The sequence below is a fragment of the Thermosynechococcus sp. NK55a genome, assembly GCF_000505665.1.
Classification (GTDB): Bacteria; Cyanobacteriota; Cyanobacteriia; order Thermosynechococcales; family Thermosynechococcaceae; genus Thermosynechococcus.
Map to the genome: position 1 here is coordinate 1,696,983 of NC_023033.1, position 56,664 is coordinate 1,753,646.

At 54.0% G+C, this 56,664-nt stretch carries 56 protein-coding genes, 2 tRNA genes and 2 pseudogenes (2 of these 60 running past the window's edge); 28 read left to right on the forward strand and 32 right to left on the reverse strand.

Going from position 1 to position 56,664, the window contains the following annotated elements:
- Nucleotides 1-1,318 carry the 3' portion of a serine/threonine-protein kinase gene (locus tag NK55_RS12765; protein ID WP_024125292.1) on the forward strand. Its footprint begins 473 nt before the window's first position, so only the last 1,318 of its 1,791 coding nucleotides appear in the window; the start codon falls outside the window, past its left edge; the stop codon is at nt 1,316-1,318.
- 43 nt (nt 1,319-1,361) lie between these two features.
- Nucleotides 1,362-2,318, forward strand: coding sequence for an SWIM zinc finger domain-containing protein (locus tag NK55_RS08255; protein WP_024125293.1), 957 nt, complete (start codon nt 1,362-1,364; stop codon nt 2,316-2,318).
- 296 nt (nt 2,319-2,614) lie between these two features.
- On the opposite strand, the gene cobT is transcribed toward NK55_RS08255, so the two are convergent.
- The 3 genes from cobT to NK55_RS08270 form a co-directional block, all read right to left on the reverse strand.
- Nucleotides 2,615-3,703, reverse strand: coding sequence for a nicotinate mononucleotide-dependent phosphoribosyltransferase CobT (cobT, locus tag NK55_RS08260; protein ID WP_024125294.1), 1,089 nt, complete (start codon nt 3,701-3,703; stop codon nt 2,615-2,617).
- Between the two features lies 1 nt (nt 3,704).
- On the reverse strand, nt 3,705-4,475 hold the full coding sequence (gene pgeF, locus NK55_RS08265; protein ID WP_024125295.1) for a peptidoglycan editing factor PgeF: 771 nt from the start codon (nt 4,473-4,475) through the stop codon (nt 3,705-3,707).
- Between the two features lie 132 nt (nt 4,476-4,607).
- The gene (locus NK55_RS08270; RefSeq protein WP_024125296.1) at nt 4,608-5,321 is read right to left on the reverse strand and encodes a phycocyanobilin:ferredoxin oxidoreductase; all 714 of its coding nucleotides are present in this window, start codon (nt 5,319-5,321) and stop codon (nt 4,608-4,610) included.
- Between the two features lie 87 nt (nt 5,322-5,408).
- On the opposite strand from NK55_RS08270, the gene shc reads away from it, so the two are divergent.
- Entirely contained in the window at nt 5,409-7,337 is a 1,929-nt protein-coding gene (shc, locus tag NK55_RS08275) for a squalene--hopene cyclase (protein WP_024125297.1), read from the forward strand.
- A gap of 6 nt (nt 7,338-7,343) precedes the next feature.
- Here the strand turns inward: shc and NK55_RS08280 are convergent, their stop codons facing one another.
- Together NK55_RS08280 and NK55_RS08285 are read right to left on the reverse strand one after the other, a co-directional pair.
- Nucleotides 7,344-8,183 (reverse strand): M48 family metallopeptidase, encoded by an 840-nt coding sequence (locus NK55_RS08280; protein WP_024125298.1) that lies wholly within the window; start codon nt 8,181-8,183, stop codon nt 7,344-7,346.
- 88 nt (nt 8,184-8,271) lie between these two features.
- A pseudogene (locus NK55_RS08285) lies at nt 8,272-9,260 on the reverse strand (cysteine synthase A).
- Between the two features lie 126 nt (nt 9,261-9,386).
- On the opposite strand from NK55_RS08285, the gene NK55_RS08290 reads away from it, so the two are divergent.
- Nucleotides 9,387-9,473: transfer RNA gene (locus NK55_RS08290), tRNA-Ser, on the forward strand.
- Nucleotides 9,474-9,740: 267 nt separating this feature from the next.
- Here the strand turns inward: NK55_RS08290 and NK55_RS14050 are convergent.
- The 3 genes from NK55_RS14050 to pyrR all read right to left on the reverse strand — a co-directional run bounded on the left by NK55_RS14050 (nt 9,741) and on the right by pyrR (nt 10,826).
- Nucleotides 9,741-9,872, reverse strand: coding sequence for a hypothetical protein (locus tag NK55_RS14050; protein WP_255325238.1), 132 nt, complete (start codon nt 9,870-9,872; stop codon nt 9,741-9,743).
- A complete protein-coding gene (locus NK55_RS08295; protein ID WP_041429166.1) occupies nt 9,869-10,105 on the reverse strand; it encodes a hypothetical protein in 237 nt (78 codons plus the stop codon). Before NK55_RS08295 ends, NK55_RS14050 begins: the two co-directional genes overlap by 4 nt.
- A gap of 178 nt (nt 10,106-10,283) precedes the next feature.
- Nucleotides 10,284-10,826: a bifunctional pyr operon transcriptional regulator/uracil phosphoribosyltransferase PyrR gene (gene pyrR / locus NK55_RS08300; RefSeq protein WP_024125299.1), complete on the reverse strand. Its 543-nt coding sequence runs from the start codon at nt 10,824-10,826 to the stop codon at nt 10,284-10,286.
- A gap of 360 nt (nt 10,827-11,186) precedes the next feature.
- Here pyrR and uvrB point away from each other — a divergent pair, with 360 nt between their 5' ends.
- The 3 genes from uvrB (at nt 11,187) to ispF (ending at nt 14,432) form a co-directional block, all read left to right on the forward strand.
- On the forward strand, nt 11,187-13,193 hold the full coding sequence (gene uvrB, locus NK55_RS08310) for an excinuclease ABC subunit UvrB (RefSeq protein WP_024125300.1): 2,007 nt from the start codon (nt 11,187-11,189) through the stop codon (nt 13,191-13,193).
- A 156-nt stretch (nt 13,194-13,349) separates the two neighbouring features.
- The gene (apcB, locus tag NK55_RS08315) at nt 13,350-13,859 is read left to right on the forward strand and encodes an allophycocyanin subunit beta (RefSeq protein ID WP_024125301.1); all 510 of its coding nucleotides are present in this window, start codon (nt 13,350-13,352) and stop codon (nt 13,857-13,859) included.
- A gap of 90 nt (nt 13,860-13,949) precedes the next feature.
- Complete coding sequence (gene ispF / locus NK55_RS08320; RefSeq protein WP_024125302.1) at nt 13,950-14,432, forward strand: 2-C-methyl-D-erythritol 2,4-cyclodiphosphate synthase; 483 nt, start codon at nt 13,950-13,952, stop codon at nt 14,430-14,432.
- A gap of 8 nt (nt 14,433-14,440) precedes the next feature.
- On the opposite strand, the gene NK55_RS12465 is transcribed toward ispF, so the two are convergent.
- A complete protein-coding gene (locus NK55_RS12465) occupies nt 14,441-15,187 on the reverse strand; it encodes a pentapeptide repeat-containing protein (protein ID WP_024125303.1) in 747 nt (248 codons plus the stop codon).
- Between the two features lie 95 nt (nt 15,188-15,282).
- On the opposite strand from NK55_RS12465, the gene NK55_RS08330 reads away from it, so the two are divergent.
- Nucleotides 15,283-16,239 (forward strand): LysR family transcriptional regulator, encoded by a 957-nt coding sequence (locus tag NK55_RS08330; protein WP_024125304.1) that lies wholly within the window; start codon nt 15,283-15,285, stop codon nt 16,237-16,239.
- A gap of 1 nt (nt 16,240) precedes the next feature.
- Nucleotides 16,241-16,885: an alpha/beta hydrolase gene (locus NK55_RS08335; RefSeq protein ID WP_024125305.1), complete on the forward strand. Its 645-nt coding sequence runs from the start codon at nt 16,241-16,243 to the stop codon at nt 16,883-16,885.
- Here the strand turns inward: NK55_RS08335 and NK55_RS08340 are convergent.
- Nucleotides 16,866-17,522, reverse strand: coding sequence for a diacylglycerol/polyprenol kinase family protein (locus tag NK55_RS08340; protein ID WP_041429172.1), 657 nt, complete (start codon nt 17,520-17,522; stop codon nt 16,866-16,868). The two genes, NK55_RS08335 and NK55_RS08340, sit on opposite strands and share 20 nt — an antisense overlap.
- A 35-nt stretch (nt 17,523-17,557) precedes the next feature.
- Nucleotides 17,558-18,682: a non-hydrolyzing UDP-N-acetylglucosamine 2-epimerase gene (wecB, locus tag NK55_RS08345; RefSeq protein WP_024125307.1), complete on the reverse strand. Its 1,125-nt coding sequence runs from the start codon at nt 18,680-18,682 to the stop codon at nt 17,558-17,560.
- Between the two features lie 269 nt (nt 18,683-18,951).
- On the opposite strand from wecB, the gene NK55_RS08350 reads away from it, so the two are divergent.
- A complete protein-coding gene (locus NK55_RS08350) occupies nt 18,952-19,467 on the forward strand; it encodes a bifunctional nuclease family protein (protein WP_024125308.1) in 516 nt (171 codons plus the stop codon).
- Nucleotide 19,468: 1 nt separating this feature from the next.
- A complete protein-coding gene (locus NK55_RS08355) occupies nt 19,469-20,590 on the forward strand; it encodes an aldo/keto reductase (RefSeq protein ID WP_024125309.1) in 1,122 nt (373 codons plus the stop codon).
- Here NK55_RS08355 and NK55_RS08360 read toward each other — a convergent pair.
- The 4 genes and pseudogenes from NK55_RS08360 to NK55_RS08375 form a co-directional block, all read right to left on the reverse strand.
- Nucleotides 20,587-21,441 (reverse strand): aminotransferase class IV, encoded by an 855-nt coding sequence (locus NK55_RS08360; protein WP_024125310.1) that lies wholly within the window; start codon nt 21,439-21,441, stop codon nt 20,587-20,589. The genes NK55_RS08355 and NK55_RS08360 overlap by 4 nt on opposite strands.
- A gap of 12 nt (nt 21,442-21,453) precedes the next feature.
- A pseudogene (locus tag NK55_RS08365) lies at nt 21,454-21,776 on the reverse strand (DUF1825 family protein).
- 85 nt (nt 21,777-21,861) lie between these two features.
- The gene (gene pdxA, locus NK55_RS08370) at nt 21,862-22,887 is read right to left on the reverse strand and encodes a 4-hydroxythreonine-4-phosphate dehydrogenase PdxA (RefSeq protein WP_024125311.1); all 1,026 of its coding nucleotides are present in this window, start codon (nt 22,885-22,887) and stop codon (nt 21,862-21,864) included.
- Nucleotide 22,888: 1 nt separating this feature from the next.
- The gene (locus tag NK55_RS08375; RefSeq protein WP_024125312.1) at nt 22,889-23,854 is read right to left on the reverse strand and encodes a 30S ribosomal protein S1; all 966 of its coding nucleotides are present in this window, start codon (nt 23,852-23,854) and stop codon (nt 22,889-22,891) included.
- Between the two features lie 249 nt (nt 23,855-24,103).
- On the opposite strand from NK55_RS08375, the gene mscL reads away from it, so the two are divergent.
- Entirely contained in the window at nt 24,104-24,520 is a 417-nt protein-coding gene (mscL, locus tag NK55_RS08380; protein ID WP_024125313.1) for a large conductance mechanosensitive channel protein MscL, read from the forward strand.
- 11 nt (nt 24,521-24,531) lie between these two features.
- Nucleotides 24,532-25,797 (forward strand): ABC transporter substrate-binding protein, encoded by a 1,266-nt coding sequence (locus tag NK55_RS08385; RefSeq protein WP_024125314.1) that lies wholly within the window; start codon nt 24,532-24,534, stop codon nt 25,795-25,797.
- Between the two features lie 19 nt (nt 25,798-25,816).
- Here the strand turns inward: NK55_RS08385 and NK55_RS08390 are convergent, their stop codons facing one another.
- From NK55_RS08390 to NK55_RS08415, 6 genes are all read right to left on the reverse strand, one after another.
- On the reverse strand, nt 25,817-27,694 hold the full coding sequence (locus NK55_RS08390; RefSeq protein ID WP_024125315.1) for a potassium transporter Kup: 1,878 nt from the start codon (nt 27,692-27,694) through the stop codon (nt 25,817-25,819).
- A gap of 16 nt (nt 27,695-27,710) precedes the next feature.
- Nucleotides 27,711-28,907, reverse strand: coding sequence for an aspartate aminotransferase (locus NK55_RS08395; RefSeq protein WP_024125316.1), 1,197 nt, complete (start codon nt 28,905-28,907; stop codon nt 27,711-27,713).
- Nucleotides 28,908-30,026, reverse strand: a complete 1,119-nt coding sequence (locus NK55_RS08400) for an iron-containing alcohol dehydrogenase family protein (RefSeq protein WP_024125317.1) — start codon at nt 30,024-30,026, stop codon at nt 28,908-28,910.
- Nucleotides 30,027-30,104: 78 nt separating this feature from the next.
- The gene (gene psbM / locus NK55_RS08405; RefSeq protein ID WP_011057887.1) at nt 30,105-30,215 is read right to left on the reverse strand and encodes a photosystem II reaction center protein PsbM; all 111 of its coding nucleotides are present in this window, start codon (nt 30,213-30,215) and stop codon (nt 30,105-30,107) included.
- 33 nt (nt 30,216-30,248) lie between these two features.
- Nucleotides 30,249-31,358: an FAD-binding oxidoreductase gene (locus tag NK55_RS08410; protein ID WP_024125318.1), complete on the reverse strand. Its 1,110-nt coding sequence runs from the start codon at nt 31,356-31,358 to the stop codon at nt 30,249-30,251.
- Nucleotides 31,355-31,708, reverse strand: a complete 354-nt coding sequence (locus NK55_RS08415; RefSeq protein WP_024125319.1) for a hypothetical protein — start codon at nt 31,706-31,708, stop codon at nt 31,355-31,357. Before NK55_RS08415 ends, NK55_RS08410 begins: the two co-directional genes overlap by 4 nt.
- Nucleotides 31,709-31,902: 194 nt before the next feature.
- On the opposite strand from NK55_RS08415, the gene tmk reads away from it, so the two are divergent.
- The gene (gene tmk, locus NK55_RS08420; protein ID WP_024125320.1) at nt 31,903-32,628 is read left to right on the forward strand and encodes a dTMP kinase; all 726 of its coding nucleotides are present in this window, start codon (nt 31,903-31,905) and stop codon (nt 32,626-32,628) included.
- Here the strand turns inward: tmk and NK55_RS08425 are convergent.
- The 3 genes from NK55_RS08425 to NK55_RS08435 form a co-directional block, all read right to left on the reverse strand.
- Nucleotides 32,554-35,172 (reverse strand): trans-splicing intein-formed DNA polymerase III subunit alpha N-terminal partner DnaE-N, encoded by a 2,619-nt coding sequence (locus NK55_RS08425; protein ID WP_024125321.1) that lies wholly within the window; start codon nt 35,170-35,172, stop codon nt 32,554-32,556. The two genes, tmk and NK55_RS08425, sit on opposite strands and share 75 nt — an antisense overlap.
- 35 nt (nt 35,173-35,207) lie before the next feature.
- The gene (psbQ, locus tag NK55_RS08430; RefSeq protein WP_024125322.1) at nt 35,208-35,666 is read right to left on the reverse strand and encodes a photosystem II protein PsbQ; all 459 of its coding nucleotides are present in this window, start codon (nt 35,664-35,666) and stop codon (nt 35,208-35,210) included.
- Nucleotides 35,667-35,763: 97 nt separating this feature from the next.
- Entirely contained in the window at nt 35,764-37,482 is a 1,719-nt protein-coding gene (locus tag NK55_RS08435; protein ID WP_024125323.1) for an NFACT family protein, read from the reverse strand.
- A 71-nt stretch (nt 37,483-37,553) separates the two neighbouring features.
- On the opposite strand from NK55_RS08435, the gene NK55_RS08440 reads away from it, so the two are divergent.
- From NK55_RS08440 to NK55_RS08460, 5 genes are all read left to right on the forward strand, one after another.
- Nucleotides 37,554-38,108 carry an RDD family protein gene (locus NK55_RS08440; RefSeq protein WP_024125324.1) on the forward strand — a complete coding sequence of 185 codons (555 nt, stop codon included), beginning with the start codon at nt 37,554-37,556 and terminating at the stop codon, nt 38,106-38,108.
- 35 nt (nt 38,109-38,143) lie between these two features.
- The gene (gene rpmG, locus NK55_RS08445) at nt 38,144-38,338 is read left to right on the forward strand and encodes a 50S ribosomal protein L33 (protein ID WP_024125325.1); all 195 of its coding nucleotides are present in this window, start codon (nt 38,144-38,146) and stop codon (nt 38,336-38,338) included.
- Nucleotides 38,339-38,351: 13 nt separating this feature from the next.
- A complete protein-coding gene (gene rpsR, locus NK55_RS08450; protein WP_011057896.1) occupies nt 38,352-38,567 on the forward strand; it encodes a 30S ribosomal protein S18 in 216 nt (71 codons plus the stop codon).
- A 563-nt stretch (nt 38,568-39,130) separates the two neighbouring features.
- On the forward strand, nt 39,131-40,168 hold the full coding sequence (locus tag NK55_RS08455; RefSeq protein ID WP_024125326.1) for a metal ABC transporter substrate-binding protein: 1,038 nt from the start codon (nt 39,131-39,133) through the stop codon (nt 40,166-40,168).
- Nucleotides 40,153-40,881 carry a metal ABC transporter ATP-binding protein gene (locus NK55_RS08460; RefSeq protein ID WP_051372828.1) on the forward strand — a complete coding sequence of 243 codons (729 nt, stop codon included), beginning with the start codon at nt 40,153-40,155 and terminating at the stop codon, nt 40,879-40,881. Before NK55_RS08455 ends, NK55_RS08460 begins: the two co-directional genes overlap by 16 nt.
- Here NK55_RS08460 and NK55_RS08465 read toward each other — a convergent pair.
- Entirely contained in the window at nt 40,878-41,327 is a 450-nt protein-coding gene (locus NK55_RS08465; RefSeq protein ID WP_041429176.1) for an NUDIX hydrolase, read from the reverse strand. The genes NK55_RS08460 and NK55_RS08465 overlap by 4 nt on opposite strands.
- Before the next feature lie 340 nt (nt 41,328-41,667).
- Here NK55_RS08465 and NK55_RS08470 point away from each other — a divergent pair, with 340 nt between their 5' ends.
- Together NK55_RS08470 and NK55_RS08475 are read left to right on the forward strand one after the other, a co-directional pair.
- On the forward strand, nt 41,668-41,988 hold the full coding sequence (locus NK55_RS08470) for a DUF1815 family protein (RefSeq protein ID WP_024125329.1): 321 nt from the start codon (nt 41,668-41,670) through the stop codon (nt 41,986-41,988).
- 83 nt (nt 41,989-42,071) lie between these two features.
- Nucleotides 42,072-42,947: an alpha/beta fold hydrolase gene (locus NK55_RS08475; protein WP_024125330.1), complete on the forward strand. Its 876-nt coding sequence runs from the start codon at nt 42,072-42,074 to the stop codon at nt 42,945-42,947.
- Nucleotides 42,948-43,028: 81 nt separating this feature from the next.
- Here NK55_RS08475 and NK55_RS08480 read toward each other — a convergent pair whose 3' ends face one another.
- On the reverse strand, nt 43,029-44,267 hold the full coding sequence (locus NK55_RS08480) for a DUF4912 domain-containing protein (RefSeq protein WP_024125331.1): 1,239 nt from the start codon (nt 44,265-44,267) through the stop codon (nt 43,029-43,031).
- A gap of 290 nt (nt 44,268-44,557) precedes the next feature.
- On the opposite strand from NK55_RS08480, the gene NK55_RS08485 reads away from it, so the two are divergent.
- Nucleotides 44,558-45,808, forward strand: a complete 1,251-nt coding sequence (locus NK55_RS08485; protein WP_024125332.1) for a SufS family cysteine desulfurase — start codon at nt 44,558-44,560, stop codon at nt 45,806-45,808.
- Here the strand turns inward: NK55_RS08485 and NK55_RS08490 are convergent.
- The 3 genes from NK55_RS08490 to NK55_RS08500 all read right to left on the reverse strand — a co-directional run bounded on the left by NK55_RS08490 (nt 45,805) and on the right by NK55_RS08500 (nt 48,830).
- Entirely contained in the window at nt 45,805-47,163 is a 1,359-nt protein-coding gene (locus NK55_RS08490) for a DNA polymerase III subunit alpha (RefSeq protein WP_024125333.1), read from the reverse strand. The genes NK55_RS08485 and NK55_RS08490 overlap by 4 nt on opposite strands.
- A 27-nt stretch (nt 47,164-47,190) precedes the next feature.
- Complete coding sequence (locus tag NK55_RS08495) at nt 47,191-47,823, reverse strand: hypothetical protein (protein WP_024125334.1); 633 nt, start codon at nt 47,821-47,823, stop codon at nt 47,191-47,193.
- Between the two features lie 512 nt (nt 47,824-48,335).
- A complete protein-coding gene (locus tag NK55_RS08500) occupies nt 48,336-48,830 on the reverse strand; it encodes a hypothetical protein (protein ID WP_051372830.1) in 495 nt (164 codons plus the stop codon).
- A 59-nt stretch (nt 48,831-48,889) separates the two neighbouring features.
- Here NK55_RS08500 and rsmH point away from each other — a divergent pair, with 59 nt between their 5' ends.
- From rsmH to NK55_RS08525, 5 genes are all read left to right on the forward strand, one after another.
- Nucleotides 48,890-49,762, forward strand: a complete 873-nt coding sequence (gene rsmH, locus NK55_RS08505) for a 16S rRNA (cytosine(1402)-N(4))-methyltransferase RsmH (protein WP_024125335.1) — start codon at nt 48,890-48,892, stop codon at nt 49,760-49,762.
- A gap of 89 nt (nt 49,763-49,851) precedes the next feature.
- A complete protein-coding gene (locus NK55_RS12470) occupies nt 49,852-50,292 on the forward strand; it encodes a hypothetical protein (protein WP_024125336.1) in 441 nt (146 codons plus the stop codon).
- Between the two features lie 9 nt (nt 50,293-50,301).
- Complete coding sequence (locus NK55_RS08515) at nt 50,302-52,068, forward strand: penicillin-binding protein 2 (protein ID WP_024125337.1); 1,767 nt, start codon at nt 50,302-50,304, stop codon at nt 52,066-52,068.
- A gap of 24 nt (nt 52,069-52,092) precedes the next feature.
- On the forward strand, nt 52,093-52,644 hold the full coding sequence (gene psbP, locus NK55_RS08520; RefSeq protein WP_024125338.1) for a photosystem II reaction center PsbP: 552 nt from the start codon (nt 52,093-52,095) through the stop codon (nt 52,642-52,644).
- A gap of 10 nt (nt 52,645-52,654) precedes the next feature.
- A tRNA-Ala gene (locus tag NK55_RS08525) sits at nt 52,655-52,727 on the forward strand.
- A gap of 251 nt (nt 52,728-52,978) precedes the next feature.
- Here the strand turns inward: NK55_RS08525 and NK55_RS08535 are convergent.
- Nucleotides 52,979-53,545: a hypothetical protein gene (locus tag NK55_RS08535; protein WP_225871806.1), complete on the reverse strand. Its 567-nt coding sequence runs from the start codon at nt 53,543-53,545 to the stop codon at nt 52,979-52,981.
- 81 nt (nt 53,546-53,626) lie between these two features.
- Nucleotides 53,627-54,277, reverse strand: a complete 651-nt coding sequence (locus tag NK55_RS08540) for an exopolysaccharide biosynthesis protein (RefSeq protein WP_024125340.1) — start codon at nt 54,275-54,277, stop codon at nt 53,627-53,629.
- Between the two features lie 112 nt (nt 54,278-54,389).
- Between NK55_RS08540 and NK55_RS08545 the strand changes: the two genes are divergently transcribed.
- Complete coding sequence (locus tag NK55_RS08545) at nt 54,390-54,752, forward strand: DUF6464 family protein (protein WP_024125341.1); 363 nt, start codon at nt 54,390-54,392, stop codon at nt 54,750-54,752.
- An 80-nt stretch (nt 54,753-54,832) separates the two neighbouring features.
- On the opposite strand, the gene NK55_RS08550 is transcribed toward NK55_RS08545, so the two are convergent.
- Nucleotides 54,833-56,664 carry the 3' portion of a glycogen/starch/alpha-glucan phosphorylase gene (locus tag NK55_RS08550; RefSeq protein ID WP_024125342.1) on the reverse strand. 700 nt of this gene lie beyond the right edge of the window, so 1,832 of the gene's 2,532 nt are visible here — the last part of the coding sequence; the start codon falls outside the window, past its right edge; it ends in the stop codon at nt 54,833-54,835.

Genomic DNA, 56,664 nt, shown 5'->3' on the forward strand with positions numbered 1-56,664 from the left:
TTTTGGCGTGGCGCGGCTAATTGAGGATGTCAAGGGCAGCGGTCAAACCGGATCCCCTGCCTATATGGCACCGGAGCGTTTCTATGGTCAGACGCTACCCGCTTCAGATCTCTATGCAGTGGGGATCCTCATGTACGAAATGATTGTTGGCGATCGCCCCTTCCACGGTACCCCTGCTGAACTCATGGCTGCCCACCTCAGCCGCCCCTATACCCTTCCCGAGGGACTGCCCTTTCTGGTGCGGAGCACTATTGCTAAGGCATTAGATAAATTACCGCAGCGCCGCTATAAAAGTGCAGCGGAAATGACGATGGCTGTGCAACTCGCTCTCGAGATCATCGAAGCAGAGTGTCATGAGCAGCCTCTATTGTTTTCTAGGTCACCGGCGGCGGTTTGGCTGGGGGAACCCCAAGGTTTTTCTTTGCCGCGACCGCCCCGACCGGTTGCCAGCACGGCCACAAGTTTCTATGGGGTGGTGGGCGATCGCCTGTGGGCTTGGCAAAGCAGGGATTCTCAGCCTGAAGTGATCGGTCAATGGCCGCTGCCACCCCTACCGCTTCAACTCTATGGTGGCCAGTTGAGGGCTTGGCTGCGGCTCCAGGGGCTGCCCCCACAGCTTTACTGCATTGATGAGCAGCAGATTCCCCTAGGATGTCGTCTGCTGCCCACCCACAACAGGTTAGCCATTGATGCCAGTGGTTACTGGTGTGCAGAAACCGAGATTGATAGTGATGTTGGCACATTGAGGCTGCATGTCCAACAACTGAATGGTCAAGGAGAGCGCACACTTTGCTGTGGGTGGCAGGGACGGGTGTGGGTCGATACACTCCTGCTCAATCGTCGCTATGGCGCGGTGATTAGTCGCTCCCAACATCCTGAAACGGCCCATCCCATCACTCATTTTCAACTCTTTGACCGCCGAGGACACTGGCGACTCTACACCCAACTGCCTGCCCACTTGACGTTGTTCACCCCTGCCCATAACCAACCATGGCAAGTAGCGGCGTTTGAGGATCATCCGCAGCAACCTCTACTGATGCTCCTACATTTGCGGCCTTGGCGGATTCAACGCTTGGGGCTGCGGTTTCGTCCTCAATTTCTCTGTGCCACACCTTGGGGCTATGTGGTGGCGGGTCGCCATAGTTTGAGTTTAGTGACCCACAGCGGCGAAATTGTCGGTACGGCGGACAGTGAACCGCAGATTGATGGCCTTGGCTTTACGGGCGATCGCCACCTTTGGTTGATTCGCCGGCAAGGAAGTGAGTGTGTGATACAAACCTGGGACATTACCACGTGGGACATTGACCTCATCCTCTAGGCCAGCAACCTATGATAGAAAGAATAGCTGGGGGATATGACCCATGAAACAGCCGCAGATTCTCAAAATTACCCGCAAAGCTGCCAGTCTTAAACAAAAGCAAAAGCAGCAGTCATCTCCTGTAGCGCTTGATGTAACAGCAACAACGGTAGCCTCTGAATCCGTCGTTGAGGTAGCCGCCAGCGATCGCGACAGTGCCCAGGGGCGTCAACATTGGTGGAGTGAACGCTGGATAGGTGTGCTGGAGTCCTTTGGCTGGCGACGGCGCCTAGAGCGGGCACGCAATTATGTGCGGGAGGGTCGAGTCCTAACCTTAGAGTTCAAGGGCAACCAAGTTCATGCCCAAGTGCAGGGCACAGCTCCCGACCCCTATCACGTCAAACTGCATTTGGATGCCTTTAGTGAAGAGCAGTGGCAATATGCCATTGACGGCATGGCACAAAAAGCCTTCTATGCCGCGAAGCTCCTGGCGGGTGAACTGCCCCCCAGCATTGAAGAAGTCTTTACCCAAGCTGGACTGAGTTTATTTCCCTTTACGAAATTTGACATCCATAGCCGCTGTACTTGTCCTGACCCAGTCAATCCCTGCAAACATATTGGCGCGGTCTATTACTTGTTGGGACAGTACTTCAACGAAGATCCCTTTCTACTCTTTCAATTGCGGGGCAAAACCAAAGAGGAGATTCTCCAACGCCTGCGCCACTATCGGGCAACAGCGACCACCCCCTCGATGGTGCCTACCCCCCCACCCCTCTATGAGCCGCCGAAAACCGATGCTCGCTTTTGCCAATATCGCCAACCCCTACCTCCAGAGTTAGTGGTGCTGGTCCCCAGTGGCCAACCCCATGGGGTGCTTTCAGTCTTACCCCCCTTTCCCCACGAGGTTTCCAGTGAAGTAGCACAGTTAATGGCCACCCTAGAGCAGATGTACAGCAGTGCCAGTCTTGCCGCCTGTCGCTTGGCCATGAGTGAACCCCCTGGAGTAGCAAGTGACCAATGAGACCAAGCCAGTATGACGGTTACAGCGAAAGTCTTAAACATGGTCTCAAAGTAGAGGCCGTTTTCCTAGAATTGGCCCGCAAGCAGGGATTCCAAGTTCACCACACCAGCGAAGCTGCTGATATAGCTAGGTTGATCGCCCCCCTCCAGTTGGCCAACCTATGAAGGCCCTAAAAAATAAAAAATATCAGGGCAAATATCCTGCCCTCCTGGTCGAAACCCATCTTCCCCTTCCGAGCAATGGCGAGGGGCTCAACCCCCAGCAGATTTGCCCTTTTGCCAAATAAATTCAAGCGGTTACATCCCCTTAGCCCAGCGATCGCCCAACCTGTCAACAATATCCACCATTTCTGAATTGCTCCAACCCGCCAGTAAATGGCCAGCAATGGCACAGCCCCCCGCACCCACGCCTTCCTTGACAAATCCCTGTTCATAGGCCCGCAGGGCAGAGTGACGGGATGAGCTGAAGTCAAGTTGAGTGTAAATGAGTGGACACTGGACACGCTCAGCCAAGCGGTGAATCTGAGCCGTTTGGTCTTCAATCAGCCAACGAGTTGTGCCCACCACAATTTGTTCCGGATGCCAAGGAAGCTGACGCCACTGGGCGATCGCCCGCCCAAACGCATAGACTGCGATCATTTGCGATCCCCCCGCCAGCAAAACACCACAGGTTTGACTGGCCCGCAGGGCCATAGCAGCGACCACCACCTGCATTGGATCGCCAATGGCCGCTACACAGGTGAAGGGGTTTGCCTTAGGAGGGAGATGGGCCAGCCCCTTTTGAACGAGTGACCACTTTTGGGTATGGTTGCTTTGGCGATGGCTACTGCCGACACAATCGCGAGCGGGGATGCCCAGGCTTTCACAGAGGGCAAGGGCAGTGGTTGTGCCCGCCACGACGCATTCAGCAATGATTAGCCATGGATATTGGCTGCTGAGCTTGGCACCCCAAGACCATCCCTGTTCCCAGAGGTGCGCTACCATTTGCGCTGTCATCGCCTGACCCGTGGTTAGGCAGCGAGCTGGTGTGCCCCCCAAATCAATCATCTCGGGCAAACGCGGTAGGGGTAAACCCGCATCAAAGACGTAAAGGGGCAACGCCAAAGCCTCAATGAGGGCACGACTAATCAGGGCCGGGGAAGCACCCGCCGCCAGGGGCGGTAGGGCATAGTGGTAGTGGGGTTGAATGCCTCGCAGGAGGAACTCACCATCGGCCAAGGCGGTGATTTGGCGATCGCCGGCGGTTTGACCCGCTGCCGAGATCCCGGGAATTAATGCCGTCTCTGTAAATCCAAGAACACAGACTAGGGCAGGAAAGTCTTGGTGCTGGCGGTGGCGATCGCGCCAAGCACCCGCGATGGATTCTCCAGTTGCAACGCCAATCATCCTAAGCGAACCGACTGACAATTCCCGACCACTGCACCTGCTTGCGGTGTTCACGGCGATAGGAGAAAAAGAACTCAGCATCCCGAAACGTACAGTGGGGACACAGGGCAATTTGCTCCTCCTTTAGCCCCAATTGCAGCAATTGCAAGCGATTCACGCGGGCCACATCCACCCGCAGTCGCTGAGGATCAGCGTCAAGAAAAACAACCTCTGCATCTAGGGCAGCGAAACGCTGGTAGAGATCATCGCGCTCAGTGGTTTCTGTCACCCCCTCAAGAATAGTCTGCCCCAAGGCACGGGCAACATTCAGCCCCACTTGATAGACCTCACCGCGAATAGCAGGCCCCATGGCAATCCGTAAATTGGCAAGATGACTGCCCAATGCCTGCATCTGCTGGAGCGTGGCCCTAGAGATTTGGCTTGCTGTCCCCCGCCACCCCGCATGAATGGCTGCGACTCGGCCACTGGCGACATCGGCAATCAGCAAGGGTACGCAGTCGGCACTACAAACCCAGAGGGCTTGTTCAGGCTCTGTGGCCACAAGCGCATCAGCTTCCAAGCGCTGATCACAGGCTAAAATTTCTGCTGCCAAAGCAACGCGATGACCATGCACCTGTTGTGTTCGCAGCGGTGTTGCTATTGTTCCTAGGGCTGCGGTGAGGGTGCTGAGGTCTTGTCCTTGCCAATCGCGAGTAAAAAAGCCGTGGGGAAACTGCTGCAAGAGATCGCAGGTGAGAAAGCGCCCAAGGTCAGTGGTGTGCCAGTGCCACATTGTCAGATTGGTCAGATTGGATCAATGGTTTTCTAAGGTATGGATAACCAACGGGCGACTCACCATTCCAATGTATCCTTGTTTTTTAATCTGACTGATGCGGTTTATCGGGGAGAAAGTCCTCAATGGGATCTAAGCAGCGGGGGGCAAGTCAAAGAGAACTGTAGTCATATAGCGTTCTGCCCAAGCGCTGCCAAAGGCTTTTTCAAGCACACGGCGCGTTTTGTCGTTTTGCTGTTGCTGATGGCAGTACTGCTGCTGCCCGGCAATGACAGCCTCTGGCTGATCCGTAGGTACAGCCTGCTGGCTCAGTTGGCAGTGGAGGGTGAGGTACTCACCAATGCGATTTAGAAATTGCTGTTCCTCCGTTTCTCCCTGTGGCCGAATAAAAATGCAAAAAGGCGAGAAGATATGCCCCCAAGGGGGCAACTCACGCGGTTGACTAAAGGTGAGCTTCGGCAAAGCACTTAAGGCGGCGGTGTAGGCCGCGGGCAACTGACCCGTCACAGGGGAAAGATCCACAATCGCAGCACTTATTTGCCCGCGGCCACCGACGAGATCGCAGCCAAACATAGGTAGGTCGTAGCGCGGCTCTGGAAACATGACGCAGTGCAAAATGTCCAAACTCTCCCCTACCCGTGCCAATTCAAGGTGGAGCTTGCGAAAGGGAGGGGCTTGGTAGCAGTGGTTCTCAATCGTTAGCCGTTCCCCTTCCAGTTTACCCTCGACATAACCGAAATCTTCAGGCAGGGCGTAGGGTGCCAAGGGAAGGAAAGCCTGCCAAATCGCTTCAATGCGATCGGCGAGCCGCTGAATCAGAGGATGTTGGTGTTGACGCACAGACATAGCCTTGATTGTAACCCAAGTCTAGGCCGCTTGCGAGGGAGCGATCGCCCCCGCTAAACTAACCAAGAGTCTAACAGCCGAGAGATTATGCCAACTCCACTTACGACGGCCATTGACCCAAAGCAACTTCAACAGGCGATTCGCGCTAGCCAAGACTTTCTCTTTTCGCAACAATATGCCGAGGGCTACTGGTGGGCGGAATTGGAGTCCAATGTAACCATGACCGCCGAGGTAATCCTGCTCCACAAAATCTGGGGCACCGAACAGCGGTTACCCTTGGCCAAAGTGGAACAGTATTTACGCAACCAGCAGCGAGATCACGGCGGTTGGGAACTGTTTTATGGCGATGGTGGTGATCTCAGCACCAGTGTTGAGGCCTACATGGGACTGCGGCTCTTGGGCGTTCCCGAAACCGATCCGGCCTTGGTGAGGGCACGGCAATTTATCCTTGTCCGCGGTGGCATTAGCAAAACCCGCATCTTTACCAAACTGCACCTTGCCCTCATTGGCTGCTATGACTGGCGGGGGATTCCCTCCCTGCCTTCTTGGATCATGCTTTTGCCAGAAGGTAGCCCCTTCACCATTTATGAAATGTCCAGTTGGGCACGCAGCAGCACGGTGCCACTGTTGATTGTCATGGATCGCAAGCCGGTTTATGCGATGGACCCGCCCATTACCCTCGATGAACTCTATGCCGAAGGGCGGGCAAACGTGGTCTGGGAACTGCCCCGCCAAGGCGACTGGAGTGATGTTTTTATTGGCCTCGATCGCCTCTTCAAGCTCTTTGAAACCCTGAAGATTGATCCCCTCAGAGAACAGGGGCTCAAGGCTGCTGAGGAGTGGGTGCTGGAGCATCAAGAACCCAGTGGCGATTGGGGCGGCATTATTCCGGCAATGCTCAACTCCCTATTGGCGTTGCGTGCCCTTGACTATGCTGTTGATGACCCCATTGTGCAGCGGGGGATGGCAGCAGTGGATCGTTTTGCCATTGAAACAGAGACTGAATATCGCGTGCAGCCCTGTGTCTCTCCGGTTTGGGATACCGCCTTAGTGATGCGAGCCATGGTGGATTCAGGTGTTGCTCCCGATCATCCCGCCCTTGTCAAAGCTGGCGAATGGCTGCTCTCCAAGCAAATCCTTGACTATGGAGACTGGCACGTAAAAAACAAAAAGGGGCAGCCGGGGGGATGGGCCTTTGAATTTGAGAATCGCTTCTACCCCGATGTGGATGATACCGCAGTAGTGGTGATGGCCCTCCATGCCGTGACCCTGCCCGATGAAAACCTAAAACGGCGAGCCCTTGAGCGGGCAGTCGCTTGGATTGCCTCAATGCAGTGTCGGCCGGGGGGCTGGGCGGCCTTTGATGTGGACAACGACCAAGATTGGCTAAATACCATTCCCTACGGCGATCTCAAGGCAATGATTGACCCGAATACTGCTGATGTCACGGCACGGGTGCTGGAGATGGTGGGGCGGTGTCAGGTGGCCTTTGACAGTGGTGCCCTCGATCGCGCCCTTGCCTACTTGCGCAATGAGCAGGAACCGGAAGGCTGTTGGTTTGGCCGCTGGGGGGTGAATTACCTCTATGGCACGAGTGGGGTTTTGGCGGCCCTCTCCCTTGTGGCTCCTCCCTACGATCGCTGGCGTATTCGCCGTGCCGCTGAGTGGTTGGTGCAGTGTCAAAATGCCGATGGCGGCTGGGGTGAAACCTGCTGGAGCTACAATGACCCTTCCCTCAAGGGCCAAGGGGATAGCACCGCTTCCCAAACCGCTTGGGCCATTATTGGCCTTTTGGCCGCTGGCGATGCCACGGGGGACTACGCTGCAGAGGCTATTGAAAAGGGAATTGCCTATCTTCTTGAGACGCAGCGCCCAGACGGCACATGGCATGAGGATTACTTCACTGGCACCGGCTTTCCCTGCCACTTTTACTTGAAGTACCACTACTACCAGCAGCACTTTCCACTGACAGCCTTGGGCCGTTATGCCCGCTGGCGCAATCTTTTAGCCAGTTAGTTGAAACTAAAAGAAACGCAGTTGTTGCTGATAGGCCAAGGTATCGGTGCCACAGAGGGGTTGGGGGGTAACCACGCATTCATTGCTGAGGCCAGAGCGGATTAAATTTTCGGCAATTAACTGGCGATCGCGGGGAGCAGGGTGTGTACTCAAAATCGTCGGCGGCGCCCCTCCCTCCCGTTGCAACTTCCCGAGAAAGGTCACCATGGCCCGTGGATCGTAGTTGCTGCGGACCAATAGCCCCAACCCATAGCGATCAGCTTCTAGTTCCTGCTCACGACTGCGGGGACGCCGAAAAGCTAGTTCCATAGCTATTTGTAGCCCGCGATCGCGATCCAAGCCTGCTGCTGTCATTAAGCCCTGGGCGATCGCCATTTGTTGCAGTTGACGAATCACATGGCGCTGATCGATATGGCCAATTTCGTGGGCAATGACACTGGCTAGTTCCGCCTCATTTTCTGCCCGCAGCACTAGCCCTGTCGTGACATAGACAAAGCCCCCCATCGTCGCATAGGCATTTACTTGGGGGTCTTGAATGATGTGAAATTGATAGGGCAACCCTCGACGTTCGCCGACATTGACCAAGCGCGTACCAATGCTATTCACATAGTTTTGAGCAGCGGGATTCCGAACCAGGCGCATCCCTTGCCGTAGCATCTGCTCATGGATCTGTTGCCCCAAAGCCACCTCTTGGCGGGGCGAGATATTGGATAGTTGGATGACCTGAATTCCCTGCAGCAGCAACCGCTGCCAGAGATGTTGTGCCTGTACCGCAACGGGATGGCAGGCGATCGCCACCCCACAGACCAAACTGGCAAAGAGGAGAAACCAACGTTGTTTTTTCACGGCCCATGCTTCGCGTAAAGTCCACACCCACGCCTAGCGGCTACTTGCCCCCTTTCGACCCCTCGATTTTAGACATTGTTCCCAAGGCTTAATGTGGTTTAATCTCTGGCACCCGTAGCCCCTTACTGGCCAGCCACTCTGGGTTGAAGAGCCGCGATTGATAGCGGGAACCCCCATCGCACAGCACTGTGACAATTGTGTGGCCGGGGCCGAGTTCCTTGGCTAGACGTACCGCTGCCGCCACATTAATGCCCACGGAGCCCCCCATGAAAAGGCCATCGTAGTGCAGCAGTTGATAAATGATTTCCAGGCACTCTGGATCCTCAATTTGAATCGCATCATCGATGGGAGCGCCTGCTAAGTTTGCTGTAATGCGGCTATTGCCAATGCCTTCAGTGATTGAACTCCCTGTGCTACTGAGGGTACCCGTTTTTACATAGCTATAGATGGCACTGCCCATAGGATCGGCAATCACAGTGCGAATGGCGGGATTTTTTTCCTTGAGAAACAGGGCTACACCTGCATAGGTGCCCCCCGTGCCAGTGGCTGCTACCCACGCATCAATTCGGCCATCGGTCTGCTCCCAGATTTCAGGGCCAGTGGTTTCGTAGTGGGCTTGGCGATTGGCAAGGTTATCGAACTGGTTCGCCCAGATGGCATTCTCCATCTCAGCAGCAATACGGCCAGAGAGCTTCACATAGTTATTGGGGTCTTTGTAGGGCACGGCAGGAACAGGGCGCACCTCGGCACCTAGGGTACGCAACAGGTCAATTTTTCTTGGGATTGGGTATTAGGAATCACAATCAGGCACTTGTAGCCCTTGGCATTGCAGATGTGGGCTAGGCCAATGCCGGTATTGCCAGCTGTGCCCTCGACCACTGTACCGCCGGGTTTGAGAAGGCCTTTTCTTTCAGCATCTTCAATAATGTAGAGGGCAGCTCGATCCTTGACGGAGCCACCGGGGTTGAGGAACTCCGCTTTACCAAGAATTTCACAGCCCGTCAGGTCACTAAAGTAATTGAGGCGAATCAGCGGCGTCTGCCCGACGGTGCCGACAAAACCCTGTTTAATATTCATGCCGTCGTTGTTTTAAGTTGACTGAATACTTTTATGGTAAAAGGCTTTGCCGCCAGAATTCCCCTCAGGGAGAGCGATCGCCCAGTGTCCCTTTGGCATTCACCTTTGCTATGATTGGAGATCCCTGGAGAGGTGGCAGAGTGGTTGAATGCGCTTGACTCGAAATCAAGTTTAGGGTAACACCTAACGGGGGTTCGAATCCCCCCCTCTCCGTTGATAGCCCCGATCAGAAGTATGGAATCTACAAGAAACTTAACATCCCCAGTGACGAGTCGCTCTGACTGCCAATCAAAGCGCCAATGCCCTATCGGGCACCCACGACCCTTTTTTCTAGCCTCTTAACTTCTGCCCTTCAAGATCAAAGCCTTGTTTTACCTTCTCGGCAACATTCACATGGGTTAGGTTCTCTTCTTTGCTTGAAGTTCACCGCCAATACCTCTTTGCAACAGTGAATCAGGATTTTGGCCCACCTAGTACGAATTAAGATCGCACCTTGGCGCTCTTGCCCAGTTCTGGTTTTAGCCACAGCCATTCCTGTTGTGTTTTGCTCTCATCCCCAAACACCAACAAAAGGGATTTGCTGTCGTCCAGCAGTTGGCGATCGCGCTTCACCCGAATTGACCGCGCTGGAATTTCCGGCCTAATACATTGATAGACAATAAATAATAAAGATAGATAATAAAGCCCCATTTTTGGGAAATAGACACCACCTCGAAAGCGTGACCGTCAATCTCCAAGGGCGGTGTGGCGCGATCGACTGTATCCCAGCCCAGTTCTTCAATAAACAGAGACCCAAAATCAAACTTTTGGAGATACTTTTGGGCGCGTTGCCAATTCAGTGGCATCTTAGATTAACTCAAACAGGGTTCAAATCAGTGGGAAAGTCAGGATCAAACAGTTGCTCGGATTCTATAAATAACGCTCAATCAAGGCTATTGGCATTGAATAGCCATGTATCCTTCATTTGAAAGAATGCTTTTTTGAGATGAATGGCATTGACTGTCCTGTATGGTCTTCCCAAGATTAAAAGGGTTTCCACAGCTCTACTCCATCTCGCTGATCAATCCCCTGCAAGAGGACCTTGACCACTTCATCGCGAGCTGTGGGCAGCACTTTACCAGTAAAGTCAGGGTGAATCGGCAATTCTCGGTGCCCGCGATCGATGAGTACCAATAACCAAATGGCATTGGGGCGACCGTAATCATGGACGGCATTGAGGGCAGAGCGAATCGTGCGACCACTAAAGATAACGTCATCCACCAAAACCACAATCCGCCCGGAGAGATCCACTGGAATCAGGGTCCGACGGGGGGTACGCGGTCCAATGCGATCCAAGTCATCGCGATAAAACGTGATATCCAACTCACCAATGGGGAGGCTCACGCCTTCCAGTTGTTCAACGTGTTGTCCTAGGAGCTTGGCAAGGGGAACCCCACGGGTATGAATCCCTAGCAACACTAACTTGTCGAGGGCATCGCGAGCCTTTTCCACCACTTGGGAAGCTAAGCGCGTTACAGTGCGCCGTAAATCATCGGCACTTAAAATTTCAACGACTTCACCAGCCATGGCCGTCACAGTAGGGAATTCCAAGATTCTAGCGAAATTCCCGCAAAAAGAGACCCTACGCCAAGCGGGTAGGGCCAAAGACGCAGTTAGGAGGTATCTTGCTTCCCTACGATACTGCCGACATTTTGAGGTGGCCAAAGCTTTTACCAATTCTTTAGATTTAGCGCAATTAATTGTTACAATACACGAGAAACTGTTACTTGGGATACCAAATTTTACGGCTACTTTCTAGAATGGGCGGGGAAATGGGTTTGACCGTTGCCAGCCTGTGCAACTCTCCTGAAAAAGACTGCGGGTGGCTCGCTCCTATGCTGCTCCGTTACCCTAAAAACTAGGAAAGAATTCTTGAGAAATTGGGCAATGACCAGCACTCCCTTCCGTATTCATGCTCCCTTTGAACCCACGGGAGATCAACCCCAAGCAATTCAAAAACTGGTTGCCGGGGTACAGGCAGGACATCGCTTCCAAACGCTGCTAGGAGCAACGGGTACAGGCAAAACCCACACGATCGCCCGCGTTATCGAGGCCCTTGGTCGCCCCACCCTGGTTTTGGCGCACAACAAAACCCTGGCGGCGCAACTGTGCAATGAACTGCGCTCATTCTTTCCAAAAAATGCTGTTGAGTACTTTATCTCCTACTACGACTACTATCAACCGGAGGCCTACATTCCCGTTACCGATACCTACATCGAAAAAAGTGCCTCTATCAATGAGGAAATTGATATGTTGCGCCACTCCGCCACCCGCTCCCTCTTTGAACGGCGGGATGTGATTGTGGTGGCCTCCATTAGCTGCATCTACGGTTTGGGAATTCCCGCAGAGTACCTAAAGGCCGCGATTCCCCTCGAGGTGGGCAAGGAAACGGATCTGCGGCAACTGCTGCGGCAGCTCGCAACCATTCAATACACTCGCAACGATGTCGAACTGGGGCGGGGGCGCTTCCGCGTAAAAGGGGATGTGCTTGAGATTGGTCCTGCCTATGAGGATCGCATCATTCGCGTTGAGTTCTTTGGGGATGAAGTTGAAGCGATTCGCTATGTCGATCCGCTGACGGGGGAAACCTTGCAAAGTCTGCAACGCCTGAATATCTATCCCGCGAAGCACTTTGTCACCCCTGCTGAACGCCTGGAAGCAGCCTGCGTTGCCATTGAAGCGGAACTCCAAGCCCAGGTGGCCAACTTGGAAGCCCAAAATAAACTCCTTGAGGCACAGCGTCTGAGTCAACGTACCCGCTATGACTTGGAAATGCTGCGACAAGTGGGCTACTGCAATGGTGTGGAAAACTACTCACGCCATCTCGCAGGTCGGGCAGCGGGGGAACCGCCAGAGTGTTTAATTGATTATTTTCCTGAGGATTGGCTCTTGGTGGTGGATGAGTCCCATGTAACGGTGCCGCAGATTCGCGGTATGTACAATGGCGACCAAGCCCGCAAAAAAGTGCTGATTGATCACGGCTTTCGCTTGCCCAGTGCGGCGGATAATCGCCCCCTGAAGCCGGAGGAATTCTGGCAGAAGGTGCAGCAGTGCATTTTTGTTTCGGCCACGCCTGGGGATTGGGAATTGGCGGTGTCCACACAGGTAGTGGAGCAAATTATTCGTCCCACGGGGGTTGTAGATCCAGAAATTTTTGTCCGCCCCACCCAAGGGCAAGTGGATGATCTGTATGGGGAGATTCGCTTGCGGTGCGATCGCCAGGAGCGGGTGCTGGTGACCACCCTTACGAAGCGGATGGCGGAGGATCTAACTGAGTACTTCCAAGAGCGGGGGGTACGGGTGCGCTATCTGCACTCAGAAATCAATGCCATTGAGCGTATTGAGATTCTCGAAGCCCTGCGCCAAGGGGACTTTGATGTCCTGATTGGGGTAAACCTGCTGCGGGAGGGATTAGATTTGCCGGAGGTGTCCCTGGTGGCGATCCTTGACGCGGATAAAGAAGGCTTCCTGCGGGCGGAGCGATCGCTCATTCAAACCATTGGCCGCGCTGCGCGGCACGTACGCGGACAGGCGATTCTCTATGCAGACACCCTCACAGAGAGTATGCAAAAAGCCATCCAAGAAACTGAGCGCCGCCGCGCCATTCAACTGGCCTACAACCAAGCCCACGGCATTACCCCCCAGCCCATTGTCAAGAAAACCAGTAACGCCATCTTGGCCTTTTTGGATGTGTCTCGCCGCCTCAACGCCGAGTCAGTGTCCGTCTTATCTTCCCAAACCCTACAGGAACTGAGCCTAGAGGATATTCCCCAACTGATCCAAGACCTTGAGGCGAAAATGAAGGCGGCTGCCCAAGAATTGGCCTTTGAGGAGGCTGCCCGCTACCGCGATCAAATTAAGCGTTTGCGCGATCGCCTGGTGGGGCACCCCTAAAATTATGAACTTTTGTAATAGTTCGCAACAGTCCGTAAACGGGAGCGAAGGCAGGGAAACCCTAGCGTGGTAAGCTAAGTACGATTTTAGATCCGCACAACTTCGGCTGGCGTTCGGGTTGACGCTAGTTTTACCAGTTCTAGGAGTAAAAAACCTATGCGTGATGCCGTCACCACACTCATTAAAAACTATGACTCCACCGGTCGCTACCTCGATCGCGATGCTGTTGACAGGTTACGCTCCTACTTTAATTCCGGTGCGGCACGGGTGAAGGCGGCAGCAGTGATCAATGCCAATGCCGCCGCCATCGTTAAGGAAGCGGCTTCTGCCCTCTTTACAGAGCAGCCGGAACTGATTCAACCCGGCGGCAACGCCTACACCACACGCCGCTACGCCACCTGCCTACGGGATATGGACTACTACCTGCGCTATGCCAGCTATGCCATTGTGGCCGGGGATGTGGATGTCCTCAACGAGCGTGTCCTCGAAGGTTTGCGGGAAACCTACAACTCCCTTGGCGTGCCCATTGGACCAACGGTGCGCGGCATTCAAATCATGAAAGAGATTGTGCGCGATCGCGTGGCTGCTGCTGGCATTGAAGACACCAGTATTGTTGAACAGCCCTTTGACTACATGTGCCGCCAACTCAGTGAAGTGAATATCTGAATATCCGAGGTTGGCTAAGGTAGAAGACTCTGTAACAATAGAGGGCGGTGGCGCCGGCGATCGCCCCTCTCTATTTCCGATGCAGCAGTGATGAAGATCCGCATTGGCAATGGTTACGACATTCACCGGCTGATTCCGGAGCGTCCCTTGATTTTAGGCGGCATCAGGCTAGAGCACGCCTTCGGACTCTTGGGACACAGCGATGCCGATGTCCTCACCCATGCAATTATGGATGCCCTCTTGGGTGCCCTCAGCCTTGGGGATATTGGTCATTACTTTCCCCCCAGTGATCCGCAGTGGGCAGGGGCAGATAGTCAAGTGCTGCTGGCAAAAGTGGCCGCGCTCATTGCCGAGCGGGGCTGGCAGGTGGGCAATATCGATGCTGTTGTGGTGGCGGAGCGTCCGAAGTTGAAACCTTACCTCGATCAGATGCGCGATCGCCTAGCAACCACCCTAGGGATTGATCGCGACCAAATTAGTATCAAAGCCACCACCAATGAAAAATTAGGGCCTGTGGGACGTGAAGAGGGCATTGCTGCCTATGCGGTGGCGCTCCTGCAGTCAGAAATGTAGGATAACCCCTAGGTAACATACAGGCTGTAGTGAAAGTCCGTTTGCTCACACTGGCTTTGCTGGAGATTGGCATGGCGAAAATTCGCCCAGCGACAGATGGCATGACTGAGGTTGGCACGCACAAAAAGGGCGTGGGAAAAATACCCCCGCGTCAGCCCCGCATAGGCTAAGTTGGCCCCATAGAAGTTGCAGCGATAGGCCTGAACCCCCTCAAGGGAAGCCCGCACCAATTGCGCAAACCGCAGCGTTGCTTCATTGAGGCTAGCACCCATCAACAGGGCAAAGGAAAAGTCGCTAGCTGCCGCGCGGACATGGCTGAGATCCGCTTCGCACCAATGGCTGTGGCGACAATCCGCCTGCTCAAGGGTGGCCCAGGAGAAATCGGCATAGCTAAAACGGGCGTACTGCAAGTTAGCCAGTTGAAAATTTGCCCGCTGGGCAGTGGCGCGATCGCCCACAGTTTTTAAGAACAACGCCCCTCGGCAATCCGCATCATTGAAGTTAGCCGCCGTCAGATCCGCTCCATGCAAATTGGCAAAGCGCAAATCTCCCTGGGCAAGGTTCACCTCCCGCAGACAGGCACCGCTGAGATTACAGCCCCGCAGGTCATAGCCCCGCAAATCCATACCCGTAAGATTCATTTCGCTGAAATCTACAGTAAGCTGAGGATAAATTCGCCGCCATTCGTTCCACAGGTGTTTTCCCCCCCGCAGGCGATCGCTCACTACCGGATTTAAGTGCCCTTTGATCATCATTCTTGCCTTGAGATTCCTCACATTTCGTTATCGTGGCACGAAATTTGATAGAATTTCGTCTATGTAGCCCTATCGCTGACGAAAGGAGAATGGGTTTGAAACAAGCAACCCTACATCAGCTTAAGGTTTTTGAGGTCACTGCTCGCCACGGCAGTTTTACCCGAGCTGCCGAGGAACTCTTTCTGACGCAGCCCACCGTCTCGATTCAAATGAAGCAGTTGACCCGTGCCGTTGGTATGCCCCTCTTTGAGCAAGTGGGCAAACGGCTCTATCTCACGGAAGCTGGCAAGGAACTGCTGGCCACCTGCCAAGACATCTTTGAACGCCTTGAGCGCTTTGAAATGGCCGTTGCCAATCTCAAGGGTCTCAAGCAGGGACACCTGCGGCTGTGTGTGATTACCACGGCCAAATATGTGATTCCTCGGCTGCTGGGGCCCTTTTGCCAGCGCTATCCAGGGATTGATGTGGCGTTGACCGTCACCAACCACGAGCAGGTGGTGGAGCGTATCCGAGGTAATATGGACGATCTCTATATCCCCAGTTGCCCGCCAGACAATGTGGATGTGGAGTGCCACCGCTTTTTGGATAATCCCTTAGTGGTGGTTGCCCCCAGTCACCATCGCCTCAGTGGCCGCAGTAAAATCCCGATCCAAGAGCTGGCGGGAGAACCCTTTATTATGCGGGAGCAGGGATCGGGCACCCGCCAAGCTGTGGAGAAGCTCTTTGCGGAGCACGGTGTGCCAATTAATATCCGCCTTGAACTGGGGAGTAACGAGTCCATTAAGCAGGCGATCGCCGGTGGCTTGGGAATTTCTGTCCTGTCTCACCACTGCTTGGCCCTGGATCGCGAGTCCAGCCAGTTGACGATTCTCGATGTCGAACATTTCCCGATTCAGCGGCACTGGCATCTGGTCTATCCCGCTGGCAAACAACTGTCGGTGGTGGCCCAGGCCTTCTTTGACTATGTGTGTACCGAGGGACGGGAGATGATTGAATCGAGTCTCACCTATCCCGGTGGGGCGGCGCCGGCCAGGGAACTCAACCCCGTCTAGTATGGCAACCCTCGAATTTCTTGCCTTTCCCGATCCACCGATCGCGGCAGATCACACCCTCCTGTTGCTCCACGGTTGGGGGGCCAATGCCGCAGACTTGATTTCCCTTGGTCCGTTGCTGGCTCCCCGCGCTCAAATCTACGCAGCGGCAGCCCCCTTTCCCCATCCCTATGTGACTCAAGGGCGGATGTGGTATGACCTGAGTCAGCACAATGCCCTCAGTGGCTCATTACTGCTCGATGAGCGAGCCACGGATCTAGCCACCAGCGAAGCGGCACTGCGGGAGTGGATTGCCAGCTTGCCCATTGACCTCAATTGCACAATTTTAGGGGGATTCTCCCAAGGGGGAGCCCTGACATTGGCGGTGGGCTTAACCTTGCCCTTGGCGGGGTTATTAGTCTTTAGCGGCTATTTAGTCCGGCCCCCAGGGGTGACAGCCACCTCGCCGCCGGTGCTGATGATCCATGGCACAGCGGATCCTGTGGTGCCCTTTGCCAGTGCCCAAGCCAGTTGGCAGGCCCTGCAAACTGCGGGAGTGAAGGGAGCATTTCATGCCCTACCGATGGCCCATGAAATTAACGGGGAGGCGATCGCGATCGCTCGCCAGTTTATCGAGAAGACCCTGCCTAAAATGAACTCAGACTGAGTAACCCATAGGCAAGCAAAGCGCTACCGATCGGAACGGTCAGATTATCAATCCCTCGCCAAGCAATCAGTTCCAAGAGGGTTGCACCCACACCCACTAAAGGGGCAATCCAGAGGGACGCCAAAGCGGCAATGGGGATGAGGGAGAGGGCCGCGACCAAAGTACTCACCCAAAACATTGTCAGAGTTCCTTCCCAGCTTTTACTGGTTACCGGCAAGGGATGGCGTCCCCAGTTCATTCCCACAAGGGCAGCCAAGCCATCGCCCCAAGCCATCACTAAAATTCCCAGAACCGCCAGTTCCGGCAGCGTCTTCCAAAAGAGCGCCATTAATGTGCCAATACTCACCGCATAAAAAAAGGTGCCCCAGCTTTGTCGCCCCACGCCACTAATACTGGGAAAGATCGGCACGCGATACGACAGCAGTGTCACTATACCAGCGATTGCTGCGGCTACAATTCCCCAACTCGTGGGTACCCCGAGGGCGTAGGCAATCAGGATGACTTGACCTGCGCCAATGTGAACCACTTTCCGTGACCATTCCTTGGCGTTGGGAAACCAAGCGTGGATCAGTTCTGCAATTAACAGCACCAAGCCCAGCCAACCTGTGACCCAAATTCCTGCCCAGAACATTGTCATTGCTATCCTCAGTGAACGGTTGCTCCTTACTTTGTCTACTGGGTCTGCTGGGCAAAAAACTGGGTCACAATCTCAAGGATGCGATCGCTAGCATGACCATCGCCAAAGGGATTAATCGCCGTTGCCATACGGTTGTAGGCCACTGGATCCGTCAGCAGTTCAATTGCTGCTGCTGCAATCCTATCCGCAAAGGTACCCACTAGTTTAGCGGTGCCAGCGGTGACCGCTTCCGGCCGTTCAGTGGTTTCCCGCAACACCAGTACTGGTTTGCCGAGACTAGGGGCTTCCTCTTGTAGGCCACCGGAATCCGTGAGTAGGAGGGTTGATCCCTTCATCGCCGCCACCAGGGTGGGATAGTCCAAGGGCTCCGTAAGAAAAACACGGGGATGGTGTCCCAAATAGGCTTTGAGGGGTTCACGCACCGTGGGATTGCGATGCAGGGGCAAGAGTAAGGCAGTATCGGGAAGGGTGTTTAAGATCCTCAGGAAGCCATTGGCAATGTCTTCTAGGGGGGCACCCCAGTTTTCACGACGGTGAACGGTGGCAAGGAGGACACGGTATTGTTCCCAGTCAAGGCCGGGGACAGGGCACACCGGTTGGCGATCGGCCACCTGCAGCAGAGCATCAATGACAGTATTGCCCGTCAGGTGAATGGTACCCGTGACCCCGGCGGCCTGAAGATTCTTGACAGCTTGTGCCGTAGGGGCAAAATGCAACTGCGCCAATTGGGAAATGAGACGGCGGTTGGCTTCTTCTGGATAGGGATGATAGAGATCGTTAGTGCGTAAGCCCGCTTCCACATGACCGACAGGGATTTGCTGATAAAAGGCGGCAAGGGTAGCGGCAAAGGCCGTTGTCGTATCCCCCTGTACCAAAACAAGACGGGGCAGGAGTTCTTGGTAGAGTTGCTCAAGGCCTTGGAGGGCACGGCAGGTAATTTCAGTCAGGGTTTGCTTTGGCTGCATAATGGCTAAGTCCCGATCTGCCCGTAGGTCAAACAGTGCCATCACTTGATCCACCATCTCGCGATGCTGTCCAGTGAGAACAACGTACGGGGCAAACAGGGGCGATCGCTGCAAGACTTGAATAACCGGTGCCAATTTGATTGCCTCCGGACGCGTACCCAACGTAATGCAGATCGGGATTGGGGAAGCAATCATAGCCGTCTAAATACCAAAAATAGTAAAAACAGTACTTTTAGTGTACCGAGAAGGAAGTGTCCAAAAGTCAAAACAAAAAGTCAAAAAGTTCTAGTTGCCACTGCTCATGGACAGTTGTCTGTCAGCCTTTTGCTAGGGTGTGGAGTCTCGCGTCGCCCCGCCATGACTTCTCCCATAGGGAGTCTGGTGGGGGTGTGCCATCTTTGTGAGAAGGACTGTATGTTAATAATAGAAGGAAATGCACCGCCATTGCGCTCGCTGAGGTGGCCATGATTGAAATGACTGTTGCTGGGATTGCCCTCGATGCCACTAACCGCCGCACACCAATTGTGTTGCTCAAAGACGGTGCTGGACGGCGAGCACTCCCCATCTGGATTGGTGATAGTGAGGCGCGGGCAATTTTAATGGCCTTGGAAAATCAACGGGCACCGCGACCGATGACCCATGATCTGATGGCAAATATCCTCAACGAATGGAAGATGACCCTAGAGCGGGTGGTCATCCACTCCCTCGAAGACAACACCTACTATGCGGTGCTGACGCTGCGCCAAGGAGAAACGCGTAAAGACATTGATGCTCGTCCTAGCGATGCGATCGCGCTGGCCCTGCGCTGTGATTGCCCGATTTGGGTGATGGAAGCAGTGGTTGCCGATGCCTCGATTCCCGTCGATCGCGATGCAGACGAGGAAGAACGCCAAGCCTTTCGCCGCTTTTTAGATTCAATTCGCCCTGAAGATTTTATTCAGCAGGGGCGGGGAATGGAGGAGGATTCCTCCGCAGGCTAGGATGCGTTACCGCCGTTTTGGTCGCACGGGGTTAGACCTCTCGGTGTTTTCCCTGGGAACGATGCGTGCCTTGGGCAGCCCAGAGGTGATGCAGGCGGTCATTGAGGAGGCGATCGCCCACGGCATTAACCATATTGAAACCGCCGCCGCCTACGGTGCCAGTGAAGCCTACATTGGCCGTGCCCTTAAGGCATTGGGGCAGCCCGCTGTCTTTATCACCACCAAACTATTGCCCCAAGGGGATGCAGATCATGTCCAGCGACAAATTGAGCAATCCCTTGAGCGTCTCCAACTCTCACGCTTAGACGGTGTCGCCCTCCATGGAGTGAATACCCCTGAGCATCTGGCGTGGCTGAGCAGTGAAGGGATGGCCATGCTGCGGCAATTGCAAGCAAAGGGGGTAATTGGCGCTTTGGGTTTTTCCAGTCATGGATCGTTGTCTGTGATTTTGCCGGCGATCGCCAGCAATCAATTTGACTTTGTGAATCTGCATTACACCTACTTTCAGCAACGCAATGCCCCAGCGATCGCTGCTGCTGCTGAGCGGAATCTAGGCATTTTCATCATTTCCCCAGCCGACAAAGGGGGAAAGCTCTACCAGCCTTCCCAACGGCTCCAAGATCTCTGTGCTCCTTTTCACCCGCTCCATTGGAGCTATCGCTGGTTGCTGAGCCAGCCTGCCATCACCACCTTGAGCATTGGGCCTGCCACCGTTGCCGAGTTGGCCTTTCCCTTGGCGGTGGCCGATCAGGTCGATCCCCTGAGTCCCGCAGAGCAAGCCGTGGGCGATCGCCTACAAGCGGCGATGCAGGCAGCCCTAGGCAGCGATCTCTGTCACCAATGCTATGCCTGTCTGCCCTGCCCAGAGGAAATCCACATCCCTGAAGTATTGCGGCTTCGCAACTTGGCCGTTGCCTACGACATGACGGAATTTGGCAAATATCGCTATGGGATGTTTGGCCGGGCCGGCCATTGGTTTGCGGGACAGCCCGCCAATCGCTGTACTGAATGTGGCGATTGTTTGCCTCGCTGTCCCAGTCGCTTGGAGATTCCGCGGCTATTGCGGGAAACCCATGAGCAGTTGCAGGGCACCTCGCGATCGCGCCTTTGGCAGACGATCTAGGCCGCCGCCTTTTCCATCACTGCTAATAATTCTCGCCATAGCTGTTGGGTCACAGGTCCCGGGCAAGCCGGAAACACCATCTCATTCACTTGGCGAATCGGCATTAGAAGGCGCACCGAGGAACTGAGAAAGCCCTCACTGGCTCCTGCTAGGTCCTGTGGAGTAAGAACCACTTCCCGATGGGGAATACCCAAGTCTGCAACGATCTGCAACAGCGTCGCTCGCGTAATTCCATGGAGTATGCCAACGGCGGTGGGGGGTGTCTCGACGACACCATCACGGACAATCCAGAGGTTACTGGTCGTGGCCTCGGTAATCTGTCCTTGGGCATTGAGAAGCAGGGCGTCCTCAAAACCCGCCTGCTGTGCCTCCAATAGGGCCAAGATATTGTTGAGGTAATTGCCCGTTTTGGCTGCCGGATCAAGGGCAGCAGTACTTGTGCGTTGCCGCTTAGCGATGGCAAGGCGAATTCCCTGTTCGCTCAACGTTGGTTCGGGCGCGATCGCCATCAACACAATCAATAACCGCGGTTGGGTGGTCGGTTCTGGCAATAGGCCAATGCGGCGATCGCCACCACGGGTCACCACAATCCGAATGTAGTATTCTCCTGTTGGGGCAGCCGCTAACGTGCGTTGAACTTCTTGGGTAATGTACTCATCAGACCAGGGCACAGTCATGTAGAGATAGGCGGCTGAGGCGCGCAATCGTGCTAGGTGCTCTGGCAGGGCAAAGGGAACCCCGCCGTAGGTCCGCACAACCTCGTAAACACTGTCACCATAAAGAAATCCGCGATCAAAAACAGAAATCGAAGCCTCCGGCGTAATTACCCCGTCCAGATTGCAGAGTAACACTTGCCCTCTCCCCTAGGGTTGGCGTTCCACTTCGGCTTTCATGCGCTCAAGGGTTTGATGCATTTGATCAAACATACTTTGGGGCGACATCCCAAACTGGCTCAGTTGAGTTTCCAGTTGTTTGATGGTCATCTGCGCCATAAAGTCATCGGACAACTCAAACCGCTTCATAAAAATACGGTAGCGGTCCATGAGTTCTTCCATTTTCTCGATATAAATTTTTTACCTTCACGGTCAAATTTGCCGTACTCGGAGCCAAGCTGCATCAACTGCTGGTAGTCCTGAAACAGACGTTGTGCTTCCTGTTGAACAATTTCTGAATCAAAGAATCCCATACGACCCTGCCTGATACAGCAACAACCACAATGGCAACGCTTGACCCTTTGGTTTGTTATCTAGTTGCATTCTATCAAAGGCACTTTAGGCGGGCGTGAGAGGGAAAACCGATCCTTTGCTCAAAGCTTGTGCCCAGGCGATCGCCGCCAAAAAACTCTGTGGGTCTGCTACCCCTGTACCCGCGATGTCAAAGGCCGTACCGTGATCTGGGGACGTGCGAATAAAAGGCAAGCCAATTGTCGTATTTACTGCCTCCCGAAAGGCGAGCATCTTCACCGGAATCAATCCCTGATCATGGTAAAGAGCAAGGTAGGCATCGTAGGCGGGGGCTGGGGCAGGACGTCCCCACCACGCATCGGCAGCCCCAATCCAGAGGGTATCGGGGGGCACAGGACCAATCAGTTCAACTTCGGGATACTGCTGCTGGGCTGCTGCAAGCCATGGAATCAGCCAAGTCACTTCCTCTTGGCCTAGGTGTCCCTGCTCACCGCTGTGGGGATTCAATCCAGCAATGGCAATGCGAGGCCGCTCTAGATGTCGCCGCTCCCTCAGAAACTGGATAAGAAGCGCGAGCTTTTCATTGAGGCGTTCGGGGGTCAGTGCCCTAGGCACCGCTTGCAATGGGATGTGGGTAGTCGCGAGTAAAGTAGTCAGCACCCAGTGAGTCACAGGCGATCGCCCCAGGAACAACATGCCCACATGGGCAGTTCCTGTAAAGTGAGCCAGCACTTCAGTTTGACCGGGAAAGGTATAACCGACCGCTTGCCAGCTGGCCTTAGAAATCGGTGCCGTCACAATTCCTGCCACCTCGCCGGCGATCGCCCGCTGAAGGGCAGTTTTGAGATAGGCAAAGCTAGCAGCCCCACTGGCAACACTGGGACGCCCCGGCACAATCACCTCGTCGAGGGGATGCTCCCATATCTGAAGCTGAGCAGGATCAATGGCCACCTGTCCCTGTTGACATAGGCGAGCATAGGTTTCCTCTAATACTTGGCCTGTACCCGCAATAAAAAACTGCCCTAACATTTCTGAGGGCAGGTGAGCTAGGGCTTTCAGGAGAATTTCTGGGCCAATACCCGCTGGATCCCCAAGGGTGAGGGCAAGGGACATCCTAGGCTTCTTGAAGAATCGGTGCAGCCGAATCGTCTTCGGTGGCTTCGGGAATGTCTTCCATCCCTTCCTCAGGGGTCTCTCCTGCGGCCTGCTGCTGTTGTTGCAGGAGCTGCTGCCGATAGCGCTCTGCCATCTCTTCAGCTTTTTCATAGACCAACTGGGGATTTTTCACCATATCACCGGGTTCTGGCTCCAGTTGCTTCGTGGAAAGGGAAATCCGACCCCGCTCAGCATCAAGGTCAATAATCATCACCTTGACCTGATCATTGACATTGAAAACACTGTGGGGGGTATCAATGTGATCGTGGGAAATCTCAGAAATGTGCAGCAGACCACTGACACCACCAATGTCAATGAAGGCACCGTAGGGCTTAATCCCACGCACCGTTCCAACCACCACTTCGCCCACCTCCAGTTTGTTCATCTTGCGCTCGACAAGGGCACGGCGGTGGCTGAGTACGAGGCGGTTGCGCTCTTCATCGACCTCCAAAAACTTCAGGGGGAGTTCTTCACCCACCAACTCCTCTTTGTTGACACGAGTGCTGATGTGGGAACCGGGAATAAAGCCCCGCAGCCCTTCAATGCGGACAAGGGCACCCCCACGATTGGTGGCAAAGACCTGGGAGCGAACAGTGGCATCTTCGGCTTGGAGTTGGCGAACGCGCTCCCAAGCCCGCATGTACTCAATGCGGCGAATTGAGAGGGTAAGCTGCCCCTCTTCGTTTTCATCCGCCAGGATAAAAAACTCGCGGGTTTCGTTGGGTTGCAGTACCTCTTCCGGACTCTCAATCCGGTTGATAGACATTTCTTGAATGGGGATATAGGCGGCGGTTTTCGCACCGATGTCAATCAGGGCACCCTTTGGTTCGATGCTAAAGACGGTGCCAGCAACAATGTCGCCGGGATTGAAGTGGTAATCGTACCGGTCCAGTAAGGCTGCAAAATCAGCATGCGTAAAGCCCACGTCTAACGTTTTTTCTGATTGACCATGCGAGTGTTTTCCTAGCTCCTTTAACGAAAGTGGCGGTGTATAGTGAGTTGTCAAGCGGGCAGAAGTGGGTGCCATACGCAATCATACCAGCGATCGCTCGAACACTTTCTGACTGGATCTACAATGTTAGCCTAGAGTTTGCCCGTTGGCTAGCGGAATCGATAAAATTTTGGTCATTGATGAAGATAAATGTTAATTTTTGTGTATTACTGAGGAGTGGGCATGGCGCGACTAAACCGCCGACAGGTCAAGCAATTTTGGCAGGAGTTCCGCGAATTTGCCTTGAAGGGGAATGTTATTGATCTGGCGATCGCTGTCGTGGTGGGCGGTGCCTTTAGCCGCATAGTCACTTCCGTTGTGGAAGACTTGATCATGCCCTTGGTCAATCCTCTGATTCCTGGGGGTGACTGGCGCGAACTCACGCTCGGGTCAGGGCTTAGAATTGGCAAGTTTTTGGGCAGCTTACTTGACTTTGGGGTGATTGCCCTGAGCCTGTTTATTCTCCTGAAGCTGATTTTGCCCTTGCTACCCAAGAAAACCCCTGCACCCGAACAACGGGAGTGTCCCTACTGCTTAGAGTCTGTGCCCCTCAAGGCTAGTCGCTGTCGTGCTTGCACGTCTGAACTGCCACCGCTTTAGGAGTCCTGGCAATGCAACGGTGGCAACGCTGGTTCTCTGGTCTATTGGTGGGGCTATGGTTGAGCATCCTAACCAGTTGCGGAACAGCACCGCCTCCCCAAGGCACCCAGATTGAGTTCTGGACAATGCAACTGCAACCAAAATTTACTGATTACTTCAATCGCCTGATTGCGGAATTTGAAGCCCAACATCCCGCTGTCCACGTGCGCTGGGTGGATATTCCTTGGACGGCAATGCAGACCAAAATTCTCATGGCGGTGTTGGCAGGCACTGCTCCCGATGTAGTGAACCTCAATCCCGACTTTGCAGCGTTGTTGGCAGGACGCAATGCTTGGCTAAATCTCAATGACTATGTAGCCCCCGCCGTCCGTGAGCGTTATCTACCGAATATCTGGCAGGCTACGACGTTAGAGGGCAAGAGCTTTGCTGTGCCGTGGTACCTCACCTCACGGGTAACGATTTATAACAAGGCGATTCTTGCCGCCGCTGGGGTCGATCGCCCCCCCCAAACCTTTGCAGAACTGGCCAGGGTGGCTAAAGCTGTGAAGGAAAAAACAGGTAAATATGCCTTCTTTATCACGATGGTGCCCGAGGACTCTGCCGAACTGATGCAGGCCATGGTGCAGATGGGGGTGAAGTTAGTAGATGATCAAGGCCGTGCTGCCTTTAATTCCCCCGCGGGCAAAGCTGTTTTCCAGTATTGGCTGGATCTCTATCGTCAGGGACTCTTGCCGCCGCAGGTGCTCACTGAAGGCCATCGCCAAGGCATTGAACTGTATCAATCGGGACAAACAGCTCTATTGATGACCAGTCCGGAATTTTTGAACGCGATCGCCACCAATGCCCCCGGTATTGCAGCTGTTTCAGCCCCCGCTCCCCAGTTGACGGGCGAGACTGGCAAAAAAAATGTTGCTGTGATGAATTTACTGGTGCCCCGCCAGAGTCGCCATCCTGAACTGGCTGTAGAATTTGCCCTCTTTGTCACCAATGATGAAAACCAACTTGCCTTTGCTAAGGAAGCAAATGTCCTGCCTTCTACACAAGCAGCCTTAGCGGATCCCTACTTTCGTACCATTGGCGAAAAGGCCACTCCTGTAGACATTGCCCGATCCGTCAGCGCTGCTCAAATGAGCCAAGCAGAGGTTCTCATTCCCCCGCTGCGGGATATTAAAGAACTACAACGACTCCTCTACGAGAATTTGCAGGCAGTTCTCTTAGGACAAAAGACAATTGATCAGGCACTCGAGGATGCAGAAACCGCATGGAATAGCCGTTGAGGATAAATGTTCCCACGTATCAAATCTCTACCTGTATGCCAAGCTCCACCACCTGTTCAGATGGCAGGCGGAAGTAGGTCATGGCATCCTCAGCATTGCGGTATAGCCAAGCAAATACAACCTTTTGCCAGTGGGTCATGCCGGGGGAATGGGTTGGGATGATGGTCCGACGGCCTAAGAAAAAACTCATGGGCTGGCCCTTGAGGGGGAGATTGAGGGCATGTTGGCAAGTTTCAAGGGCAAGTAGCAGATCCGGGCGATCGCGAAACCCCGAGGTAAGGATGATTTCATAAATACCAACATCGGTGACCCTATAGGCCAATTGTTCTGCCAAGGGCACATGGGGTATATTCGCAGTTGCTAAATGAATAAAGATCGTCTGCTGATGCAACACATGGTTGTGCTGAAGGTTTTGAATAAAGCTGAGTGGAATCGTGCGGGGAACGGGTGAGAAGAAAACAGCAATCCCCGGCACACGTGCAACCCCTTGACTGAGCAGCTCCTTGAGGGAAAAGCGAGCATTCGCTTGCAGGAGTTGCTGACGCAGCAGAACCTGCCCTTGTCGCCACGTTCCTAAGAGCATATAGACAACCCCGCCGAAAGCGAGGGGATACCAGCCACCGTGGGGAATTTTGAGAGCGTTGCCGATGAGGAAAGCAATTTCAATCACTAAAATACTGACCCAAACAAGGCCAATTTGCACAATAGACCACCGCCATAGGTGCCGCGCCACCAGAATCAAGCAGAGGGTTGTAACCACCATGGTTAAGTTAACCGCCAAACCATAGGCACCTGCAAGTTCCGATGACTTTCTAAAGGTCATGACCAACAGCAGAACCGTAACCAGTAGCAACCAGTTGATTACAGGAATATAAATCTGACCACGGTGATGATCATCCGTAGCATCAATGCGCAGGCGAGGCAGATAGCCTAACTTGATGGCCGCCGCCGTCATTGAAAAAGCGCCTGAAATCACTGCTTGAGACGCAATGACGGTGGCCAATGTACTGAGGATGACTAGGGGCAATACGCTCCACTCAGGTACAAGTTGGAAAAAGAGATTATGGGTCGCTGTTGGATGCTTGAGAATAAAAGCACCCTGCCCCAGATAATTCAAGGCAAGGGCGGGAAAGACCAGACCATACCACGCCAAGCGAATGGGCTGGATGCCAAAGTGTCCCATATCGGCATACATGGCCTCGGCACCTGTCAGTGCCAAAATCACCACTCCCAAGAGGAAAAACACTTGGGCAGGATGGCCGTAAAACAGTTGTACTCCCCACCAAGGATTGAGGGCATTCAGAATCGTGGGCTGCTCGAAGATGTGGATTGCCCCAAGGATGCCTAGGGTCGTAAACCAGAGGAACATGATAGGGCCAAAGACCTGCCCCACTTGGGTGGTACCCCGATGTTGAAACCAAAACAACCCCACTAAAATCACCACCGTTAGCGGAACTGTCCAAGCCCCAAGCTGAGGACTGAGTACCTCTAACCCTTCAACCGCAGAGAGGACACTAATTGCAGGGGTAATCGTGCTATCTCCATAAAACATGGCCGCGCCCACCAGACCGAAAACGATTACCCAGCGCCGCCATTGGGAACTGAGGCGAATTCGCGAGAGGACAAGGGCCATCAGGGGAAAAATGCCACCTTCACCACCGTTGTCAGCACGCAGGGCAAAGGTTGCGTATTTCAGGGTTGGAATGAGGACAAGTGCCCAGAGGATCAAGGAGAGAATGCCGTAGATATTGGCAGGGGTAACTGCTAGGAGGTGGAGGGGATTAAAGGTTTCTTCAAAGGCATAGAGGGGACTTGTCCCTAGATCGCCATAGACGACGCCGAGGGCACCCAGAATAAGAAGCCTTGAGGGTTGGTGGTCAGCATTCGTTTTAGTCATGGCTGGATGGGGTGAGTTAGTGACTTAAGCTATCGAAGCGGATATTCGCTTGAGCCATGCGTTTAAGGGCTTCACCTAGGCGATCGCGATCGGCAATGAGACTGATCCGCACGTATCCTTCACCGCCTTCGCCAAAGGCATTGCCGGGGGTCACAACAATACCCGTTTCCTGAAGCAGCTTGAGGGCAAAATCTGTTGAACTCATGCCCAGGGGGACGGGCACCCAGAGATACATGGTTGCTTGGGTTGGGGTGAGTTGCCAGCCCAGTTCATTCAAGCCTTGAATCAGAAAATCCCGCCGCTGGCGATAGCGATCGCACACAGAGGCAATGTAGCTATCGGGCAGGCTCAGGGCCACCTCTGCAGCTTTCTGTAAAACTGAAAAAACCCCATAGTCCAAGTTGGTTTTCAGGGTACGCAAGCCCTGAATAATGTGGCGGTTGCCCACGACAAACCCAACCCGCCAGCCCGCCATGTTATAGGTTTTTGAGAGGGTATGGAACTCAACACCGATTTCCTTGGCACCGGGGATTTCAAGTAAGCTGGTGGGTTGATAGCCATCAAAGGCCAGTTCGGCGTAGCAAAGGTCATGTACTAAAAGGATTTGGTATTCGCGGGCAAAGGCAACCACTGCTTCAAAAAAAGAGCGGGGGGCGATCGCCGCCGTGGGGTTGCTGGGATAGTTGAAGTACAAAACCTTGGCTTGGCGGGCAATGTCACTGGGAATCTCACTCAGATCAATGAGCCAACCCTTTTCCCGTTTGAGAATGAGGGGATAAATGTTGGCACCGGCGATCGCCGGCCCCCGAAAATGGGCAGGATAGGCCGGGCTAGGAACGAGGACGACATCCCCTGGATTCACGTAGGCAAGGGCCAGGTGTGTCAGTCCCTCTTTTGATCCCAAAAGGGGTAAGGCCTCACCCTCGGGATCAAGGGAAACATTGTAGCGGCGCTGATACCAGCGAGTAATGGCCTGACGGAAAACCGCTGTGCCTTCAAAGGGGGGATAACCGTGGTAGCTGGGTTCCTCAAAGGCAGCAATAGCCGCTTCAATCACTGGCCGCGGTGCTGAGCCATCCGGATTACCCATGCCCAAGTCAATGAGGTCGAGTCCCTGCTGCCGAGCCTTCAACTTTAGTTCATCAAGCCGAGCAAAAACATAGGGCGGCAATGCCCCAAGGCGATCGGCCGGCTGAATCCACTCTAATCCCATCTAGCGGGCACTCCCATCCAAGACTTTGGCGCTGTAGCCGACCACGGTGGACACCATTGCTTCTAGCACTAGATCAGGCGTCACGGGAAACGGCAGATAGTGAATATCGGAATGGGGCGCACAGGCAACCGTAGCGGCGTGCTGGAGTTGCGCCAAGCTGGCCTCTCGGAAGCCCAAATCCTCTAAACTCAGGGGCAGACCCACCTGTTCATAAAACTGGCAAAGTTGATGGCGAGCACTTGTGGCCAGTTGACTGCCTTGGACAATCTCTTCCAAGCGTAGTTGGACAAGAATACCGTAGGCCACTTTTTCACCGTGGAGGGTGCCCTGACTTTGGGGCAGTTGGGTCAAACCGTTGTGGATCGCATGGGCTGCTACTGTGCGGCATTGGGCACCCCCCAATCCACCGATCATTCCTGCCATCAGGACACTGGCATCAACCAGATTTTCCCAAGCGGGACTGCCCAGATTGTTCAAGGCTTCGGCAGACCGCTGTAGGAGAATATCGCGCAATACACGAGCTTGCTGTACAGCAGCGACAATCAGGGTTTCTTGGCGGTGGCCACTACTGACCGAAGCCTCATACCACTTGGCAAGGGCATCACCAATGCCGGCAAGCAGGGTTCGCTTCGGAGCTGTTTGAATCAGGGCGTAGTCCAACAGTAGCAGATCTGGGCAACGGTGGAGTGCCACATCATAGGCAAAAGCACCGGCCTCTGTATAAACATTGGAAAGGGCTGTCCAAGCGGCGCAGGTGGCTGCCGACGTGGGGATGGTCACCACGGGCAAGTGAAGTTGGTGCCCCAAGAGCTTAGCGGTATCCAGCGCTTTGCCACCGCCAATGCCGATGATCAGATCGCTGCCTTGGGCCTCTTGGCGGAGTTGGGCAAGGGTAGACTCGCTGCACTCACCATGGAATGTTCCTACGGTGAAAGTAAGATCATGGGAGTGGGCGATCGCCTGCCACTCCTGCTCAAGCTGCTGATACCGCTGCGGTGAAACCACTAAAAGGGGATGATGCCCCAATTGCGCAATGGCTTCCCCTGCTTGGGAGAAAATTGACCAACCGCGATAGATGTGGGTAGGCGCGATGCAAAGGGATGAAAAAGCAGCAGTCACAGGCTGTACAAAGAAACTGTAGGAATTTCTCGCAGCATAGAGCGGTTTTCGCTCTTGCCATAGAGATTTTCCACTATCTTAACTACTTTTCTGCTGACTTTCCGTTTGCACGTACAAAATAATCAAAAACACGCTTGGCACCAGTACAAACAGGGCAGTTGCAATCAAGCCGAGTTGGTTGACTTCCATGGTATCTGTTCCACAACACTGAATTTTATTTTATCAATGCTGTGTGCCCCTTGGGGCATTGCCCTCAGCCAAGGTGGTGATCACGGATTCGGCAATTTTTTGGGCGGTTACGGGAGCCAGTAAAATACCGTTGCGGTAATGACCAGTGGCGAGCCAAGTGCGGTCATCCATTTTTTCGATGATTGGTGCCGGGCGATCGCTCGGACGCGGTCGCACTCCCTGCCACTGTTGTGTTATAGGAGCTGTTTGCAAAACTGGCCAAAGCTCGCTGGCTCGTCCATGGAGTTGATCAAGGGTTTGTGGATTCCCAACTAAAGTGTTGAACTCCACAGTGGCACCTACCCACACTCGCCCCCAAGGCAAAGGGACAAAATGAATCCCTTCAGCGGTCATCACTGGTGTGTTCGCATCAATCTGACAGGCAAACTCTAGGGCTTGTCCTAAAACCGGTTCCAGAGTAACAGGGCGATCCAGGGCTTCGGTGAGGGGCGTTGTCCCCAGACCCGCCGCCAAGATGAGGTATTCAGTCTCCAGCGAAGTTTGATCCAATTCCAGAATCCACCCCCGCGATGGTTGGAGATGTCGGACCGGGGTTTGATAGAAGAACTTTACCCCCCGTTGACGCGCGGCTTGGCGCAGGGCTTGAGTCAAGGGTTTAGGGGTAACTTGGCGATCGCCCGTTGCCCAAAGGGCCCCGTGAATATGGTGAAGATCAAGAAGGGGACATTGATCTTGAACTTCGGCGGGAGAAAGCCACTGCACACCCTGGGGCGTCTGTTCCTGCAACCATGCTTGGGCGGCCATTGCCGCCGCTTCTGTGGTACAAATTTCAACAATGCCTTGGCGCTGGTAGGGAATCTTGATCCCAGTTTGCGCCTCCAGTTCTGGAATCAGGGTTTCGTAGCGTGCTAAACTGGCCTGGCGCAGCTGAAAGTTGCGTCCGCGCCGCCGCCGACTGAGATGGACGATGAGAACCCCTAGGGCGGCACCTGTTGCTTGCCAATCTTCCTCCCCCTGCGCTTCAAGGACCAGAATCGGGGTTTCCGCTGAATCAAGAACACAACTCAGTTCGTAGGCGATCGCCGCGCCCACCACCCCGGCGCCCACAATCGTCACCGTTGCATTTGCTGGCAGTGCCGTCACAGTGTTGCAATTGTATTCACTAATTCCCAGTTTTCATTTTCGGCGATGGCGCGACTCACACGGTCAAACCATTCAAAGCAGTGATTATTTTTCTTGAGGGTCAGTTCCTTGTTCTTGAGCACCAGATCAAACTTAGTGACATCCTTTTGGGGCGTGGTTTTATCAATCAGGACTTCAACTGTAACCAGTTGGGACATTGAAATAGTATCGAGCGTTCTCTCCCGTGCCACCACGTAATCGTCCCCTACATGGGTCACTGTCAAATCGCAGGCCTCTAGGGTTTGCACCAGCTCTTCCTTTAGCCGTGCCCGAGGGAGTGCAATGGTAACAACACGCGCATATCGAGCCATAACCGCCAAGTGGTAAACTAATAATCTGCGAATAATGGTTCTGGTGTACTCACGGCACAAATGGGGTGCTGTGACTGCTGGTGTGCCTAGGAAATCACAGGAAATTAAGCATCAGCCCCATTGTATGCGTTCCTTGCATCGTGCCGGCAGCATGCCGCGATTATATCAAACCTTTTCTTGACATTGCTGGATTCATGCATTCTGCTACCCATCCCTATGCGGGTTTATTTATTGTCCTAGAGGGGGGAGAGGGCGCCGGCAAAACCACTCAAATGGGGGCGATCGCCACGTGGTTAGAGGAAAGTGGCTGGCTGGCAAAACTACGATCCTCCCATGTTGATCCACCCTTACTCCTCACCCGTGAACCGGGAGGGACCCCCCTGGGCCAAGGTCTACGGCAATTGCTGCTCCATAGTGATTTAGAGATTGACCCCCTAGCGGAGCTGCTCCTCTATGCCGCCGATCGCGCCCAACATGTGGCCACTGGCATTCGTCCGCAACTGCAACGGGGGGGCATTGTCCTGTGCGATCGCTATACGGCTTCTACCGTTGCCTACCAAGGCTATGGGCGAGGGCTGGACTTGCAGATCATTGAGCACATCAACCAGATTGCTACGGGGGGTCTAGGAGCGGATTTAGTTCTCTGGTTAGATCTTCCCGTCGGTGTTGGTCTTGCCCGTACCCAACAGCGGGGCATAGCGGATCGCCTCGAGCAGAATGCGGTGGTCTTTCATGAGCGGGTTCGTCAGGGATTTATGGCCTTAGCTCAGCAAGGGAGCGATCGCTGGCAGCGGATTGATGCCGACCAACCCCTAGATCAGGTGAGTAAAGCTATTCAAGATTGCCTAGCAGCACATCTGCACCGCTGGTTTGAGACCTTGAAGAAGCGCCTGACTGGGGGCGATCGGGCCTTGCCATAGCTCTAGTCCTTCCTGAAAAATTTGCTCAATGGGCAGCATCTGGCCCCTGGTGGTCATAAAGCGGTGATCCGGTGTTGCCCAAATGGTCGAGCCATCCTCCAGTTGATACTCATACACGGGACGGAAGCCCTGAAAATGCCACTGGGCAATGGGCTGCGTATAAAGATGACCTTGGGCATCAAGACTATACACATGACAGGTCAACCGCTCCTGCACCAAGCGCCGAATGGGAACCGCACCATATTCCACGGTCATCACCGCGGTCTCACCACTCAGACAGTATTCAGCGAAATCCAGCATCTGCTTAAAAAGTTCTTGGGCTATGGCACTGGGCACACCATTTTTAGCTGCTCCCTCGATGAAGAGGGCTTCATGTTTTTCCATTTCCTCTTTTTTCTTTTTGCCCATCGCGCGGCGGAGGAGATCCGCTTGACCTAGGGAATAGCCCGCCAAGTCCTGTGCCATCCGCATAATCTGCTCCTGATAACACAGGACGCCGTAGGTTTCGCTTAAAATCGGCTTCAAAAGCTCATGTTGATATTGAATTGGTTCCCGCCCATGCTTGCGGTTAATGAATTTCGGGATCAGCCCAGCATCCAAAGGTCCCGGTCGATAGAGCGCCAGCACCGAGGAAATGTCCTCCAGATTCGAGGGCTTCAATTCACGGACAATTTGGCGCATCCCCGAGGATTCCAGTTGAAAAATTCCCTCCAGTTTACCTTCCGCTAACAGTTGATAGGTTTTGGCATCATCGAGGGGTAAAGCATCAAGGTCAATTCGCTGACCATGGTTTTTCTCGATCAGTTCTTGGGTTTTCTGGATCATGGTCAGATTTTTCAGACCCAGAAAGTCCATCTTCAGAAGGCCGAGGGATTCTAAATCCTCCATGAAGTACTGGGTAATCACTGCGCCATCGTTGTTGCGCTGCAGCGGCACCAGTTGATCCAAGGGTTCTGAGGCAATGACGACGCCAGCGGCATGGACACCATAGGTTTTGTTGGTGCCCTCAATGCGCATGGCCATATCAATCCAGCGGCGCACGAGCGGATCACTGTCGTACTTTTCCTTAAACTCCGGCGAGGGGGTTTCCTCGGAGATCATGACTGCCAATTTGACCGGTTTGCCCCGCACCACGGGAATCAGTTTCGCCATTTGATCCGCTTGGCTATAGGGAATATCCAGCACCCGTGCCACATCCTTGAGCACCGCCTTGGAGGTCATGCGGTTGAAGGTAATGATCTGGGCGACGCGATCGCTGCCGTATTTTTGGGTCACGTACTGGATGACTTCCTCGCGGCGGTCAATACAAAAGTCCGTATCAATGTCGGGCATGGACTTGCGCTCAGGATTCAAAAAGCGCTCAAAGAGCAAGCCATGGTGAACCGGATCAATGTTGGTAATGCGCAGGGCATAGGCCACAAGGGAACCCGCTGCCGATCCCCGGCCTGGACCCACGGGGATGTTGTGGTCGCGGGCATATTTGATGTAGTCCCAAACGACTAGGAAATAGTTGGAGAACCCCATCTGCTGGAGCATTTTGAGTTCGTATTCCAAACGCTGCCGATAGGTGGCCTCCAACTGTTGGCGATTGCTGAGGTGAAATCGCTCCAACAGTCCTTGCCATGCCACTTGCTCTAGGTAGGTATCTGCTGTATGGCCAGGCGGCACCGGAAACTCTGGACTTTGGGGCTCACGAAAGATGTTATAGGCTTCAATCTTGGCGGCTACTGCGAGGGTATTCGCCAAGGCCTCTTGAATGACCTCATCGGGCAAATGATCCCGAAACAGCCGAGCCATTTCAGCGGCGGATTTCAGGTACTCCGTACCGCTGTAGCGCATCCGCTTCTCATCACTGAGCAGCTTGTTGGTTTGGATACAAAGCAGGGCATCGTGGGCTTCAACGTCATGACAGGAAATAAAGTGGGAGTCATTGGTGGCAATAACTTTGATCCCCAACTCACGGCCAATGCGCACCAGTTCAACGTTCACCACCCGATCCTCTTGACTGCCGTGGTCTTGGATCTCAAGGTAAAAATCCTCACCAAAGGTCGCTTGATACCAGGCAGCAACACTGCGGGCCAACTCTGGCTTGCCCTGCAAAATGGCTTGGGGAATCTCACCGCCGAGGCAAGCACTGGTGACAATTAGCCCCTCACGGTATTGAGCCAACAGTTCTTTGTTGATGCAGGGGCGGGCAAAAATTCCCTTGCCCTGAAAGCCCTGAAGGTGAGAGATGGTGGTGAGTTTGCAGAGGTTATGGTAGCCCTGTTTATTTTTGGCCAGCACCACTTGGTGAAAGCGGGGTTTGCGCTCCTGCTTGGTGATGTCGCCATTGATGACATACATTTCATTGCCGATAATAGGCTTGATGGGCTTACCACGGCAGAGCTTTAGCAGTTCAATGGCACCATACATTACCCCGTGGTCCGTGAGGGCGATCGCGGGCATCCCCAATTCCATTGCCCGTGCCACTAGGTCGGGAAGCTGGCTGGCACCATCAAGAAGACTGTAATCACTGTGAATATGCAGACCGACAAAGGACATGGGCAACGGCTATCAACTTAGGAAAAAGCAAGAGACTAGGACAACTCAGGCAAGCTGTTGAGATAGGCCTTGAAATCCGCTTCAGCCTCGCGGAAGCTCTCTTGAGCTAGGGTGATACTATCGAGATCTGCCCCCTGATCAATTTTCAGGAAGTCATCGGTCAAGGCACGGGTCAAGGCCGTGGGGGTGGGTTGATCCTTTGCCAAAAGGTTGCGGTTGAGGGCTCGCATATCCATCAACATTTCACCGAGAGGGCCGCGCATAATGTTGCGGGCTTCCTGCCAATCACCTTTGGCTATGCTGACCTCTAAGTCAGCAAGGCGTTCGGCATTTTTCTCAATGTCGCTCAGGTAGTCTTGAATGCGAGTAATTTGCAACTCACTATAGGTGGGTGGGGGTGGGGTTGTGGCACTGGGGCCGCCACAGCCGACTAAAATAATAGCAACAATGCTTAATAGGATTGAAATTAGGGACTTTCGATTTAGACGCAGCATAGAACCTCAGCAGTCATATCGTGTCTTAAAAAACACGGTTCTATTCTGCCATGATCCCGTCGCGATCGCCCGCGCTGCAGCGAAGCTGTTTGCTCCCTTAGGGTATCTCTGTAGGGCAATCCCTGACACTGAGGGGATGTCCCCACACCACTGTTGCCTGATCGTAGATCACCATCCCCGGATTAGCGCCCTTCGGTTTTTGCACATACTTGCGGCGGGTATAGACGACGGGCACTTGGGCACTGGCTCGCGCTTGACTATGGTAGGCCGCTAAATCCGCCACGTATTGAATATCTTTGTCACTGGGCACCTCCCCCGCTTCAAGGCGGAGAATGACATGGCTGCCGGGAATCTCTTGGGTGTGAAACCACCAATCGTAGGGACTGGCAACGCGAAAGGTGAGATCGTCATTCTGACGGTTGTTGCGCCCCACAAGAACCGTGAAGCCACTCGGTGTCGTATAGCGTAGGTAGGGACTAGGGGTGGTTGGCGGACGATAGTAATCGGGGGCTATCAGGTATCCCTGTTGAATCAGTTCAGCCCGAATCTCCTCAAGGACATCTAAGGATGTGGCCGTAGCCAGGGTGGCCGCCACCTGATCCAAATAGGCAAGTTCCCCTTCAGCAGCCGTGAGGAGTGGGGTAATGTGCTGCTGGGCACGTTTCAGTTTTTGGTGTTGCCTGTATAACTCCTGAGCCGTTTGGATGGCGCTTTTTTCTGGGGAGAGGGCAATGGCGAGGGGTTCTTGGGTGGTAAAGTCCGTCACAATCAGTTCGGTCATGCCGGGTTGCCACAGGTGGGCATGGGCCATGAGTAAATCTGCGAGGTACCGTTGGCGATCGCCAACGGCGGCAGCAGCTAATTGTTCTCGAAAGCCCTCAATTTTGGCGATGAGTTTTTGCCGTTGTGCCTGTAGGCTCTGGTGTAACTGTTGCTGAAGTTGCTGTGTTTGCTGCTGCTGGAGTTGGTCTTGGTAATAGGTGGCCAGAATCTCGTGGATGCTAATGGTTGAGGGGGTCTGCACTCCAAGAGGGGGAATGACGCGATAGCCCGTTGCTGTGAATTGAGGCACAAAATGCCCCCTCTCTAAACACTCCAGCCAGTGCTGCCAATGGTCAAACAGCCGCCGCCACTCTTCAGCGCTTAGATCCGTAGTGCGATGCTCTGGGGGCAAAGCGGCATCGGCAAGTAGTTGCTGTACCAACGCAGGACTCAAGCCCCGATAGGCCTTCAGGAGTTGCTGCCGCAGCAGTCCGGGGATCACACTCACCTGTTGTTGCCATTGCTCAAAGGGAATCTCGCTACTGGGCAGCGCTGCTGTCAGGGGGGGTGGGGGCACATAGGGCTGACCGGTGAGAATGGGCCGCAAGCGGGACTGCTGGGGGCTGACTTGGTGGGCGGCGGTAACAATTTCCCCTTCAGCGTTTACCAGTATCACGTTGCTGTACTTGCCCATGATCTCGGCATAGAGACGCCACTGCGTTGCTTCCTGCAGGCGGGGCGCAAATTCCAAAACCACAACGCGCTCCCAAGGGTTGACTAGACCAACCTGCACAAGGGCAAGGCGATTGAGTTGGGCATGAAGCTGCTGACTAAAGGTAAAGGTGTCTGGCTGGCGGGGGGGCGGTGGTTCAAAGGCAATGCGTGCCGCTTGGGGATGCCAACTGAGGGTCAGCCAACCCTGTTTTTTCAGCGTGCGTAGAGCCAAGGCAATCGTGTGGCGATCGCGCTGGTAAACCGTTTCGAGCCGTGCTGGTAGCCAATGTTGGAGATCGGCACAAACAGCACGCAGAGTAGTCAAATCAACGGGTTGCACCGTCCAAACTCCGCAGGATTTTTTGAGGGAATCGGCATCAAGCTATACTAGTCTAGCCACTCTCTGGCCTTTTGCCACCCTGTGCTTGCTATGGCACTTTCCCGTCAATATCTACCCCCTTACCCCTGGCTCAGCCTTGGCGACGGGCGATCGCCACCAGCATTGACTTTATCCTGATCTGGCTGACGAGCGTTGTCGGTATCACACCAGCAGCAGCGATTCAGTGGGGACAACTGTTTGTCTTTGCCATCGTTTGGTGGTTACTGCGGGTGGCAATGGTCAACCGCAATAAAGGTCAAAGCCCCGGCCATTGGTTGATGAATGCGCGACTGTTGGATCAGCGGCAGCGAACACCGGATCTGCTCTCCCTCAGCAAGCGAGAACTGGTGATTGGCATCGGGGCACTGCTGACATTGGTGGGCTTGGAATCCTATGGTCCGAGTATGGCCCTCCTTATTTTGGCCCTGCCCCTAGCCGTTGACTGCAGTCTGGCGTGGATTGATGAAGAACACCGCACGCTCCACGATCGCCTAGGCGGCACAAAGGTGTATCGCTGTCGGCGCGGCTTTGCCCTCGATCGCAAGCTGATTGAATTGGTCAGCAAAATCCGCAAAGATCTGCCATAATTAGAGATCGGCTCACTGGATAGATAGGCAAGACCATGGCTAAAGCAAAAGGCGCCAGAATCATTATCACCCTAGAGTGCACAGAGTGCCGCACTAATCCGGCACAGCGATCGCCCGGTGTCTCTCGCTACACCACCACCAAAAATCGTCGCACCACCACAGGGCGGTTAGAACTGAAGAAATTTTGCCGCTACTGCAACAAACACACCGTTCACAAAGAAATCAAGTAATTAGAGGACAGCTATGGCATTTTATCGGCGACGCATTTCCCCCATTCCCCCCGGCCAACCCATTGACTACAAAGACGTGGATTTACTGCGACGCTTTATCACTGAGCGGGGAAAAATCCTACCGCGGCGGGTGACCGGTCTCACCGCCAAGCAACAGCGGCAACTGGCAGTAGCTATTAAGCGGGCACGGATCATGGCCCTCTTGCCCTTCTTGAATCTTGAAGGCTAGGAACTCGCGATCACCAATTGATTTTAATGGGCTGTTGTGAAGGGGTAGGTTAAAACTTACCCCTTTATAGATATCCCGATAAAGAATGAGACAGGATCCAGTATCCTCATCCCGAATTACTCCATGAAACTCATCTGTTTTTTTCCGCTGCTGCCCCTCTGGTCGAGGGCGTAATTAATCCTGGAAATTTCTACCCCACATTCTTGGGCATGGTTGACGAAAGGGTCATCGCGGTTTGCAGCAACCCCTACCGCTAAGGCTTCCCCATCAAGTTTCCAAGGACGAAGGGGATCACCTTGGGCACTCAGTTGTCTCGTTTTCGCCAGCGATGGAGGGTGGCGCGACTGACCTAAAAGATTATAAATGACCTCATTGATTTTGCCACCTTGCTTGACCTAGGAGACAACTCCTCACGTTCTTTAAGGATCTCCGGGACGCTTCAGGGCTAATCTATTTCTCTTTGCAATATAAATATCCCTCCCTTGCAAAATAGCTATATTTTTGCTTGCTCTCCCTGGCTACCTGTGTAAACATGAGAATGGTTATCATTCATCTGTTTCCCTATGGCTATTCAAGCACACCTTAAACGCTGGGGGCTGCTGCTAATTCTGGGGGTATTTTTGGGCAGTTGTGCCCCCCAAGCCCAGTCGCCACAGGAGCAGGAGACCTCACAGACAGAAGCGCCATTGACGATTGTGACGACTTTTTTACCCATCACTGCCTTTACAAAAGCGGTTGCGGGCGATCGCGCCACTGTCGAGCAACTGTTGCCCCCTAATGTTGATGCCCACGACTTGCAAGCCCGTCCTGAGGATGTGCGGCTTTTGGGGACGGCAAGGGTCTTGGTCAAAAACGGTCTTGGGTTGGAAACGTTCCTTGACCCCTTAATCAAGAATGCCGCCAATACAGACCTTAAAGTCATTGATACCAGTGCTGGAGTAACCCCAATTGCCAACACAAAGGGTAATCCCGACCACGCCCATGATCACGACGACCATAGCCACAGTCATAGCCATGGTGAATTCAATCCCCACATTTGGCTGGATCCTCAGCGTGCTGTCCAGCAGGTAAAAAATATTCGTGATGGCCTGATTGCCGTCGATCCTGAAGGGGCTGCCATCTATGAAAAGAATAGTGCTGCCTTTATTCAAAAGTTAGAAGCACTCGATGCCCTGGCACGGGAAAAGCTCACTCCCTTTGCCGGCAAAACATTTGTGGTCTATCACGATGTGGCCCCCTATTTTGCCGAGAGGTATAACCTGAAAGCGATCTATCTCGTCGGTATTCCCGCCGTTAACCCCTCACCAGCGGACGTGCAACGGGTGATGCAGGCGGTGCGGCAAAGTGACCTGAAAACGCTCTTGACTGAACCGGGGCAAGAACAGGGCTTTGAAAGTTTAGCGCAGGATTCGGGGGCAAAAGTGAGTGTGTTTGATCCCCTAGAGCGTGCCCCTTCTGCAGCGGATCTCACCCCTGCCTATTTCCTGGGCAAGATGGAGCAGAACATTCTCAACCTTGCTGAAGCGTTTGGGGCGCAACGGCAAGCCCATCGTTCCCCTTATTCCTTGGCGGTTTTGGAATTGGCGTGGATACCCCTGTGAAGGAATACCTACTGGAGGTGGAAAACCTCTCCGTGCGGCGGGGCGATCGCTGGGTGGTGGAAAATGTCTCCTTTACCCTCGCAGCCAATACGAATATGGCCATTGTTGGTCCCAATGGGGCGGGCAAAAGTAGCCTGATTCAAGCCATCTTGGGAATTATTCCCTACCAGCAGGGACGGGTGACGCTCCTAGGGTATGGCATGGCCTATCGCCGCACACTCCCCTATGTCCGCCAACAAGTGGCTTATTTGCCACAAAACTTCCAGTGCGATCCACGCATTCCGATCACAGTGGCTGAATTTGTGGGTTTGGGCTGGGGGCAACCGACATGGCAGTGGCCTTGGCAGTACCGACAGCAGCGCGATCGCGCCATCTTTGAGAGTCTCCAACGCCTGAACTTAGAGCATCTTGCGGCGCAACCCATGAGTTCCCTTTCCGGGGGCGAAACAAAACGCGCCCTTTTGGCCTATTGCTTGGTGCAGCCCCGTCGTCTCCTGATTTTGGATGAAGCTCCCGCTGGCTTAGATCGCCGAGGTGAGCAACAGTTTTACGACCTCCTGGAGACCCTCAAGGTGAGTGAGGGCTGGGGGATTTTACAAATTTCCCATCACTTGGAGCGGGTAAGAGCAACCTGCGATCAGGTGCTGTATCTGGATCGCTCTGTCCAAGGACTAGGAACCCCCGAATGGGTGCTGCAACAATTTGCGGCCTAAAGGGCTGATTCCCTCCTAAATTGAGCAAAGAAATCAAGCAGAATCCGTTGGTGGATGGCTCCTAAGGGGCGATCTTCCCCGAGGGTTTGGGCATAGTGAACTCCAGCCACCACAGAGGCGTAGGGTACCAAGTCCATCCCCTGTCCTTCATTGAGGACTAAGGTGCCCAATTCGCAGGTTAAAGGGCCTGTGAAAATATAGCGATGTACTTGGGGATCGCCGTACTCGCCAAAAAAGGTGAAGTGGGGTGGGCAGTAGCCAATCTCCTCATAGACTTCCCGCTGAACCCCCTCGAGCGGTGCTTCTTCAGGTTCAAGGTGACCGCCAAAAAGTCCCCAGTGGCCAGCATACAGGATGTGGGGATCATCATCTCGCAGCTGCATAAGAACGCGATCGCCTTGGTAGAGAATGGCAAGGGCCACGGGAACCATCGTAGGTGCTGGCATTGTCTTGCAGAATGTGTCCTTAGGGTTAGGTTACCCTAGAAACAGGAATCTTAAAGTAAAATGAAAAGCATAGCCCTTGAGAAATATGGCAGACTGCTATTGCGACGGTAATCAAAAGGCAATCAAGGGTGAACTAGACATCAAGCTAGGCGTTTAGAGGGTATTGCCGTTCCATCCGAGCGCAATGAAAGCTACTCATACCTATAGCAAATTTTAGATTGTTACATCTTTTTCATAAGATTTTACAAATTGGTATACGGTGGCACATTCTTAAGATTGTCTTAATATTTTTCTTGGGGTTGCGCTATTCATTTACTCGTTTTCTGGAGTTAATTGTCCTATGTTTTATCGCTTAGCCGAACAACACCGCCAGTTTATTCGCGACTTAGTGCTGAACCTGCAAGCCCTAGCGATCGCCCTAGAAAATCGAGGCTACATGGCCTCCTGCTACACCTGTGGCGGTGAACTCAACAGTGCCTCCTTTATGGTCAGCTTGGCCGACAACCACCTGATTCGCTTTTTGGTTTCTGATTATGGAATTACTTGGACTGAAATGCGGGACGACCGCGAACTGATGAAACTAGAAGGGGCAGAGGCCATCAACCAACTGCAGGAACTGGCCAATCTCCTCAAGGAAGTCCGTGTCCCCACTGCGATTTAACCCTGTCGGGGCTATCCTTGCCTCTTTGTCGGTGCTAGCTTAAAAGTAGTTGGATTTCCCTTCTGCTTTGATCCTCACCCTCAATGACCGAAGTTTCCCTGAGTTGGCAACACCAGTACCTCAGCGTTAACCAAGTGCGCCTGCACTACGTCACCCAAGGCAGCGGTGATCTAGTGATTTTGTTGCACGGCTTTCCAGAGTTTTGGTACTCTTGGCGATTTCAAATTCCCGTCCTGGCTCGTCATTTCAAGGTCGTAGTGCCAGATCTGCGGGGCTACAATGACTCCGAGAAGCCTGCCCATGGCTATGATCTCGATACCCTCAGCCAAGATGTTACGGCGCTCATTCAAGAGCTGGGCTATGAACGAGCACACATTGTCGGCCATGATTGCGGTGGCCTGATAGCTTGGCATGTGGCGGCCCGCTTTCCGCAGAGGGTGCAGCATTTAGCGGTCTTGAATACCCCGCACCTCTACCCTGTGGGACTGGAACTCTGGCAGCAGGTGGAGCATTTTTGGCGCAACTGGCCGCTATTGGCCTGCCACATCCCCGGCTTAGCGGAATACTGGCTAGGGCACAATCTGCGGAGTTTTTTGCAGGATTTCTTTCAGCGCTACTCCATCCGCAAGGCGGCCTTTTCAGCAGAAACTGTGCAACTCTATCAGGCGGCTCTCGAAAAAGCGGGAGCGATCGCTGCTGTCCTCAAAAGTTATCGCCATCTTTTTTCACCCCAACAGTGGTGGCACCTACTGCAACAGCACAGGGAAGCCATTACCAGCCCCACCCTGATCCTCTGGGGCGCCGATGATCCCCTCGCCCAGCCCTGCCTTGCCAATGGTATTGAAGCGTTGATCCATGCACCGTGGCGGCTGAAATACCTGCCTGACTGTGGCCACTGGGCACAACAGGAAGTGCCAGGGCTCGTCAATCGCGAACTCCTTGCCTTTTTGCGTGCATAAAAAATCCCCCTACCCATTAGGCAGAGGGAAAGGTATTCAATTAGGTATTTAATCAGGCATTTACTGAGCCAATCAACTTCCTTAGGCGAGCCACTCCAGCACCGCTTCTTCCTTGGTATTGGTGCGGCGTTCGGGGGTTTCGCGAGTGAACTTCATGTGAATAGCGCGGTTTTGTTCCCCATCTGCCGCCACTGCCAAGATCGGGAAGTCGATGAGGCCATCTTGGAAGGACATTTGGAAGCGGAACGTGCCATCGGGATTGAGTTTGATGGGGCGCCCACCAATGGTGACGGTGGCATCTGGCTCCGTAGCCCCATAGACAATGAGTTCAGCATCCGCCACCAACCAGAATTTGCGCGGACGAATGGGAGCCGCCGAAGCTGAGAAGCCAACGCCCGACATTGTCAGACCCGAAACCGTCGGCACCGCCCATAGCCCAACTCCAGAGGGGAAGACATAGGAACTGATGGCCATTTCTGGCAACTGGGAGATGGCGCCAGGGACTTGGTGCATAGAACCAAAGAGGGAACCCGCCACCCGCTGCGCTTCTGCCCCTTCGGCCATGGCAAAGATGCCTTCATAAATGGGATTGGGTTCGGCCGTGCCTGCCAAGGGTGCCCCCAGATCAAAGAGGGTTTTGCCCCGCAGATCCATATCCCAATCCACGGTAATGAATTGATCCCAAACCCAATCTGAGGGGTAGGCGGGGGGAATATGAATGGGGGCAGAACGAGCTAGAACTAACCAGCGGCCATCGGCACAGCGATAACCAATTTCCACTACATAGTCGCGATCGCTGACGGGGATGGGCAGATACCACTCCCGCGCCAACTCATCGCAGGGGTACTCCTGAACGCTGTGGGGAATTTGGCTATCGAGGTTGATATTCGTGGCATCGTAGAGGCGTAGAGCCAGTTGCTGCCCCCCTTGCCGCCGCAATTCTTCGCGGTGCTCGTTGGGCACATCCCAATAGGCGTAGGCCCACTGGGGATCACGGGGCATGAGGACAATGCGGCTTTCACCATAGCCACCCGGCAAATCCCCAAGGCCTTCATCCACTGAGGCCAAGAGAACATCATCTTGAGTAGGACCGAGGTCAAACTTTGCGGCTTCCACTTTTTCTTGGGACTCCAGACTAGAGGGGACAGGTTGGATAGAAATGGTGGTGGTCGATCCGTTGGCTTGCGCCTGTTTTTCACGGATGGCAGCGAGGAGCTGATCTTTGCGCATACGGCTATAGCGGGATACTTGCAGTTCACTGGCCACTCGCCGCAACTGCCGCAATGTCATTTCTTCTAAAGGGGGGCGATCTTTTGGCATGGGTGCCTCCTTTGCTGGGTTGATAGACGAAGCTATCCTTTGCCCTTGATCTTTGGCAAAAAACTCGTGGGGCGTCAAGGGAATTGCCGAACACCCCTAGGGATTTATACGCAGTTTATCCCTTTGTGGGGATCAAATGTTAGGGCTTCATAACAATTCTGCTGCAAGGGGATCAAGGGAGTGGCTGCCATTCCCTCCCTAGGCGGCGTTCTCTAGGGGCTATAGTTAAAGATGTATGCCTGCAATCTCCCTAGGAGTTGCATCACGTAACCAAGATCATTCCAAGTGCTATGACGATCGCCCCGAGCCGCTCCCTCGCTGACCTTTGCCGAGCTGATTTTCCGATTTTGGCGCGACAGGTCCACGATCGCCCCTTGATTTACTTTGACAATGCGGCCACCTCCCAGAAGCCCTTGGCAGTTCTCAATACCCTTGAGGACTACTATCGGCGCTATAACGCTAATGTCCATCGGGGGGTACACACCCTCAGTGCTGAGGCCACTACCGCCTATGAAGGGGCACGGGAAAAGGTGGCGCGTTTTGTCAATGCTGCCCATCCCGAGGAAATTATCTATACTCGCAATGCCAGTGAGGCGATTAACCTCGTGGCCTATAGTTGGGGCATGAATACGCTGCGGGACGGGGATGAAATTATCCTGACGGTGATGGAGCACCACAGTAATTTGATTCCGTGGCAGTTTGTTGCCCAAAAAACCGGTGCTCGCCTTAAGTTTGTTGAACTGACGCCAGAGCAAACCTTTGACCTCAACCACTACGAAAGCCTTTTGAGCGATCGCACGCGCTTAGTGGCTGTGGCCCATGTGTCCAACACGCTGGGGTGCCTCAACCCGATTCCCGAGATTGTCCGCCTTGCCCATGCCAAGGGGGCGCGGGTATTGGTGGATGCCTGCCAAAGTGTGCCTCACCTCCCCATTGATGTACAGCAGTTGGGTTGCGATTGGCTAGTGGCCTCTGGCCATAAAATGTGTGCCCCCACGGGTATCGGCTTCCTCTGGGGACGCTCGGAACTCCTGCGGCAAATGTCCCCCTTCTTGGGCGGCGGTGAAATGATTGCCGATGTCTTTCTTGACCATGCTACCTACGCTGATATTCCCCATAAGTTTGAAGCGGGAACGCCGGCCATTGCGGAGGCGATCGCCCTGGGGGCAGCGGTAGATTACCTGAGTCAGTGGGGGATGGCACGCATCCATGCCTACGAGCAGGAACTCACGGCCTACCTCTTTGAACGCCTCCAAGAGCTTCCTGCTGTCACGGTCTATGGCCCCAAATCAGGCGATCGCGCTGCCTTGGCCAGCTTTACGGTTGGTGAGGTGCACCCCCACGATCTCTCGACTATCCTGGATCAGTCGGGAATTGCGATTCGGGCAGGCCACCACTGCACTCAGCCTTTGCACCGCTATTTAGGGGTTCAATCCACGGCACGGGCTAGCCTTTACTTCTACAACACCCGCGCTGAAATTGATCAGTTTATTGCTGCTTTGGGGGAAGCGATTGCCTTCTTTAGCGAGGTCTTTGCCTAGAGCTTGAGGCTGAGCAGTTCACTGGCTTGGGCCTGAAAACCGGCACTGGTGAGGGCATGGCGGGCGCGATCGGCATCCTCAACGCGAAACTGTGGCCCTAGGCGTACGTACTGGGCATGGTAGCCATCGGTTACTTTGACCACCACCGGCACCTTGGGCATTTCTCCCGCCTGTTGCTTAAGCACTTCCGAGAGGCGACTTTGGGCCTGAATGTCCCCCGCCTGCTCTACGGGCAAATCCACAAGCACCAGTTTCACCTCTTCAAGGGGCTCGGCATCTTCAATCAGTAGTTGGGGGCGATCGTCACGCATTTCTAGGGTGCCCCACAGCAATAGGCGGTGATCAAGCTGCAATTGCCCATGAATTCGCTCATAGGCCTTGGGAAAAACCACCGCTTCCGCCTGACCCGTGAGGTCTTCCAACTGGACAATGGCCATTCGCTCGCCGCGCTTGGTGGTAATGGCCTTCAGTGCCGTCAGCAGGGCAATCACACTCACCACCCCTTGACCTGTGTGCTGTTCAAGATCGGCCAAGCTAATGGGGGCAATCATGGCCGCTGGCCGGTGAATATCCTTGAGGGGATGGTTCGATACATAAAATCCCAGTAGGTCTTTTTCTTGGCGGAGCTTTTCGGCATCGGGTAAATCATCAACCGGGGGCGCACTGGGGGCTGGGTCATAGCTGCCCTTGGATTCATTGTTGGAGCCCCCCGCCAACATATCAAAGAGATTCACTTGCCCCACCGCCCGATCTTTGGCGCGCCCCTGTGCCCACTCCAGCACGAGGGGGAGATCCTGCATCAGTTGGTTGCGGTTGCGCTGGGGATGGAGACTATCCATAGCACCGCAGGCAATCAGGGATTCAAGGGCGCGACGGTTGAGAATGCGACTATCGCCCCCTGCCCGGGGAACCCGTTCGCAAAAATCCGCCAAACTTTGAAAGGTGCCGCCCTCTGCCCGTGCCTGCAAAATGGCCGCAATCACCCCTTGCCCGACATTGCGCACTGCCGATAGACCAAAAAGAATTTTTTGGCCCACAGGAGTAAAGTCAATATCTGAGTGATTCACATCGGGGGGTAACACCTCAATCCCCATGCTCAGGCAGGTGGCAATATAGCGCTGTACCTTGTCTTGGTCGCCACTATTTGCTGTGAGCAAGGCTGCCATATACTCGACGGGAAAGTTGGCCTTGAGAAATGCCGTTTGATAGGTAACGTAGCCGTAGGCCGTGGAGTGGGACTTGTTGAAACAATTAGCGGCGATCGCCCCATTGGCCAAAAGAAAGTTGTGATCCCTGGCAACACCAATGTCATAGACCGCTTGCCACCCCACCAACTGCCGGCCAACAATCTTCACGCTTCACCTTTCCAAACGCTGCGCTCTCTATTCTAATCGTCGCACTGTGTCGCGAGCGGGAATCCGCACATCTCGCAGGGGCATCCCCCTGAGACACTGGTAGTGAGCCACCAACCAGTTGGGGGTTTGCACACCAATACTGGCGAGAGCCGCCACGGTGGGAAAAGGCCACAGTCGCTCAAAGATCACTTCCCCCTGCCAGTCAAATTGCAGAAAATAGCAGCCCACGGGTGCCTGCAAGTAATCTAGGAGTCGTCGTCCGAGGGCATAGAGGGTTTGTCGCTGGCGATCGCTGGCATGGATGGGTAACTGCCATGTCCCTTCAAGGCAGCCAATAATTTCGCCAAAGAGCGTCCCCTTTGCCGTTTGGGCCAGGGGCAACTGATAGAGACCCCCTGTGCCGGTTCCTATTCCCCACTGGGAAACCAAGGGGCCCAAAGCTCGACACTGCTGCCAAAGGTGGGATGATGCCCAATGGGTAAGGCTATAGTCCAGTACCGCTGCTTGGGGAGCGATCGCCATCGGGGCATCGAGGGGACAAACCACAATCTCGGCACTGCTGTGACATTGTTGCAGCACGGGTACCACTTTTGTGACTACTTGCTCCGCAGACAGTTCGGCCTCCCTTGGCTGTGCCGCACACCAGATCCGTATTTTCAATCCTCCCATCCTCCTGCTGCTAGGGCAGCTCACCAGCGTTCCATGAGCATCACCTGCTGTGCTAAGAAAATCACATCCGCCAAAGTTTCATTGTAGGTGTGGGCGGTCAAGTTGCGATCCTCTGCCCTTTGCAGGGCTAAGCGGACTTCCTCGGGGGTGAGTAGGCAGTTCCTGCAAAGCTACCTGTGCCCTTGGGGCGATCGCTCATCCTTCCCTAAACCATCTACTCAATGCCGGCTGCGATCACTGGCGATCAATAGTCGGCAGACACTTCTGACAAATCCACCCCAGCTGCTGCATCGATCAACGATCAAGTTAGACATCTCTAGGCGCATCCGCAACTCATCTCAAAGCCCCACGGGTAGCCGAGCCGAATCCATGGACCTTGACGGGGAGCCCTGCCAAAAGTCTGCTAGGATGTTTTTGGGTTCCTGCGGAGCTCACCCTTTGATTCCTGCTCACCTAAGTATGAAAGCTGGGAATCAGGCCAATCCGCGCAGGTTGTAATGAGGCTAATCCCTGCTGTTGTTGCTGGCGGGCTTGGGCGGCCAAGAGGGTTTGCAGATTCCGCAATTCGGCACGCAGTTGACTGTTTTCTTTTCGAGGCTTTCAATCTTCAGTTTCACTTGAGTGAGTCGCTCACTAAATTTTTGCCGATAGACTTCGGGCATTTCTTGGATGATGCGCTCCAGCATCTCATTGCGATCGCTCAATGCAATCACTTGAGCCTTCAAGTCGTTCATTTCTGCTTCGCGGTTTTGTGCCTGTTGTTGGTAAGCAAGAATTTGCTCTTGATAGGCTGCGATTTGCGCCTCCACCTGTTGCACCTGTGCTTGCAACAACCTCAGGGCTTCGGCATTGGCGGCTTCGGCTTTGCGGGCTTGGTAAAAGCGCACAAATAACTCAGGATGCTGCACCATGAGTTGATAGAGTTCCTCTGAGAGTTGCTGCACGAGTTGATCTCGCACCAGCAGTTCATCGGCGAAGTTGAGGGGAGTATCGTTCACGGCGGCGGCTCTCCAAGGGACTGTGCTGTGGCAAATTTTACGCTGCGTTTGATCCGCCTATGCAAGATTTGGAATTTTCTACGTACCATCAACCGGTGCTAGCACCTGCGGTGCTTGAGGCACTCCAGCCCAAGGCCGGGGGGCTATACTTGGATGCCACAGTGGGGGGTGGCGGACACACAGCGCTGCTCCTACGGCGTGAACCCACTTGTCGGGTACTCGCGATCGATCAAGACCCGATGGCTTTGGCAGCGGCTCAGGAGTTCCTTGCCCCTTTTGGCGATCGCGTCCAGTTTTGGCATGGCAACTTTGCTGATCTGCCTGTGGCTGAACCGATGTTTGATGGCATTCTCGCCGATTTAGGTGTGAGTTCTGCCCAATTGGATCGCCCAGAGCGAGGGTTTAGTTTTCGCTTTGATGCCCCCCTCGATATGCGCATGAATCCCGCTAACCCTTTGACAGCCGCAACGGTGATCAATCACTACAGCGAGCGAGAACTGGCGGATATTTTCTATGAATATGGGGAAGAACGCTTTGCCCGCCGCATTGCCCGCCAAATTGTGGCCCGTCGCCCCCTCAACAGCACCCAAGAACTGGCGCAGTTGGTTGCCCATTGCCTCAAGGCTTCCCCCCGACACCGCATTCATCCAGCCACACGGGTTTTTCAGGCCTTGCGTATCTATGTCAACCAAGAGTTAGCGGTGCTCGACCAATTTTTGGCGCGATCGCCCCACTGGTTAAAGCCCACAGGGCGCATTGCTGTTATTAGTTTCCATAGCTTGGAAGATCGCCGGGTGAAGCAGGCGTGGCGCGCCAATCCCCTTTTGGCAGTCCTGACTCGTAAACCAATCGTGGCGGATGCAGTGGAAGTGAGCCGGAACCCGCGATCGCGATCGGCAAAGCTACGAATTGCGGCGCGTACTTGTGCATGAATTGCCCGAATGATGGTTTATTTATTGGGTATCTTTACAGTGCGTCCTAATCTTTTAGGGCAATCCATTCCTGAGGAGTGCTGGAGTCTATGGTTGCTGCCCCTAAATTCAAATCCCGATTTATTCCCCAATCCTCGCCAACGCTGACGGAAATTCGGCCCCTCCCCAAGCCACCGGTGCCCCTTTGGCAAAAAACTTTGCTGAGGATTGAATGGGTTTCTGGGGTGGTCGCCACCGGTGCCCTCGTGGCTATGCTGCCTCTCTATGGTTGGTCAGCCCTCTGTCAGCAGCAGTGGAGTCAAGCCTATGACCGCTTGGAAACCCTAAAACGGCAGGAGCGGGAGCTACTGGTGAGCAATGAAACCCTCCGCTATCGGGTGACGCAGCAAGTGCAACGGGCCCCCCAAGGTCTTGTACCCCAAACACCACAACACGTTCTTTTTATGCCCAATGAGAGCAAGATTGCTGCCAAGACTCATTTTGAAGGGCTCCCCGTGACGCCACCGCCTCAGCGCACTGTCAATTACTGACCGCTATCCATGAAAACTGCCCGCCCCCAAAATCAATTCCTGCCACCCTTGCGCGTCGGTCTGATCTTTGGCTTTTTGCTCATGGGGATGGGGGGGGTGGTTGCGCGTTTGGTTTATTTGCAAGTGGTTCAGGGGGAAACCTTAGCGGCACGGGCACAGCAACAACAACGGCGCTATACCCCGCCAACCTTGGCACGCTATCCAATTACTGATCGCCGAGAGACGGTTGTTGCCCTAGATCGGCCCGTGTTTACCCTCTTTGCCCATCCGATTCAGTTCAAAGTGGCGCGCTCAGCGATCGCCCGCGATCTAGCTCCCCTACTCCAGCAATCCCCAGAGCAACTCTTGGCCAAATTCAGCTCCTATCCTACAGGCGTCCCCATTGCCTACGACATCGATGAACAAACCGCCGCCAAAATTCGCGCCCTCAACTACGATGGCCTAGAACTGAACCAAGGGTGGCAGCGCATTTATCCGCAACAGGAACTCATGGCGGGCATTGTTGGCTATGTGGATCGTGACCACCAGGGTCAAGCGGGGATTGAGTTTAGCCAGAATCAATTTTTACAGGTTCCCCATAGCCGCCAACTCCTCTCGATGAGTGCCCTAGGGGAGTGGCTGCCAGCGCTTGCCCCTGCGGATCCGCGGGTCTTAAATCAGGGGTACCATGTGCGCCTCACGATTGATAGTCGTCTGCAACAAACGGCACGCCAAGCCCTGCAACAGCAGTTACGCAAATTCAATGCTAAACGCGGCACGGTTATTGTCCTAGAAGTGAAAACTGGGGCACTGCGAGCCTTGGTCTCAGAACCCGCCTACGATCCCAATCATTACTACCGTGCTGATCCAGCCCTTTTTCGCAACTGGGCGGTGTCGGACCTCTATGAACCAGGATCAACCTTTAAGCCAATCAATACCGCCATTGCCCTTGAACTAAATGCCATTACTCCTGATACGGTGTTGCCCGATGAGGGACGAATTGTTGTTGGCGGTTGGCCAATTCAAAATAGTGACTATAGTCAACGCGGCGGCCGCGGTGCCCTTAGAATTGCCGAAGTTCTCGCCTACTCTAGCAATGTGGCCATGGTGCACATGATGAGCCGCATTCCAGCCCGCCACTACTATCGCTATCTCCATCGCTTGGGACTCACAGAGAAAGTGGGCAGTGATCTGCCCTTTGAAACAGCCGCCCAGTTAAAACCTCCGGAGCAATTTATTAACTATCCGATTGAACCGGCAACGGCCGCCTTTGGTCAAGGCTTTTCCCTGACGCCGCTCCATTTGGCTCAACTAGTGGGGGCGATCGCCAACGGTGGGGAGATGGTTACTCCCCATGTCATTGACGGCCTCTACGATGAAAATGGCCAACTGCAAAAACGCCTTGAGCAACGCCCCCCTCGACGGGTCTTTTCGCAGCGCACCAGTCAAGCGGTGGTCAAAATGCTGGGAGAAGTTGTGCGCTTTGGTACAGGGAAACCCGCCCATATTCCCGGCTATCGCTTGGGGGGCAAAACGGGCACGGCGCAAAAGGCGATTGGCGGTACCTATAGCAATCTGCGTATTACCAGCTTTTTTGCTGTCTTTCCCCTAGAACAGCCCCAATATGTGATTTTGGCGGTGGTGGATGAACCCAAGGGAGATGATGCCTATGGCTCAACGGTGGCCATTCCAATTGTGCGAGCGGTTACGGAGTCACTGATTACGATTGAGGGCATTCCTCCCTCACATCCACAGGAATTGCGGCGCCCCGCTGCACCAGCTTCGGTGTCACAATAGGGAAGAACAGCGCAAAAGGACGGTATGCTTCAACGGTTTTTTGTTACAGTGTTGGCTATTTTCGTGGTGTTGCTGGGAGGCTGTTCGGCCACCAGTGGGCTACAGGCCTATGTTGATAGCTACGATGGCTATGAATTCCTTTACCCCCGCGGTTGGGTACAGGTACAGGCCAAGGATCCGGTGGATGTGGTTTTTCACGACATTATTGAGACGACGGAAAACGTCAGCGTGGTGGTCAATCCCGTGTCTAGTACGAAATCCCTTGAGGAATTGGGGTCGCCTGAGGAGGTGGGCGATCGCCTGCTGCGCAATATCATTGCTCCCAGTGAAAGTGGCCGCAGTTCTGCCTTAATTGCCGCCACCTCCCAAAAGGCTGATGATAAGACCTACTACATTCTGGAGTATGCGGTCACTCTACCGGGGGATGGCAACAATGCTCAGCAGCGGCACAATTTGTCGAGTATTGCCGTAAGTCGAGGTAAGGTCTATACCCTCAGTGTGTCAGCGCCTGAAGAGCGCTGGCCAAAAGTGGAAGACCAATTTAAGACCATCGTGTCCTCGTTTAGCGTATATTAAAGAAAGAATTGGGGAGTTAGCTCAGTTGGTAGAGCGTCGCGATCGCACCGCGAAGGTCAGGGATTCGAGTTCCCTACTCTCCATGGTACTACCCCCGCTGCCGTAGTTTGTTAAAGACTGGCGGCGATCGCAACTCATTACCCACCTACCCCAATTTCCTGGCACTTCGTTTCAATCCGCAATCGCCTTCACTGCGACTGCTGCTGACCCGCTCTGCCGAATCTCCTCTGGAGGTCATTGCCCCATTGTCAGTGACAGCACTGGGCAACATCGTGCGAAACATTAACATCGTGCACAACATTGTGGGGCGAGAACAAGATATCTGCGCTTTGATTTAACTTTGCTCTGAACGAAGTCCTTGAGTTGGAAACATAACGGGAATATTGGGATTGACCCATACTTGACAGTTGAGTTCGCTGCTGGGTGGGAAAAAAGGAATCGGGTTGCCTGCGGCATCGGTGACTTCTGGCAGGTATTCAACGGTTAGGGCATCAAATTGACAGGTGTAGGCACCATAAATGACTTGTTGGCGATCGCGCAGGATCAACTGATAGCCAAAGCTGCGACTGGCATGGCCCAACTGATTAATCAGGGCAAAACGCCGTAAATAGGGCAAGCGTCCCCAAGCGGCGGGGGAGACAAAGGCTTCAATTCTGCCCCCCGGTGCTGTCATGGCTGGAAAGGCTTGCCAGCGTTGAATCACCTGGTCACCAAACTGCTGCACGGCCCACCAGAGGCTGGGTACTGTTAAGCCCACTGCCGAGGGAGACTCGCTAACCACAACTTGCTTTTCATTGACAGGCAGCGCGATCGCCGCCGCCACCGCTAGGGGTAAGTCCTCTGTAGAGGGATTGGCAGTCGTTCTAAGGGGATGGAATCCTAATAGAGCGATCGCTCCCACGGCACTCAACCATCGGCCCCAGGCCTTAGGAGGGGATAGGGTTCTCATTGGCCTTGAGTCAAGAAGGAACTTACCCCTATGTTACAAATGCAGCCATGCCTTCAATACATCCAGGAGGCTATTGCCGCCCCATGCAAGGGCAATCAAAATTGATGTGGTGACTGCTAGACCAATCAAAGAGATAACCACCCCTGCCAGGCTAATCAAACCATCGTCATCCAAAAGACCAAAGCCGATTGTAAAAATGCCCATGGCGGGAATGGTGTTGGTGCCGGGAATAGGCAAAATCATCGAGATCGCCATCAGCGATACAGTAACCCCCAAGCCCAAACGTCCGCCTCGGGTCGTGCAAATGAAGCGCCAGCGGGGACGGGAGATCAATTCAATCCGTCGCAGCCAAGGCAAAGCTGTGCGCACAATCTTCTGCATCTGGGAGCGCGGCATCGTGCGCTTGAGCAGCCACGGCGGCAGCCAAGGGACTGAGGCACCCACAAGCAATTGCCAACCCAACAGTAACAGCACAATGCCAAAGGGTGTGGCGTAACCGGGGGCTGGAATGGGCAGCGCCGATGGCAACGAAAGAACGGCCAGCAAAAAGCCAAAGGTTCGCTCCCCCGCCAACTGAACAATCTCTGCCAAGGACACCAGTGGTTGCGTTAAAACCTCTCCATGCCTAGGGCTGGGCACAGGACTCAAAAAGGCATATTCCAGGTCTGTGGACAATTTTGCCATGAAAAATTACAGGAAGTGGAAATGTTCCCACTGCTAGGATACGATAAATTGATCGTGAGTTTATGCTCAACACAGTTGACGGCAATTCCAAAGCCGCGATCAACCGGAATCCATGGCAACCCCATCTGACTTACCGACAGAGTTGCACCTGATTAATCCCCGGCGATCGCTAGGGCAGGTTTATCTCGACTGGACACCCCAACCCGGTTGCCATGTGGATCACGAAGGGGAAACCTATACAGTGTTAGAACGCCGTCATCGCTACCGGTTTCGTGGTGGACGCTATCAACTGGAAAAAATTGCCCTCTATGTGCAGCCCAGTGACACCCTTAGCGATCGCCATCTCGTGAATGGACAGTGGGTGATTGGGGATCCCTCCTGCCGCTGGAATGCCCTTTCACCCTTGTTGCGCTGTGCTGTGAACCCTCAGGGCTCCTGCCAAGCGTGTCGAGATTACCAGCCTCGAGAACCTTAGCATTTCCTTTCTCAGCTCAAAAATCCCCGCCAGGGCAGGGGAGGGTCTGGGTTGTTTGAATTGAACTCGGTACCGGCCAGCTACTGCCCTGGGGAGGTCAGGTAGGACGTTGCCGGTAGGACAACTTTCACCGGTTGAACGTGCCAGATGTCTTGGCAGTACTCGCGAATGGCGCGATCGCTAGAAAATTTCCCCATCCGTGCCACATTGAGAATTGACATTTTTGCCCATTGGGCTTGATCTTGTTGATAGACCTGAAGGACCCGTTGGTGGCAGTCCACATAGCTTTGGTAGTCTGCCAAGAGGCAATAGCGATCGTTTTGCCAGAGGTGCTGAACCAGGGGCCGAAAGAGTTCCGTATCGCCATGGGAAAAGTACCCCGAGGCAATGAGGTCGAGCACCCGCTTCAGCCTTGGGTTGCTATTGGCAAACTCCCAGGGGCGATAGCCGTTGCGCCACAATTCCTGCAATTGCTCTACCGTGTGACCAAAGAGGAAGAAGTTTTCAGCCCCCACCTCTTCGCGAATTTCCACGTTGGCGCCGTCGAGGGTGCCAATCGTCAACGCCCCATTGAGGGCAAATTTCATATTCCCTGTGCCTGAGGCTTCGTAGCCGGCTGTTGAAATTTGCTGGGAAAGATCCGCTGCTGGATAGACCTGCTGCCCTAGCGTTACGCTGTAGTTGGGCAAAAAGACGACCCTTAGGCGATCGCGCACCGCTGGATCACGGTTAATCACCTCAGCCACGGAGTTAATGAGCTTAATGATTAACTTGGCCATATAGTAGCCTGGGGCCGCCTTGCCGCCAAAAATAAACGTTTGGGGCACCATCTCCAGTTGGGGGTTGTCCTTCAACATCTGGTAAAGCGTGATGACATTGAGGACACACAGGTGCTGGCGTTTATATTCGTGGATGCGCTTCACCAAGATCGAGAAGAGGGAATGGGGATCCACCGTTACCCCTAGGCGATCGCGAATGTATTCCGCAAGGCGTTCCTTGTTCCCATGCTTCACCGATTGCCATTGGGCTGCAAACTCGGCATCCTCTGCCAAGGGTTCCAATTGCCGCAGTTGATCCAAGTGCTTCAGCCAATCTTCGCCAATGCGTTCGGTAATCAGGCGGGTTAATCTCGGATTGCTGAGCACCATCCAGCGCCGGGGGGTGACGCCATTGGTTTTATTGGAGAATTTCTCTGGTGTCAGTTCGTAGAAATCCTTGAGCACCGTTTTTTTCAGGAGTTCTGAGTGCAGTGCTGCCACGCCGTTGATGGCATGACTCCCCACCGCTGCCAAGTGGGCCATGCGCACATAGCGACAGTCACTTTCATCGATAATGGACAGCCGCCGCAGGCGATCGTTATCCCCCGGGTATTGCAGGCGTACCTCATCTAGGAAACGACGGTTGATTTCATAGATGATTTGCAAGTGGCGGGGCAAGAGGGAGCCAAAGAGATCTAGGGGCCATTTTTCCAGTGCCTCGGGCAGGAGGGTGTGGTTGGTGTAGGCAAAGGTTCGGCGGGTAATGTCCCATGCCTGCTCCCAAGGCATGAGATGCTCGTCGACGAACAGGCGCATCAATTCCGCCACTGAAATGGCTGGGTGGGTATCGTTCAACTGAACGGTGAACTTCTCATGGAAGCGGCTCAGATCTTGTTTGCCCGATTGTTTGTAGAGGCGGATCATGTCCTGAAGGGCACAGGAGCAGAAGAAATACTGCTGCATCAGCCGCAGTTCTTTGCCCTGCAACTGCTCGTCATTGGGATAGAGGACCTTCGTGATGTTTTCTGAAGCAATTTTTTGGTTGACAGCGCCGTAGTAATCGCCTGTGTTAAAGGCTTGAAAGTCAAAGGACTCCACCGCCTCTGCCCGCCATAGACGCAGAAGATTGGCGGTATTCACCTTGTAGCCCAAGA

What these genes read in the sequence shown, in the direction of transcription:
- NK55_RS08350 (WP_024125308.1), top strand. Translation starts at nt 18,952, where the DNA reads ATGATTGAAATGACTGTTGCTGGGATTGCCCTCGATGCCACTAACCGC.
- NK55_RS08540 (WP_024125340.1), bottom strand. Translation starts at nt 54,277, where the DNA reads ATGGCAAAATTGTCCACAGACCTGGAATATGCCTTTTTGAGTCCTGTG.
- NK55_RS08255 (WP_024125293.1), top strand. Translation starts at nt 1,362, where the DNA reads ATGAAACAGCCGCAGATTCTCAAAATTACCCGCAAAGCTGCCAGTCTT.
- rsmH (WP_024125335.1), top strand. Translation starts at nt 48,890, where the DNA reads ATGCAAGATTTGGAATTTTCTACGTACCATCAACCGGTGCTAGCACCT.
- NK55_RS08515 (WP_024125337.1), top strand. Translation starts at nt 50,302, where the DNA reads ATGAAAACTGCCCGCCCCCAAAATCAATTCCTGCCACCCTTGCGCGTC.
- NK55_RS08475 (WP_024125330.1), top strand. Translation starts at nt 42,072, where the DNA reads ATGACCGAAGTTTCCCTGAGTTGGCAACACCAGTACCTCAGCGTTAAC.
- rpmG (WP_024125325.1), top strand. Translation starts at nt 38,144, where the DNA reads ATGGCTAAAGCAAAAGGCGCCAGAATCATTATCACCCTAGAGTGCACA.
- NK55_RS08355 (WP_024125309.1), top strand. Translation starts at nt 19,469, where the DNA reads ATGCGTTACCGCCGTTTTGGTCGCACGGGGTTAGACCTCTCGGTGTTT.
- NK55_RS08485 (WP_024125332.1), top strand. Translation starts at nt 44,558, where the DNA reads ATGACGATCGCCCCGAGCCGCTCCCTCGCTGACCTTTGCCGAGCTGAT.
- mscL (WP_024125313.1), top strand. Translation starts at nt 24,104, where the DNA reads ATGGCGCGACTAAACCGCCGACAGGTCAAGCAATTTTGGCAGGAGTTC.
- NK55_RS08480 (WP_024125331.1), bottom strand. Translation starts at nt 44,267, where the DNA reads ATGCCAAAAGATCGCCCCCCTTTAGAAGAAATGACATTGCGGCAGTTG.
- NK55_RS08295 (WP_041429166.1), bottom strand. Translation starts at nt 10,105, where the DNA reads ATGCCACTGAATTGGCAACGCGCCCAAAAGTATCTCCAAAAGTTTGAT.
- NK55_RS08465 (WP_041429176.1), bottom strand. Translation starts at nt 41,327, where the DNA reads ATGCCAGCACCTACGATGGTTCCCGTGGCCCTTGCCATTCTCTACCAA.
- NK55_RS08425 (WP_024125321.1), bottom strand. Translation starts at nt 35,172, where the DNA reads ATGTCCTTTGTCGGTCTGCATATTCACAGTGATTACAGTCTTCTTGAT.
- NK55_RS08455 (WP_024125326.1), top strand. Translation starts at nt 39,131, where the DNA reads ATGGCTATTCAAGCACACCTTAAACGCTGGGGGCTGCTGCTAATTCTG.
- NK55_RS08335 (WP_024125305.1), top strand. Translation starts at nt 16,241, where the DNA reads ATGGCAACCCTCGAATTTCTTGCCTTTCCCGATCCACCGATCGCGGCA.
- NK55_RS08545 (WP_024125341.1), top strand. Translation starts at nt 54,390, where the DNA reads ATGGCAACCCCATCTGACTTACCGACAGAGTTGCACCTGATTAATCCC.
- NK55_RS08415 (WP_024125319.1), bottom strand. Translation starts at nt 31,708, where the DNA reads ATGGCTCGATATGCGCGTGTTGTTACCATTGCACTCCCTCGGGCACGG.
- tmk (WP_024125320.1), top strand. Translation starts at nt 31,903, where the DNA reads ATGCATTCTGCTACCCATCCCTATGCGGGTTTATTTATTGTCCTAGAG.
- NK55_RS08385 (WP_024125314.1), top strand. Translation starts at nt 24,532, where the DNA reads ATGCAACGGTGGCAACGCTGGTTCTCTGGTCTATTGGTGGGGCTATGG.
- NK55_RS08340 (WP_041429172.1), bottom strand. Translation starts at nt 17,522, where the DNA reads ATGACAATGTTCTGGGCAGGAATTTGGGTCACAGGTTGGCTGGGCTTG.
- apcB (WP_024125301.1), top strand. Translation starts at nt 13,350, where the DNA reads ATGCGTGATGCCGTCACCACACTCATTAAAAACTATGACTCCACCGGT.
- NK55_RS12465 (WP_024125303.1), bottom strand. Translation starts at nt 15,187, where the DNA reads ATGATGATCAAAGGGCACTTAAATCCGGTAGTGAGCGATCGCCTGCGG.
- rpsR (WP_011057896.1), top strand. Translation starts at nt 38,352, where the DNA reads ATGGCATTTTATCGGCGACGCATTTCCCCCATTCCCCCCGGCCAACCC.
- shc (WP_024125297.1), top strand. Translation starts at nt 5,409, where the DNA reads ATGCCAACTCCACTTACGACGGCCATTGACCCAAAGCAACTTCAACAG.
- NK55_RS08270 (WP_024125296.1), bottom strand. Translation starts at nt 5,321, where the DNA reads ATGTCTGTGCGTCAACACCAACATCCTCTGATTCAGCGGCTCGCCGAT.
- uvrB (WP_024125300.1), top strand. Translation starts at nt 11,187, where the DNA reads ATGACCAGCACTCCCTTCCGTATTCATGCTCCCTTTGAACCCACGGGA.
- psbQ (WP_024125322.1), bottom strand. Translation starts at nt 35,666, where the DNA reads ATGCTGCGTCTAAATCGAAAGTCCCTAATTTCAATCCTATTAAGCATT.
- pyrR (WP_024125299.1), bottom strand. Translation starts at nt 10,826, where the DNA reads ATGGCTGGTGAAGTCGTTGAAATTTTAAGTGCCGATGATTTACGGCGC.
- psbP (WP_024125338.1), top strand. Translation starts at nt 52,093, where the DNA reads ATGCTTCAACGGTTTTTTGTTACAGTGTTGGCTATTTTCGTGGTGTTG.
- NK55_RS08470 (WP_024125329.1), top strand. Translation starts at nt 41,668, where the DNA reads ATGTTTTATCGCTTAGCCGAACAACACCGCCAGTTTATTCGCGACTTA.
- pgeF (WP_024125295.1), bottom strand. Translation starts at nt 4,475, where the DNA reads ATGTGGCACTGGCACACCACTGACCTTGGGCGCTTTCTCACCTGCGAT.
- psbM (WP_011057887.1), bottom strand. Translation starts at nt 30,215, where the DNA reads ATGGAAGTCAACCAACTCGGCTTGATTGCAACTGCCCTGTTTGTACTG.
- NK55_RS08390 (WP_024125315.1), bottom strand. Translation starts at nt 27,694, where the DNA reads ATGACTAAAACGAATGCTGACCACCAACCCTCAAGGCTTCTTATTCTG.
- pdxA (WP_024125311.1), bottom strand. Translation starts at nt 22,887, where the DNA reads ATGTCCCTTGCCCTCACCCTTGGGGATCCAGCGGGTATTGGCCCAGAA.
- NK55_RS12470 (WP_024125336.1), top strand. Translation starts at nt 49,852, where the DNA reads ATGGTTGCTGCCCCTAAATTCAAATCCCGATTTATTCCCCAATCCTCG.
- cobT (WP_024125294.1), bottom strand. Translation starts at nt 3,703, where the DNA reads ATGATTGGCGTTGCAACTGGAGAATCCATCGCGGGTGCTTGGCGCGAT.
- wecB (WP_024125307.1), bottom strand. Translation starts at nt 18,682, where the DNA reads ATGATTGCTTCCCCAATCCCGATCTGCATTACGTTGGGTACGCGTCCG.
- NK55_RS08395 (WP_024125316.1), bottom strand. Translation starts at nt 28,907, where the DNA reads ATGGGATTAGAGTGGATTCAGCCGGCCGATCGCCTTGGGGCATTGCCG.
- ispF (WP_024125302.1), top strand. Translation starts at nt 13,950, where the DNA reads ATGAAGATCCGCATTGGCAATGGTTACGACATTCACCGGCTGATTCCG.